Source organism: Microbispora sp. GKU 823 (assembly GCF_002027145.1).
Classification (GTDB): Bacteria; Actinomycetota; Actinomycetes; order Streptosporangiales; family Streptosporangiaceae; genus Microbispora; species Microbispora siamensis.
On sequence record NZ_MWJN01000025.1, the window covers coordinates 1 to 56,335 of the forward strand.

Genomic DNA, 56,335 nt, shown 5'->3' on the forward strand with positions numbered 1-56,335 from the left:
GGGACTTACTTGACCCGAAACCCGCCGACCGACAGGAATTCGACCCCCCGTTTCCGGGGCAACCCCTCTAACTTACCCGAACCCCCACCCCGGCGCAAAACCACCGGAACCAGAAGATCAATTAAGCAGAGGAGCCGCCGGCGACCAGCCCGCACACACAAGACAACCACCGAAGTGATCGAAGAGGAGTGCGCCGAACCGCGCCGACACCACAAGATTACCAGGGTCCGGCACCGCCATGACCCAACTTGAGTCGAACGCCTGGGGTCCCGGTTGTATTCCGCCGGCCGCGGGCCCCATGTTCCCTGTCACGAGTTATCCACAGGCCGCGGCGAGGAGGCTTGGCGGGACCATGCCGAACATAGACTTTGGCGGGTGAGCGACATGCCGCCTGTAGCGAAGAAGGTTCCCCTGGAGCGCACGCATCACGGTGACACCGTGGTCGACGAGTATGCGTGGCTGCTCAAGAAGGACGACCCCGACACCATCGCGTACCTGGAGGCGGAGAACGCCTACACCCAGGAGATGACCGGCCACCTGCAGGACCTCCAGGAGAACATCTTCAAGGAGATCAAGGGCAGGACGCTGGAGACGGACCTGTCGGTGCCCACCCGCAAGGGCGCCTGGTGGTACTACTCCCGGACCGAAGAGGGCAAGCAGTACGGCATCCAGTGCCGGGTGGCCGCCGACGGCGACAGCCCGCCCCATCTGGAGCCGGGCACGCCGCTCCCGGGCGAACAGGTGATCCTGGACGGCAACGAGCTCGCCGGTGACAGCCCCTTCTTCTCCATGGGCACGAGCGCGGTCAGCCCCGACGGCACGAAGCTCGCCTACTCGACCGACTTCTCCGGTGACGAGCGCTTCACCCTCCGGTTCAAGGATCTGGAGACGGGCGAGCTGCTCCCGGACGAGATCCCCGGAGTCTTCTACGGCGGCGCCTGGTCGGCCGACGGCTCCACGTTCTTCTACACGACGGTGGACGAGGCCTGGCGTCCGTACCGGATTCACCGGCACACGCTCGGCTCGGCCGACAACGTCGTCGTCTACCAGGAGGACGACGAGCGTTTCTGGGTGGGCATCGGGCTGACCCGCAGCCAGCGCTACCTGGTGCTGACCTCGGGCAGCAAGATCACCAGTGAGGTGCGGATCCTCGACGCGGACACCCCGCAGGGCGAGTTCGCCGTGGTGCGGACACGGGAGACCGGCGTGGAGTACGCGCTGGAGCACGCGGGCGACCGCTTCCTCATCCTCCACAACGACGGCGCCGTGAACTTCGAGCTCGCCAGTGCCCCCATCGACGATCCGGGGAGCTGGACTCCGCTGATCGAGCACAGGGACGACACGCGACTGCTCGATGTGGACGCGTTCAAGGACTACGTCAGTGTCCACTTCCGCCGTGACGGCCTCACGGGTGTCCGGATCCTGCCGGGCGACGGCGGCGAGCCGTACGAGATCTCCTTCCCGGAGCCGCTGTACGACGTGGCGCCGGCCGGCAACGCGGAGTTCGAGACCAGCCGGCTGCGCCTCAGCTACACGTCGATGGTGACCCCGCCGTCGGTCTACGACTACGACCTGCGTTCGCGCGAGCTGATCCTGCTCAAGCAGAGGGCGGTGCTCGGCGGCTACGACCCGGCCGACTACGAGCAGTTCCGCGAGTGGGCCACCGCCCCGGACGGCACCAGGATCCCGATCTCGATCGTGGTCCGGAAGGACACGAGCCGGCCCGCCCCCACCCTGCTCTACGGCTACGGCAGCTACGAGTCGTCCATCGATCCCTACTTCTCGGTGGCCCGGCTCTCGCTGCTGGACCGGGGGTTCGTGTTCGCGATCGCCACGTGCGCGGGGGCGGTGAGATGGGCCGCCGGTGGTACGAGGACGGCAAGCTGACGAAGAAGAAGAACAGCTTCACCGACTTCGTGGCGTCCGCGCGGCATCTGAAGGCCGAGGGATGGTCCGACAAGATCATCGGCAGGGGCGGCTCAGCCGGTGGTCTGCTCATGGGCGCGGTCGCCAACCTGGCGCCGGAGGAGTTCGCGGGGATCGTCGCCGAGGTCCCGTTCGTGGACGCGCTGAACACGATCCTCGACCCGTCGCTGCCGCTCACCGTGACCGAGTGGGACGAGTGGGGTGATCCGCTGCACGACCCCGAGGTCTACGCGTACATGAAGTCCTACTCGCCCTACGAGAACGTCGACGGCCGGCCCTACCCGCCGATCCTGGCGACCACCAGCCTCAACGACACCCGGGTGCTCTACCACGAGCCGGCCAAGTGGATCGCCCGGCTCCGCGCCACCGCGCAGGGCGGCCCGTTCCTGTTGAAGACCGAGATGGGCGCCGGCCACGGAGGCCGCAGCGGCCGTTACGACGCCTGGCGTGAGGAGGCGTTCGCGCTCTCCTGGATCCTCGACCGAGTTGGAGTGACCGCGTGAGCTATGTGGCTGCGGAGGGCCGTTATGGGCCCATGCCGTACAACCGGACCGGACGGAGCGGGCTGAGGCTGCCCGCGGTGTCGCTCGGGTTGTGGCACAACTTCGGCGACGACAAGCCGATCGAGACCCAGCGGGCAATCCTCCGACGGGCCTTCGACCGCGGAGTCACCCACTTCGACCTCGCCAACAACTACGGTCCGCCGTACGGCTCCGCCGAGATCAACTTCGGGCACCTCTACCAGCAGGACTTCGCCAGGTACCGGGACGAGCTGGTGATCTCGACCAAGGCGGGGTACGACATGTGGCCCGGCCCGTACGGCAACTGGGGATCGCGCAAGTATCTGCTCGCGAGCCTCGACCAGTCGCTGAAGCGGATGGGCCTCGACTACGTCGACATCTTCTACAGCCACCGCTTCGATCCGGAGACGCCCCTGGAGGAGACCATGGGGGCGCTCGCCCACGCGGTCCGCTCAGGTAAGGCGCTCTACGCGGGCATCTCGTCCTACTCCCCGGAGCGGACCCGGCAGGCCGCGGCGATCCTGCGGGACATGGGCACCCCGTTGCTCATCCACCAGCCCTCCTACTCGATGCTCAACCGGTGGATCGAGAACGGGCTGCTCGACGTGCTGGAGGAGGAGGGCGCCGGCTGCATCGCGTTCTCTCCGCTGGCTCAGGGCATGCTGACCAGCCGCTACCTGAACGGCATCCCGAAGGACTCGCGGGCGGCCCAGGGCAAGTCGCTCCATCCGTCCCTGCTGACGGAGGAGAGCCTGCGCCATGTCCGGCGGCTCAACGAGATCGCCGGGCAGCGCGGGCAGTCGCTGGCGCAGATGGCCCTGGCCTGGGCGCTGCGCGACCGGCGGGTGACGTCGGTGCTGATCGGCGCGAGCAGCGTCGAGCAACTCGACGACAGCCTCGACGCGATCAACCGGCTCGACTTCACCCAGGACGAGCTGGACGCGATCGACAAGGACGCGGTCGAGTGCGGCATCAATCTCTGGGCCGCTTCCAGCGCGGAATGAGCGTCCACGAGCCGCGGCGCCGGAGCCGCGGCTCGTGATCTCTGGTGTCTCTGCTCCGGGCGCCGACACCAGGGGTCTCAACGCACCGGCCCGGACGGCGCCGCCTCTGGCGGCTCAGAGGGCGTTTTGACGCTGGAGGTAGGCGAAGGAGGCCCAGCCGGGAAGGACCGGGAGCCAGAACGTCATCAGCCGGAACAGCAGCACGGCCGAGGTGGCGATGGGGCCAGGCACGCCGGCGACCTGCAGACCGAGCGACAGGGCGTACTCCACCGCGCCCAGCCCGCCGGGCGTCGGAGCGGCCGAGCCGATGGCGTTGCCGGCCAGGAACACCACGGCGACCGCCGTGAAGCTGGCCTTGCCGCCGAACGCCTGCACGCACGCCTCAAGGCAGATCACGAAGCTGAGGGTGAGCAGCAGGGTCCCGCCCACCGCCTCGAGCATCTTCTTGGGCGACTGCACCACGTCGAGCAGCCGTGGAATCACCCCCGAGAACATCGCACGCAACCGGGTCGTCAGCACACGGCGCAGCGGCCGTACGGCGAGCACGATCAGGAAGAGCACCGCGACGCCGAGCAGCACGACGAGCAGGCCCCGCGACGGGGTGAGGGACGGCGCGGCCTGCGTTCCGGTGAGGTAGCCGAACAGCAGCAGCAGCATGATGTGCATGGCCAGGCCGATGAGCTGCGAAGCCCCCACGCTGGTCACCGCCGCGCCCGGCGGGACGCCTCGTTTCTGCAGGTAGCGGGTGTTGAGCGCGACGCCGCCGACCGCGGCGGGCGCGACCAGCTTCACGAACGACGCGGCGAGCTGGGCCAGGACCGTACGGCCGAGCGGCAGCGGCTCGGGCACGAACCCGCGCAGCATGATCGCCGCCGCGACGTAGCTGAGGGCGCCGGCGACCAGCGCGAGGCCGCTCCACGCCCAGTTCGCCGTGGTGATCACGGTGATCAGGTTGACCCGGCTGAGCTGGGTGAGCAGGAGGTAGGCGCCGAGCGTGCTGACGATGATCGTCACCAGCGTCCGGGGGCGGAACCGCTCGAGCCGCACCTCCTCGACCTCGACCTGCGGCTTCAGCGCGATGATCTGCTCACGGATGGCGGGGAGCAGCTTCTTGTCCCGGCGGGCGGCCGTCCGGGTGTCCCGGCTCAGCGCGATCCGCTGGAGCAGCGGCATCGCCCCGGCCAGCGTGTTCTCCCCCAGCGCCTTCGCCGCCGACCCGACGGAGCGCTCGGCTCCCACACGGGTGCCGAGGTAGGCGAGGAGCTGGGCGATGTCGAGCCGCAGCAGCAGGTCGCCTGCCGCGATCTCGCCGCTGCGGGCGTCGACGAGGTAGACGTTCCGCTGGGCGTCGACGTGGATGCTCTCGCCGGTGAGGTGGCGGTGGGCCAGGCGGTGCGCGTGCAGCAGCCGGACCTGCTCCCACATCCGCGCCAGCAGCTCGTCGTCGAAGTCCTCGTCCCGTAGATCGCTCACCGGCCGGGTGTCCACGTGCTCGTAGGCGAGCAGCGCGGCCTCGGTGCCGATCTCGCTCGTGCCGAGCAGGCGGGGCAGCCGCACCCCGGCGGCCTGTGCGGCGTACGCCATCAGCGCCTCGCGCTCCAGCTCGGCGCGCAGCGAGCGGATGGCCCTGCGCCGGGTCTCGCTGTTGAGCAGGAAACGCCGCCACAGCCGGTAGAGGACGCCCGCCACCTGCCGGTCCCGGTCGAGCACGGTCACATCGATCCGCCGGTCGTCGGCGAGGCCGACCAGGTAGCGGCGGCTGCCCGAGCTGTCGTCCTCCACCCGCCTGGCGCTGATCGGCGTGAAACCGAGCTTGCGCAGCGCCGCCAGCACGGCGCTGCCGGGGGGTCTGGTGTTCGCGCTGCCGATGCCGTAGAGCGTGCCGAATCCGACGGCGAGGCCGACGACGTACGTGAGGATCACGCCGAGGGCGGTGACCTTGGTGGCGGTGAAGAGCGCGAACACGTCGAGGGCCAGCGCGACCCACATGAGTGCCCGCCAGTGCGGGCGCCGGCCCATCCGCACGGCCGTGGCGTACGCGATGGCGGGGGTGAGCACGGTGTTGAGCGGCTCCACGTCCCTGCCACCGGTGAGCAACTGCACCAGGTCGGCGGGGCCCGCCTTGACCAGCCACTCGTCCAGCGCGTACGAGACCAGCAGGGCGAGGATCGCGGCGATCAGCCCCTGGGTGACCCGCATGCCGTCGCGGTGGAAGACCCGCTCGACGGCGAACGCGACCGGGACGATCAGCACGGCGACGCCGCCCAGCAGCCCGGCGGCGGCAGACAGCACATCGGGGGCGCGGCCGGTGCCCGCCTGTACGTCGGTCTCCAGGCCGTTCAGCGTGCGCTGCAGGGCCAGAGCCATCAGCACGACGGCGACGAGGGCCAGCAGCGTGAGCAGGAACCGCAGTGCGTCGGAAGGACGGCGGATCCGCTGCGGCAGCAGAGGCTCGACGACGAGGACAGCTCCTTGGCCAGGAGTGTCCAGCGTTATGTCCTGCTCCTTTATGCCTCTCACCACCAGCGATTCTGTGCGATCTTCGCACTCGGTGTCCACAATTGACGGCATGCGTATATCCCTGGCCTCGGACAGCCTCGACGGGATCGCGTCGGAGCTTGTGGCCGAGGTGGAACGGCGCGGCCATTCAGTCACACTCTATGGAGCACTGGCCCCCGGCGACCGGGCCGATTGGGCGTGGTGCTGTTCCGCCGCGTCGAGGGACGTCGCGGAGGGCCGCGCGGACCAGGCCGTGGTCTGTTGCTGGACCGGCACCGGCGCGTCCATAGCGGCAAACAAGGTAGCGGGGGTGCGGGCGGCGCTGTGCGCCGACGCCGCCACCGCCGCGGGCGCCCGCAAATGGAACGACGCCAACGTGCTCGCGCTCAGTCTCCGCCTCACCTCCCGGCAGGTCCTGACCGAGATCCTGGACGCCTGGTTCTCCGGGGCGCCCAGCACCGATCCCGAGGACACCGCGAACATCGCGTACGTGGGGGAAATCCGGTAGAGACCGCCCGCAGGCGGCGCGCTAACGTCGATGCCATGAGCTCGTCGCTACCCGTCCTCGGCGCCTGTCCGCTCGACTGTCCCGACACCTGCTCCTGGGTCGTCACCGTACGCGACGGCGAGGCCGTCGGGTTGCGCGGCAACCGCGACCACCCCTACACGCGCGGGGCCCTGTGCGTGAAGGTCAACCGCTACCTGGAGCAGGTGCGGTCGGCCGACCGCATTCTCCACCCGTTGAAGAGGGTCGGGCCGAAGGGGTCCGGCCGGTTCGAGCGGATCAGCCTGGACCAGGCACTGTCGGAGATCGCCGCCAGACTGACGTCGATCGTCGAGGAGCACGGCGGCGAGGCGATCTGGCCCTACCAGGGCACCGGGACGCTCGGGTATGTCCAGGGCGAGTCGGGTCAGGCCGGGCGGCGGTTCTGGAACGCCCTCGGCGCGTCCCGGCACGACCTCAACATCTGCGCGCGGGCCGGCAACGACGGGCTGCGGTACGTCAACGGGACTCCCGGCGGCATGGACCCCGAGACGTTCGCGTTGTCGCGGCTCATCCTGCTGTGGGGCACCAACACGCTGACCAGCGGCCACCACCTGTGGAAGTTCGTCCAGGACGCCCGCGCCGCCGGGGCGTACGTCGTGGCGATCGACCCCATCCGCACGCGTACGGCCGACCAGGCGGACGAGCACCTGCCGATCCGGCCGGGCACCGACGCCGCGCTCGCCCTCGGCCTGCTGCACGTCGTGCTGGAGGAGGGCGCGGAGGACCGCGCGTACATCGAGGAGCACACGACCGGCTGGGACGAGTTCGAGGCCGAGATCCGCAGGCATCCCCCGGCGCTGGTGGCGGAGATCACCGGCCTGCCCGAGGAGCGGATCCGCGCCCTCGGCGTACGGCTCGCGCACACCCGGCCGACCGGCATCCGGGCCACGATGGGCATCCAGCGGCACGCGGGCGGCGGGGCCGCGATGCGGGTGATCGCCTGCATCCCCGGCGTCACCGGCGACTGGCGATACCCCGGCGGCGGCGTGGCCTACTCCACCTCCGGGTACGCCCCCACGGGCCCCGATCCGCGCGACGATCTGCTCCCCCACCCCGTGCGCACGCTCACGATGACCCGGCTGGCCGACGGACTGGACGAGTCGGTCAAGTGCCTGTGGGTCTACGCGGCCAACCCGCTGGGCTCGACGTCCGACCAGAACCGGATCAGGGCGGCGCTGGCGCGGGAGGACCTGTTCACGGTGGTGATGGAGCAGTTCCCGACCGACACCGTCGACTACGCCGATTACGTGCTGCCTGCGACCATGCAGATCGAGCATCTGGACGTGCACCACGGCTACGGGCACATGTACATGGTGTGGAACGAGCCCGCCGTCGAGCCGCCGGGCGAGTGCCTGCCGACGACGGAGACCTTCCGGAGGCTCGCCCGGCTGATGGGCCTGACCGAGCCGTCCCTGTACGACAGCGACCTCGAACTGGCCGAGCAGACGCTCGCCCAGACGGGGATCTCCGTGGAGGAGATCCGCAAGCAGGGATGGGCCCGGCTTCGGGTGGCCGACCCGTTCGTGCCGTTCACGGAGGGCTTCCCGACCCCGAGCGGGCGGCTGGAGTTCGCCTCCGAGAAGGCCGAGGCCGCCGGGCTGCCGCGGGTGGCGGGCTACGTCCCCTCGCTCACCGCCCGTACGGCTCCCGCCGACCGGCCGCACCCGCTCGTCATGATCACCCCGGCCGCGCACACGTTCCTGAACACGCAGTTCGCCAACAACCCGGAGCTGCGCAAGCGGTCGAAGGGCCCGCGGGTGCTGGTCAACCCGGCCGACGCCGAGTCCCGGGGGCTCGTGGACGGGCAGGCCGCCCGGGTCTTCAACGGCAACGGAGAGTTCAGGGCGTACGTGGAGGTCAGCGACCGGGTCGCGCCGGGGGTGGTGGCGGCGCCGAAGGGCCACTGGCCGAAGCTGTCGGCCGGCGCCAACCCCAACGCGCTCGTGGACGAGCGGGACGCCGACATGGGCCGGGGCCCGGTCTACCACGACAACTTCGTCGACGTCGCCCCACTGTCAGAGGAGGAGCTTGAACCCCTCGTGTGAGGCGTCGAAGCCGAGCGAGCCGTAGAAGCGGTGGGCCTCGGTGCGAGCCTTGTCGGAGGTGAGCTGCACCAGCGCGCAGCCGCGCTCCCGGGCCCGCTCGACCGCCCACCGCATCATCTCCCGGCCGATTCCCCGGTTGCGGTGCGGCACCGCGACCCTGACCGCCTCGATCAGCGCGCGCTCGCCGCCCCGCCGCGACAGTCCAGGGATGTAGGTCATCTGCATGGTCCCGACCACCTCGCCGTCCGACTCCACGACGATCAACTCGTTGCGCGGGTCGGCGTCCACCGCCTCGAAGGCGGCGTAATAGTCCGGCTCTCCGGAGGACGGACGGGCGGCGGTGATCGGGTCCTCGTTGATCATCGCCACGATGACGGGAACGTCCTCACGCCGGGCCGTACGGAAGTGCAAATCCATGCCGGGGAGCCTAACCGGGTGGCGTCAGGGGCGGCTCAGGGACTTCCCCGATGCCGGTGAAACGCCCGAAAAGGCACGCTGTAGTCATGAACGAACTGACCCGCATGGACGAGATGTCCTTGGCCGGCGCGGCCCTGCGCGGCGCGCCCTGGCGGGCCGCGGCGACGTCCGGTGGGGCGGTCGCGGCCACGAGCTTCCTCCTGGGCGTCATCCTGCCCGGCCCCGCCGACCTGACCTGGGCCCTGTGCGCGGGGATCACCGTGTTCGCCCTCGTCGCCGCGATCGGTGCGATCTCCAAGCCGGACGTCGGCGACCGGGTGACCCGGCAGGCCCGTCTCTGGGCGCTGCGCCACCCCTGGCGCTTCTCGCTCTACCCGGGCCTCGGCGCGGCGGCCCTCATGTACCCGGTGCAGCTCGTGATCGACCGCGAGGGCGTCTTCGGCTCGGCCTGGGACGCGCTGTGGGGCGGCGCGCTCGTGCTGCTGATCACCGCCGTCCTCACGTTCTCGATGCGCGGCCGGGCCAAGGCCCAATAGACGTCAGGCGGAGGCCGCGCGCTCGGCCTCGCCACGGCAGACGCAGAACTCGTTGCCCTCGGGGTCGAGCAGGGTGACCCATCCGGCGCCGTCCGGCGTCCGGTGGTCCTCGTACGGCTTGGCCCCGAGCGCGAGCAGCCGCTCAACCTCCTGATCGCGGGTGCCGTCCCCGCTGGGTCTCACGTCGAGGTGCAGGCGGTTCTTGACCGTCTTGCCCTCAGGCACCCGGATGAAGAGCAAGTGCGGGGCACCGCCCGGACGTTCCAGCATGACCTCGTCGTCCTCCGGCTCGGGGTCGACGAGCGGCCAGCCCAGGGCCTCGCTCCACCACTGGGCCAGCTCGTAGGGCCGGGCGCAGTCGATCGTCGTCGTGTAGATCTCAATCACGCGCCCAGCCAATCTCGACACCGGTAAAAGTGTCAAGCAGGTTACGTTGTCGCCCGCCGCGGGCGCAGGGACCGGACGAGGCCGACCGCGGACACGATGGCCCAGACCCCCTCCAGGAGCAGGAATCCCCAGTCGTCGTCCGCGTACGCGAGCCATGCGAGCACCGCGGAGCCGGCGAAATTGAGCGTGAGGTAGATCTTCGAGCGGTTGTCGAGGACGTTCATCTGGGAGAGCAGGAACGCGCCGAGGATGAGGATGGCGCCGACGATCTGCAGAACTTGGTCCATGTCCTTCCGCCCACCGTCTTCGCTGGTCCGGGTACGGCGGGCACCTCGTCCGGGAAGACCGCGGATCACGGCCTTCTCACAACGAGAACATACCGGTTGTGCGTCACCATTCCGTGCGATCTGTGGCACAGACCATGGATATCGCCGGTTACTCGCGGGTAGCATTCGTTTAGAGTTACCGACCAGTACGTTACCCCCGGGTTCGGTTCTAGGAGCGCACACAGATGGGTCACTACAAGAGCAACCTCCGCGACCTGGAGTTCAACCTCTTCGAGGTGTTCGGGCGCAGGGAGATCCTCGGCACCGGCCCGTTCGCCGAGGTGGACGAGGACACCGCGCGAAGCGTGCTGGACGAGGTGAACCGGCTCGCCACCGGCCCCATCGCCGCGTCGTTCGAGGACGCCGACCGCCACCCGCCCGTCTTCGATCCCGCCACCCACAGCGTGACCATGCCGGAGAGCTTCAAGCGCTCCTACCAGGCCTGGGTGGACGCCGAGTGGTGGCGCCTGGAGCTGCAGCCGGAGCTCGGCGGCACGCCCGCCCCGCGCAGCCTGGTGTGGGCCATGGCCGAGATGGTGCTCGGCGCCAACCCCGCCGTGTGGATGTTCGCCTGCGGCCCGGCCTTCTCCCACCTGCTGTTCGAACTCGGCACCCCCGAGCAGAAGCGGTTCGCCGAGCTGGCCGTCGAGCGGCGCTGGGGCGCGACCATGGTGCTGACCGAGCCCGACGCCGGCTCCGACGTGGGCGCGGGCCGTACGAAGGCGATCCAGCAGCCCGACGGCACCTGGCACATCGAGGGCGTCAAGCGCTTCATCACCAGCGCCGAGCACGACATGGCCGAGAACATCTTCCACCTCGTGCTGGCCCGGCCCGAGGGCGCCAGGCCCGGCACCAAGGGCCTGTCGATGTTCCTCGTGCCGAAGTACCTGGTGGACCTGGAGACCGGCGAGCTGGGCGAGCGCAACGGCGTGTACGTCACCAACGTCGAGAAGAAGATGGGCCTGAAGGTCTCCACGACCTGCGAGCTCACGCTCGGCGAGAAGCACCCCGCCATCGGCTACCTGGTCGGCGACGTGCACGACGGCATCCGGCAGATGTTCATGGTCATCGAGCACGCCCGCATGATGGTGGGCGCCAAGGCCATCGCCACGCTGTCCACCGGCTACCTCAACGCGCTGGACTTCGCCAAGAACCGTGTCCAGGGCGCCGACCTCACCCGCTCGGGCGACAAGACCGCCCCGCGCGTGACGATCACCCACCACCCCGACGTACGCCGCGAGCTCATGCTGCAGAAGTCGTACGCCGAGGCGATGCGGGCGCTGGTCATCTACACGGCGACGATCCAGGACCAGATCCAGATCGCGGAGTTCGAGGGCCGCCGCGACGAGGCCGCCGAGGCGCTCAACGACCTGCTGCTCCCGCTGGTCAAGGGCGTCGGCTCCGAGCGGTCGTACGAGCTGCTGGCCCGCTCGCTGCAGACGCTCGGCGGCTCGGGCTTCCTGCAGGACTACCCGATCGAGCAGTACATCCGCGACTCGAAGATCGACTCGCTGTACGAGGGCACGACCGCGATCCAGGGTCAGGACCTGTTCTTCCGCAAGATCCTGAAGAACCAGGGCGCGGCGCTGGGGTCGCTGCTCGGCGAGATCAAGACGTTCGCCGCCTCTGAGGCGGGCAACGGACGGCTGAAGGTCGAGCGCGGCCTGCTCGACGAGGCGGCCGACGAGGTCAAGGCGATGGCCGACACGATGGCCGGCTGGGCGATCGCCTCGATGGAGACGCCGCAGGAGGTCTACAAGGTCGGCCTCAACACCACCCGGTTCCTCATGGCGCTGGGCGACCTGGTGCTGGGCTGGCTGCTGCTGCGCCAGGCCGAGATCGCGCTGAACGCCCTGTCCGCCTCGGAGGAGGACAAGGCGTTCTACACGGGCAAGGTCGCGGCGGCCTCGTTCTTCGCGCAGACCGTGCTGCCCCGCCTGGCCGCCGAGCGCCGCGTGCTCGCCGCCACCGGCCAGGACCTCATGGAACTGCCGGAAGAGTCCTTCTGATCCGATTCCGGTTCGGTACGGCCGCCGCCCGCTGACCGGTGCGGCGGCGTACCGCGTTTCTGGGCCGCACCGCTCCCCGGGCCGGTCAGGTGAACGCGGGGAGCGGTGCGGCGGTCAGTGGAGGCACGGGCGCTCTCAGGCGGACGCGGGAAGCGGCCGCGCGGCGCTGTCCTCGTCGGTGTTGACGGTCTGGAGCAGTTCCTCGCGCTCGGGGGTGTTCTCCGGGCGGATGAAGCCGATGACCGTGAAAAGCACCAGCGAGGTGGCCACCGGCGCGGCCGTCGCCACGGCGGTCGAGACATCGCTCATGCCGTAGTTGGTGAGCCAGAAGACGAACAGGCCGGCCGCCCACGAGACCAGCGCGGCCGTCGGGCCGGACCTGCGGAACAGCGGCAGCATGCCGAGCAGCAGCGGGATCGAGATCGGGCCCATGAGGCCGGCCACCCACTTGATGACGACCGTGATGATGTCCTTCAGCACCGGGCTGTTGACCTGCGTGGCCACGGCCATCGACAGCGCGATGAACGCCACCGTGGTGACCCGGGCCGCGACCAGGCCTGCCCTGGTGCCCCAGGCCCTCGCAGCGCGGGACAGCACCGGGATCACGTCGCGGGTGAAGACCGAGGCGATCGCGTTGGCGTCGGAGGAGGCCATCGCCATCGTGTGCGAGAAGAAGCCCGCGATCACCAGGCCGAGCAGGCCGTGCGGGATGAGCTGGGTGGTCAGCAGCGCGTAGGAGTCGCTCGCGTCCGGCTTGGTCGCGTGGACCAGCAGCGGCGCGGCCCACATCGGGAAGAACAGCAGCAGCGGCCAGACCGCCCACAGCGCGGCCGACAGCCGCGCGCCGCGCGCCGCCTGCGCCGCGGTCGGCGCGGCCATGTAGCGCTGGGCCTGGTTCCACATGCCGCCGTTGTACTCGAACGTCTTGATGAACAGGAACGCGAGCAGGAACGTCATCGTGTACGGGCCGTTGAGCGGGTTCGCGTGATCGGGCGGCAGCCGGTCCCACATGCCGCCCACCGCGCCGATGCCGCCGAGCTTGGCGAGGACGGCGAAGAGCATCACGACACCGGCGAGAAGCTGGATGACGAACTGCCCGAAGTCGGTGAGCGCGTCGGCCCACAGGCCGCCGACCGTGCAGTAGACGGCGGTGACGACGCCGGTGATGAGGATGCCCTGGTTGAGCGACAGGCCGGTGAACGTCGACAGCAGCGTGGCGATCGCGGCCCACTTCGCGCCGACGTCCACGATCTTCAGCAGGCCGCCCGACCACGCGAGCGCCTGCTGGGTCGGCACGTTGTACCGCTTGGCGAGGAACTCCAGCGGCGAGCTGACCCTGAGCTTCGAGCGGATCCGGTTCAGCCTCGGGGCGAACAGCACCGAGCCGATCGCGATGCCGATCGCGATCGGGAAGGCCCAAGTGACGTACGAGGTGGCGCCGTAGAGGTAGGCGATGCCGGCGTACCCGGTGAACATGACGGCGCTGTAGCCGGACATGTGGTGCGAGATCCCGGCCAGCCACCAGGGCATCTTGCCCCCGGCGGTGAAGAAGTCACTGATATTGCCGATGCGCCGGTGCGAGTAGACGCCGATCCCCACCATGACGATGAAATAGGCGCCGAGAACGTACCAGTCCAAATGGTTCACGCGCGTCGTACCTCCGGGTGAACGGCGGCACCCGGACCGACAACCGCCTGGCCTCGTTACGATGCGCCCGCCCGCCGCCCGTCGTCAATGGCGGGTTCGCAGGTCACGGGCGTACGGGAGGGCGCATCGAGGCCGTGACGCAGGTCACAGGCCGTTCACGTTTCTGAACCTGCTTCGCGTATCTGAATCGTTATCAGGAACGGCCTTGATCTCGCACAGGGCGGGGGGTGAAAGTGTGCGGCGAAATGAGATTCCAGCAAGCGGCACACAACGGACCCGTCACCGCCTGGCACCGGTGATCGTCCGGCACGGCACGTACGCGAGCGGGAGGTCGAGAGGCACCGCCCGCCCTGTGCGTGAGCATGCCCGGGAGCGTGAGAGAGAAGGTCAGACGGCCGCGAGCACGGCGGAGCGGCGTTCGAGGGCGGCCGACAGGACCGCGAGCACGAGCGCGGAGGCGGTGAGGAGGGCACCGACCCAGTTCGGCGCGGTGTAGCCAAGGCCCGCCGCGATGACGAGGCCCCCGAGCCAGGAGCTCAGGGCGTTGCCGAGGTTGAAGGCGCCGATGTTGACGGCCGAGGCCAGCGTCGGCGCGCCGTGGGCCAGGTCGAGCACGCGCTTCTGCAGCGGCGGCACGGTGGCGAAGCCGAGCGCTCCGATCAGGGCGACGGTCACCGCGGCGAGGACCTTGCTGTGCGCGGTCAGCGTGAAGGCGGCGAGGACGACCGCGAGGGCGCCCAGCGAGACGTACAGCATGGGCATCAGCGCGCGATCGGCGAACCTTCCGCCGACGAGGTTGCCGGCGACCATGCCGAGGCCGAAGAGGACCAGCAGCCAGGTGACCGCCCCTTCGGGGTAGCCGGTGACCCGGACCATCATCGGCGCGATGTACGTGATGGCCGCGAAGACGCCGCCGAAACCGAGCACGGTCATGCCCATCGCCAGCAGCACCTGGACGTCGCGCAGGGCGGCCACCTCGTGGCGCAGGCGTACGCCCTCGGGCCGCGGCATCTCCGGCACGAGCACCGCGATGCCGATCAGGCCGACGGCGCCGAGCCCGGCGACGATGGCGAAGGTGGTCCGCCAGCCGGCGACCTGGCCGACCAGGGTGCCGAGGGGTACGCCGACGACGTTGGCCACGGTGAGGCCGGTGAACATCAGCGCGATCGCACCGGCCCTCCGGTGCGGGGCGACCAGTTCGGCCGCGACCACGGAACCGATGCCGAAGAACGCGCCGTGCGCCAGCGAGGCGACCACCCGGCCCGCCAGCATCACCCCGAAGCCCGGTGCGAGGGCCGAGAGCAGGTTGCCGGCGATGAACAGTCCCATCAGCAGCATCAGCACGCGCTTGCGGGACATGGTCGTCCCCAGCACGGTCATCGGCGGGGCGCCGACGACCACGCCCAGGGCGTACCCGGTGACGAGCAGGCCCACGGTCGGGATGGAGACCCCGAGGTCGGACGCCACCTGCGGGAGCAACCCCGTGATCACGAACTCGGTGGTCCCGATCCCGAAGGCCCCGATGGCGAGGGCTACGAGTGCGAGAGGCATGAGGAGGTCCCCCAACAATTGCAGGAGCAAGTAACAGGCGCAGACAATAGTTGCAAACGCTGGATACTTGCAAGCGCGGGCTATTGCAGGAGTGGAGTATCCTCGTCTCAGTCACGTACGGAGGGAGAGTCGATGACGGCCGCCGATCCCGCCCTCACCGCACTCGCGCAGGGCTGGTGCGCGCTCTCCCTGCTGCACGAGAGGATCGAGGCGCACATCGAGCGCGCCCTGCAGAGCAAGCACGGCCTGAGCGTGCGGGAATACTCCCTGCTCGAAACGCTCAGCCGGCAGCACGACGGCCCCGGCGGCCATCTGCAGATGAAGCAGGTCGCCGACGCCGTGGTGCTCAGCCAGAGCGCGACGACGCGCCTGGTGACCCGGCTCGAAGAGCGGGGGCTGCTCACCCGCTACCTCTGCCCCACCGACCGCCGGGGGATCTACACCGACGTCAGCCCCGAGGGCCTGGCGCTGCTCGCCGAGGCCCGGCCCACGAACGACGCCGCCCTGCGGGAAGCCCTCGACCAGGCCGCCCAGAACCCCAGGCTCGCCCCTCTGGTCGAAGCGGTCGAATCACTGCATGCGCGCTAGTGCTGTGACCGGAAACGATCACTGGGTTGGCCCGTAAGACGGTCCTGCCGGTTGATGACCCTGGCCAACTCCAGCCACCGCAACCACATCGTCCAGACCCGGGCCCTGCACGCCTACCTGCGCTGCGTAACGCCCACGCCCGTCGCCGCGAACGTGCCCGCATCCGTCGCGAGAAGGGTCTCCGCCGGGGCGGCCGACCCCTTGCAGCAGCCGCCTGAAATCCTCACCCAACCTGGTGATCGTTTCCGGTGACAGCACTAGGCGCGCCGGTGGTCGCCGCTCGCGCCGTCGATGAGCTCGCGCACGATGTCCATGTGGCCGACGTGCCGAGCGGTCTCCTCGATCATGTGAATGAGCACCCAGCGCAGCGTCATCCTCTCGCCGCGCTCGTTGGTGCCGAGGTCCTCGAGGCCGAACTTCTCGATGACCTCGTCCGAGGACGCGCGGGCGCGGGCGTAGAAGGCGAGGACGTCGGCCGTGGTCTCGCCGGGGCCGACGCGAAGGTCGGCGTCCTCGTCATCGTCGTCGAACGGGAGCTCCTCGTGCTCCTGCCCGAACGTGTCGGCGAACCACCAGTATTCGACGGCCGCCAGATGCTTGACCAGGCCCAGGAGGTTCGTCCCAGACGGGGTCATGGGGCGTCGCAGCGCCTCGTCGTCCAGGCCCTCGACCTTCCACAGCACCGCGTCGCGATGCCGGTCCATGCTGGCCTGGAGGCTTTCCTTCTCACCACCGGTGAACGGGACTGTTTTCATGCCCGGAACGTAACAGTCGCCCCGTCACTCGGGGTAACTGGTGGGGCCACCCGTCACACCCGCCATGGACCTCGAACGGCGTGTCATCAGACCCGACGAACGTATGTGGTCAACGCACTAGAGCACGTACTGCACGGCCGCGCGGGCGGCGAGGATCGGCGTGATGCACTCGTCGATCACCGCCCGGTGGGCCGGGTGGTCGCGGTAGACGACGTAGTCCTCCGGGGAGTCGAAGTCGGCGACCACGCCGAAGGAGAAGTTGCCCTGGTTGACCCCGGCGTCCGGGCCGATCTGGTAGGAGCGCAACTCGGGGATGACGTCCGGCAGGCCGCCCAGCCGCCTGGCCACCTCGGCGCGCTGCTCCTCGGTGGCGTCCTCGGTCCACTTCAGCAGCACGACGTGGCGGAACATGCACTCCCCCTGGGACGAGACGCACGCGGCCCGGCGGCCGCGCCCTTCACGGCGCTCATCCTCTCATCTCCCGTGCCCGCGGGGCGCACCACCGCCCCGCGGACACCGCCGTCCCGATCCGTGGCCTCGCCTCAGAGCCAGTGCCACTCGATGGAGGCCCGCCTGCGCCGGCCGGCGAGCCACTCGCCGAAGGCGGTCGCGCCCGCCGCGGCCAGCGTCTCCGGGTCGTCCGTCGCCACCCGGCGCTCCAGCAGGATCCCGGTCAGATAGCCGTCGCCGTACGCCACCGGGCCGACCAGCGTGTCGTGCGCGGCGTGGCGCAGGGGCGCGGGCAGGTCCCTGGCCCACCGCTCGCCCACGGTCACCACGGCCTCCCCGCAGCCCACCAGGCCGCCCACACCGCGCAGCAACTCCCCGTTCACCGGCTGCGAGCCCGTCACCCACAGGGCACGTACGCGGTCGAAGTCGCAGCGGTGGGCCGCGAAGTATCCCGGGGCCAGCTCGGCCTCCTTGCGCCGGCGAAAGCGCCGTCGCCGCGCGATTCCGGCGATGAACGTCTCGAACTGCTCGCCGGACAGCGACATCTCCGCCAGCCAGGCCAGCGTGGAAACCCGGTCACGCAGATCGTGGCCGGCGCGGAACTCCTCGGCGGCGGCCCGGATTTCGGCGTCGTCGAGGGGCTCGCCGTCCTCCAGCGTCTCGTTCATCAGCAGGCACTGCTCGACGATCTCGTCGTGGACGTCGCGGTCGCCGTACGGCCGCCGGGGCAGCAGCATGAGCGCCTCGGCGACGCGCAGGCGCACGCGGTCGACGGTGACCAGATATCCGGCGGCCCAATTTCCGGCGGCCCAATTTCCGGCGGCCCAGTGTTCCGAGTGCTCGGCCGGCCGGGGCACGCCGTCGTCCGGGGAGGCGGAAAGGGCGACGGAAAGGGCCACGGTGCCACCCTCCGGATGTTCGACGAGCAGGTCGTAGTCGACGAGCGGGCTGTCCTGACGCAGGCCGACGATGAGCCGGCCCCGCGCCTCCGGGTGGCTGGCCGCCCACGCGGCGGCCAGGCTCCTGGCCTCGGGCACGGCCGTACGGGGGCGGCGCAGGCCGCGCAGCAGTTCGACGGCGTCGGCGAGGACCGCGGCGAACGCGGTCACCGATACGGCGGTCATGCCGCCGTCACCCGTGACCCGGCGGGGAACTCAGCGCTGTCCCACCAGGTCACGGGGACACCCGGGCGCTCGGTCTTCGGGAGGACCCGGCGCTCGGTGGTGTCCTGCCGGTCGCTCAGTATGAGGATCACAAGCGAACGGTAGGAATCCGAGCTTGAACCTCACTGGTTCCGATCTTGCATTCGACTTGACCGGTCCCCGCTCAGCTCCAGGCGAGCATGCGGAGGGGGTCCTCCAGCATGGCGCCGACGTCGCGCAGGACGTACGAGCCCAGCTCGCCGTCGACCACGCGGTGGTCGAACGACAGCGCCAGCGTGGTGACCTTGCGGACCGCGAGCTGCCCGTCGACCACCCAGGGCATGTCCCTGATCTGGCCCACGGCGAGGATCGCCACCTCTCCCGGGTTGAGGATCGGCGTGCCCGCGTCGACGCCGAAGACGCCCACGTTGGTGATCGTGATCGTGCCGCCGCTCAGCTCGGCGGGCTGGCACTTCCCGGCCCGCGCGCGGTCGGTGAGCTCGCCGAGCGCCCGGGCGAGCTCGGGCAGCGACATCGCGTCGGCGTCCTTGACGTTCGGCACGATCAGCCCGCGGTCGGTGGCGGCGGCGATGCCGAGGTTCACGTAGTGCTTGACCACGATCTCCTCGCCGGTCCACGTGGCGTTGATCATCGGGTGCCGCTTCACCGCGGTGATCAGCGCCTTCGCCACGAGGAGCAGCGGGGAGACCTTGACCTCGGCGAACTCGGGCAGCGTACGCAGCCGTCTGACCGCCTCCATCGTCTCGGTCACGTCGACCTGCAGCCACTCGGTCACGTGCGGGGCCGAGAACGCGCTGGCCACCATCGCCTGCGCGGTCGCCTTCCTGACCCCCCTTGACCGGTATGCGCTCCTCCCGCGCCCCGGGCTCCCACCACGCCGCGGCCGGAACGGGGGCGGGCGCCGCCACCGCGGCCTCCACGTCCGCCCGGGTGATCGACCCCTGGGGGCCGGTGCCCGTGAGGGTGGTCAGGTCGACGCCGAGGTCCCTGGCGAGCTTGCGGACCGGCGGCTTGGCCAGGACGCGTGCCCGTGCCGACGCCGCGGACCCGTTGCCCTGGACCGCACCGGCCGGAGCGGCCGGAGCAGGAGTGGGCAGCGCGGGCGTGACGGTCCGGGCGGGCGAAACCGGCGCCACCGGCGGAGCAGGCGGAGCCGACGAGACCGGCGAAGCGGGCGGAGCGGACGTGGCGGACTTGCGGGGACGGCGGCGGGTGGCGCTCGTCTTGACGCCGTACCGACCAGCACCGGCTGGCGCTCCTCCTTGGCCGGAGCGCCGTTCCGCACGTCCGGCACCATGTCGTCCGCCAGCGCCTCCCGGCCCGCGCCGGCGTCGTCACCGCCCTCGCCGTCCTCGACCGCGATGATCGGGGCGCCGACGTCCACGGTCTGGCCCTCGCCGACCATCAGGGCGGAGACGGTGCCCTCGTAGGGGCACGGCAACTCGACGACGGCCTTGGCCGTCTCGATCTCCACGATCGTCTGGTTGATCTTCACCGAGTCGCCCGGGGCGACGTGCCACTTGACGATCTCGGCCTCGGTCAGTCCCTCGCCCACGTCGGGGAGTCTGAACTCACGGAGCATGAGAAGTCCCTCCCCCTCAGTACGCGAACGAGCGGTCCACGGCGTCGAGCACGCGGTCCAGGTCGGGCAGGTAGTGGTCCTCAAGCCGGGACGGCGGGTACGGCGTGGAGAACCCGCCCACCCGCAGCACCGGCGCCTCCAGGCTGTAGAAGCAGCGCTCGGTGACGCGCGCCGCGATCTCGGCCCCGAAGCCGGTGAAGACGGGGGCCTCGTGGACGACGACGCACCGCCCGGTCCGCGTCACGGACTCGGTCAGGACGTCCACGTCGAGGGGGTTGAGCGAGCGCAGGTCGATGACCTCGATGTCCCGCCCGTCCTCCTCCGCCGCCGCGGCGGCCTCCAGGCAGGTCTTCACCATCGGCCCGTACGCGACCAGCGTGACGTCGCGGCCCTGCCGTACGGTGCGGGCGCGGTCGAGCGGCAGGCCGGGGGCGGAGAGGTCGACGTCGGCCTTGTCCCAGTAACGGCGCTTGGGCTCGAAGAAGATGATCGGATCGTCACAGCGGACGGCGTCCTGGATCATCGTGTACGCGTCCGCCGGGTTCGAGCACGCGACCACCCGCAGGCCCGCGGTGTGGGTGAAGTACGCCTCGGGCGACTCCGAGTGGTGCTCGACCGCCCCGATGCCGCCGCCGCAGGGAATGCGTACGACGACCGGCAGCTTGAGCGTGCCGAGCGACCGCAGCGGCATCTTGGCCAGCTGCGTGATGATCTGGTCGGCGGCCGGGAACACGAACCCGTCGAACTGGATCTCGCAGACCGGCCGGTAGCCGCGCAGGGCCAGGCCGATCGCCGTCCCGATGATGCCCGACTCGGCGAGCGGCGTGTCGATCACGCGGTCCTCGCCGAAGTCCTTCTGCAGGCCGTCGGTGACGCGGAAGACGCCGCCGAGCTTGCCGACGTCCTCTCCCATCACGAGCACCTTGGGGTCGTCCTCCATCGAGCGGCGGAGGCCCTCGTTCAACGCCTTGGCGAGAGTCAGTGTGGTCATCGTTCGAATCCCGCCAGGTAGGTCAGGTACTGCTCGCGTTCCTCGTCGAGGAGTGGGTGGTCACCGGCGTACACGTGATCAAAGATAGCCCCGGGTGGCGGGTCGGGCAGCGCAAGGCACCGGCTTCGCACGTCCTTGCCGAGCGCGTCGGCCTCGGCGTCGATCTTCTCGAAGAACTCCTGGTCGGCGAGCTGGTTCTTGAACAGGTACGCCTTGACCCGCTCGATGGGGTCCTTCAGCTTCCACGCCTCCAGCTCGTCGGCGAGGCGGTAGCGGGTGGGGTCGTCGGAGGTGGTGTGCGCGCCCATGCGGTAGGTGAACGCCTCGATCAGCGTCGGCCCCTGCCCCTCGCGGGCGTTCTGCAGCGCGCGGCGGGTCACGGCGAGGCAGGCGAACACGTCGTTGCCGTCCACGCGGATCCCGGGGAAGCCGAAGCCGGACGCCCTCTTGTAGAGCGGGATCTTCGACTGCTTCTCCAACGGCTCGGAGATGGCCCACTGGTTGTTCTGGCAGAAGAACACGATGGGGGCGTTGAACACCGAGGCCCAGATGAAGGACTCGTTCACATCGCCCTGGGAGGTCGCGCCGTCGCCGAAGTAGACGATCGTGGCCGCCTCGGCGCCGTCCCGCTGGATGCCCATGGCGTAGCCGACCGCGTGCAGGGTCTGGGAGCCGATGACGATCGTGTAGAGGTGGAAGTTGTGCTCGGCCGGGTCCCATCCGCCGTTGCTGACGCCGCGGAACAGGCCGAGCAGCTTGACCGGGTCGACGTCGCGGCACCAGGCCACGCCGTGCTCCCGGTATGTGGGGAAGACCATGTCGGCGTCCGTGAGCGCCCGGCCGGAGCCGATCTGCGCCGCCTCCTGCCCGAGCAGGGACGCCCAGATGCCGAGCTCGCCCTGCCGCTGGAGCGCGACGGCCTCCAGGTCGACGCGGCGGACGAGGACCAGGTCACGGTAGAGGGAGCGGACCTCCTCCGCGGTCAGCTCGATGTCGTAGTCGGGATGCTCGACCCGTTCCCCTTCCGGGGTGAGCAGTTGGACGAGCTCCGGGGGTGCGTCTACAGGTGCGTCTACACCACGAGGGGCGTCGGCTGTCACGTTGCCACTCCTGTGCGTGTCGGGCCCTCGCGGGTGGGGTCACCCCCGCAGGAAGGCCGGGTCGTCTGGCGTACGGCCGCTGGGGTGGGCGACCGGGCGCATATGGGGACATCGTGGCAGAACTCACACCCCTTAGCGCAAGACCCCGCCCGCCCGTCCACACTTCTCCGATTCCCGGACTGTGGGACGCCACACCCCCGGCGCCACGCCTCAGGAGCGGTGGACCACTCGTCCGCCCAGCATCGTCAGCCACGCGTCCACCGCCGCCAGCTCGTCCACGCCGAGGCGGTCGAGGTCGTGGTCCAGGACGACGACGTCGGCCAGCTTGCCCGGCGTCAGGGAGCCGATCCGGTCCTCCATCCGCAGCGCGTACGCCGCGTCGGCCGTGTGGGCGCGCAGCGCCTCGTCCAGGGTGACGGCGTGGTCGGCGCCGATGGGGTCGCCCTCCCGGGTGCGCCGCCGTACGGCGTTGGCCACCGTCTCCATCGGCCGCAGTGAGGACACGAACGAGTCGCTCGACAGCACCGGGCGGAGCCCGGCGTCGATCTCCTCGCGCATCGGCTGGAGCCGGTGGGCGCGGCGCTCCCCCAGCCGCCGTACGAAGTCCCTGCCGCTGTCGTGCAGGAAGTTCGGCTGGTTGACCGGGATCACGCCGAGCGCGGCGAAATCGCGCACCTGGTCGGGAGTCGGGTGGCCGCAGTGCTCGATGCGCGGCCGGGCGTCGTCCCCCGACACGGCCACCGCGGCCTTGATCGCGTCGAGCGTGTAGGCCATCGCGAGATCGCCCTGCGTGTGGATGCCGACCTGCCAGCCCGCTTCGGCCGCCTTGCGGACGAGGTCGGTGAGGCGCTCGGGCCGGTGATAGGTGGAGCCGGTGAACTGGCCGCCCTCGCCGTACGGCTCGCTGAACAGGGCGGTGCCGCCGAGCAGTGTGCCGTCACAGTAGAACTTCATCGCGCCCAGGCGCAGCATGTCGTCGCCGAAGGGACCGGCCAGGCCGAGCGCGGCCAGGTCGTCCAGCATGTGCGACAGGGGCATGCAGACCGTGCGGACCGGCAGCGTGCCCGCGGCGTGCGCGGCCCGGTAGATCGACAGCTCCCGGCGGGACACCTGGGGGTCGCACACCGTCGTGAGCCCCGCCGCCAGGTACTTCTCACCGGCGGCGGCGAGCCAGGACAGCAGCTGCTCCGCCGGGAGATCGGTGTGGAAGTTGGGGCCGTGGCAGCCGATGTCCACCGCGGTCGGCAGCAGCAGCTGCATCGCGGAGTCCAGCACCATCCCGGTGAGCCGGCCGCCCTCGTCACGCAGGAAGGCGCCGCCGACCGGGTCGGGCACGTCCGCGGTGATGCCCCGCCACGCCAGCGCGGCGGAGTTGACCACGGCGTGGTGGCCGGAGACGTGGTAGACGATCACCGGGTGCTCGGTCGTCGCCTCGTCCAGGTCGCGCCGGGAGGGCCGGCCCCCGGGGAACTTCGCGTCGTCCATGCCGAACGCCCTGATCCACTGGCCCGGCGGCGTACGCTCCGCCTCCGCGGCGATCACCGCCACCAGGTCGGCGGCGCTCCCCACGGCCGGGTAGCGGGCGTCGACGGACACCAGCGACTCGGCGTGGACAGCAGGTGGTTGTGCGGGTCGATGAACCCCGGCAGCACCGTGCGGCCGCCGGCGTCGATCACCTCGGCGCCGGGTCCGGCCACGGCCGACACGTCCGCGTCCCGGCCGACGGCGAGGATGCGGCCGTCGCGTACGGCCAGGGCCTCTCCCCTGGGCGCACCGGGGTCCATGGTGCGGACCTTGGCGTTGGTGATGACGATCGCGGACAAGACTCCTCCAACTACTGGATCACTGGGAGACGGCGGGAACGCCGGGGACGGCCGGGGTGTCGCGGTGGCGCGGCGCGACGGCCAGGCACACCACGCTGAGCAGGCACATCCCGATCAGCAGCCCGATGGCGGGCGCGGGCCCCCCGCCGCCGGCCTTGACGAGGGCGGTCGCCGCCAGCGGCGAGAGCCCGCCGAAGATCGCCCCGGCCACCTGGTAGGACAGCGACATGCCCGTGTAGCGGACGTTCGGGGGGAACATCTCCGCGAGCAGCGTGGCCATCGGCCCGTACGTCGCGGACATGGCCAGCCGCATGAGGCCCAGCATCAGGAAGATGAGGACCGTGTTGCGCGTCCCCATCACCGTGAACTGCGGCACCGCCAGCAGGGCCACGGCGACCAGCCCCACGATCACCACGCGGCGCCCGCCGACCCTGTCGCCGAGCCACGAGATGGCGAGCGTGGCGACGAGTTCGACGAACGCCGCGAAGCTGAGCCCGTTGAGCACCACCTGCTCCTCGACGCCGACGTCCGCGCCGGTCGCGTACGCGAGCAGGAAGGTCGTCGCGATGTAGTAGCCGCCGATGGCCACGGGGAGCGCCCCGATGCCGAGCAGCACGGGCCGCCACGACGACCGCAGCACCGCCCTGATCGGAAGCTCCGCGGCGGCCGCGGGCGCGCTCTCGCGCCGCTGCCTGACCTGCTCGAAGACCGGCGACTCCTCGACCCGCAGCCGGATGAACATGCCGACGAGCACCAGGACCGCCGAGACCAGGAACGGCACTCGCCAGGCCCACTCGCGCAGGGCCTCGTCGCCGAGCGAGGTCATCAGGCTGAACGCCCCGGTCGCGAGCAGGGCGCCCGCGGAGTTGCCGAGCTGGGCGAACGAGCCGTAGAAGGTCTTCTTCCCCTCCGGGGCGTGCTCGACCGCCATCAGCGCGGCCCCGCCCCACTCGCCGCCGACGGCGAGGCCCTGGACGAACCGCAGCAGCACCAGCAGCGCGGGGGCCGCCGCTCCGACGGAGGCGTAGGTGGGCAGCAGTCCGACGGCGAAGGTGGCCACGCCCATCATCAGCAGCGTGACGACCAGGGCCGACTTGCGGCCCAGACGGTCGCCGAAGTGGCCGAACACCACGCCGCCCAGGGGACGCGCGAAGAACCCGACGGCGTACGTCGCGAACGCCGCCATGACGCCGACCAGCGGATCGGTGGACGCCGGGAAGAAGACCTGCCCGAAGACGAGGGCGGCGGCGGTCGCGTAGACGTAGAAGTCGTACCACTCGATCGTGGTGCCGATGAAGGCCGCGAACGCGGCCCGGCGGGGAGTTCGTCGGTCCATGAGGTCCTCCGGTGGGTTGGGGGTTGGAGAGACCGTAAGACCAGGTCAGACGCGAGCACTGTGGGCGATGTGCACTATCGTCGGGGCTTTCTCGGGCGAAGCGCACAGGAGAGGTCATGCCGCTCACCGTCGCCGACGTGCTGGCCATGCCGATGCTGGAGATTACCCTGCTGGCGGGCCGCGACGGGCTGGGCAACCACGTGAGGTGGGCCCACGTGACCGAGCTGGCCGATCCCGTGCCCTGGCTGCGCGGCGGCGAGCTGGTCATGACGGTCGGGCTCGGGCTGCCCGCGTCGGCACGCGGGCGCGCCGAGTACGTCGAGCGGCTGAGCGGGGCGGGCTGCGCCGCCCTGGCCTTCGCGCTGGACGAGCACCTGACCGAGATACCCCCCGAGATCGTCGAGACCGCGGCCCGCCTCGGGCTGCCCCTGCTTGAGGTCACCGGCAGGACGCCGTTCGTCGCCGTGACGGAGGCCGTGGCCCGCTGGCACGCGGACGAGCGGGTCCGCGGCGAGCGGCGGGCGGCTGCGGCGCAGGAGGCGATGGCCCGCGCCGCGCTGCGGCACGGCTCGCTCGGCATCCTCCGCGCGCTCGCCGAGCACACCGACTGCGAGACGCTCCTGCTCCGATCCCCGGGGACGGCCCCGCGTGTCCCATCCGGAGGGAGCCCGGCCGTGGCACGCGGAGGCCGCGGAGGCGGTCGGCCAGCTCACCGGGCCCCGGGCTCGATGGTGATCGACAAGGGCGACCGGGTCCTCCAGGTGCAGAGCCTCGGCTTCACCGGGCCGCCCCGCGGCTGGCTCGCCCTGCGCGGCGCGTCGACCGAGTGGCACACCAGGATCCTGGCCAACCAGGCGGCGAGCCTGCTGGCGATCGAACTGGTGGGGCTGCACCGGGCCCGCGCCCGCGCGCACGCCCAGCGCGCCGCCGTGCTGAGCGCCGTCCTCGACAGCGCCGTCCTCGGCAGCGCCGCTCTCGGCTGTGCCGTCGATCGTGCCGCCGCCGATCGTGCCGCGACCGGTGCGGGCCCGGCGGCGCCGCTGTTCACGGCCAGTCGGCTCGCCGAGATCTGCCCCATGCCGCCACCGCCGTACGAGGTGATCGTGGCCGTGGCCCGTACGGAGGGCGAGGCCCCGGCGCTGGCCGATCCCGCGCTGGACGCGCTGAGCGACGTCATGGGAGACCCGGCAGCCGAGGAGACCGTGTTCGTCTGCCCGCGCGCCGGCGGGCTGCTCCTGGTGGTGCCGCAGACCGATCCCCGGCTCGGCCCCGCCCTGGTCGAACGGCTGGGCGCGCTCACCGGCCTGGACATCTCCGCGGGAGCGTGCGGCGCGCGGGACATCGGCGAGATCCCGTCCGCCGTACGGCACGCGACGGCCCTCGCGGCGGGCCCGGGATACACGCACGTCGACGACCTCGAGCCATGGGCGCTGCTGCGCGACGCCCTGGACCCCGAGGGCGTGGCCCGCTTCGCCGACGTGGTGCTCAAGCCGCTGCGGGAGCACGATCTGCGGCACGGCGGCGCCCTCGTCCCCTCCGTCCGGACCTTCCTCGACTGCGGCGCGAGCGTCGAGGCGGCGGCGCGACGTCTCGGCGTGCACAGGAACACGATGCGGGCCCGCCTGCAGACGGCCGAGCGCGTCTGCGGGCGCGACCTCGGCAAGGCGCGCGACCGCCTGGAGTTGTGGCTCGCCCTGTCCCTGGACGAGTTCGTCCCGCCGGGGCGCAGGAACTGAGCGCGGCATCGGGCCGGCCGCGGGAACCGGCCGGGCGCCCGCTTCGAGCACCGCTCGGCGCGGCGCCCGGCCCGTCGCGGGCGTGACGACGGGGCGGCACTAGGCTTGACCCAGGCGGACCCCCGAACGGGCGCACCTTTCCCGGACCGGCGGGCCCTCATTCGAATTGGAGGAAACATCGTGGCGCGCGTCATCGTCGACGTCATGCTCAAGCCGGAGATCCTCGACCCGCAGGGCCAGGCGATCGCCAGGGCGCTGCCGCGACTCGGCTTCTCCGGGGTGTCCGGGGTGCGGCAGGGCAAGCGGTTCGAGCTGGAGCTGGACGGCCCGGCCGACGAGGCCGCGCTTTCGGATGTCCGAAAGATGGCCGAAACCCTGCTCGCGAACACGGTCATCGAGGACTTCTCGATCCGCGTCGAGGAGTGAAGTGGCGCATTTCACACCACTGTTCCCGCAGCTTGTCTACCCCTAATCAGGCATCGGTCCGTCTCGAACCCGCCTATCAGGTGCGTCCTGAATAACGAGGACGTGATTTTGCGGTTAGCCCTGATTCATCGGGGAAGCCTACCTTGGTGACCTTCGACACCGGGGAGGGGTCCGGTGGATATTGAGTTCTCACTGGCGATGCCACGGGACGCGATCGGCATCCCGATGGTCCGCCGCGTGGTGGGAGACGCGCTGCGGTCTCTCGGGGTGACCGAGGAGTGCGTGTCCGACATACTCCTGGCCACATCCGAGGCGTGCGCCAACGCGGTGCGGCATGGTGGTCCCGCCAACCGCTACGAGGTCATGGCCACCATTGGCAACGGCCGCTGTGAGCTGCGCGTCGCCGACGAAGGCGAGGGGCTGCACATGATCCCCCGCCAGTATCCACCGGCGGAGACCGAGAACGGCCGGGGCATCCTGATCATGCGCGCCGTCGTGGACGATCTCTCGTTCGACATCACACCCGGGCGCGGCACGACCGTGCGCCTGTCCAAGGAACTCGACTGGGACGAGGACGCCATCGCCCACCACCTCACTCTCGATCGCCACCTCGCCGGGGTCTGAGGACCCCGGCTCCGCATCACACCGGGCTCGGGGAACCCCGGCGTGACGGGTGATCGGAAGTGGGCCTCCGCGGGGGGAGCCGATTTGGCGGCTCCGATACCCTGAGGTGTACCGCCACAGACCGCCGTCCGGCCAGATGACGGTGGCGTGCGCCTTGGAGGGAAAACTGTCATGAGCGCTGCCCGGGTGGGCGTCGTCACCTTCCCCGGAACACTCGACGACCAGGACGCCGCGCGAGCCGTACGGCTGGCCGGAGCGGAGGCGGTGCCCCTGTGGCACGCCGATCACGACCTCAAGGGAGTCGACGCCGTCTTCCTGCCCGGCGGGTTCTCCTACGGCGACTATCTTCGCTGCGGGGCGATCTCCCGGTTCTCCCCTCTCATGACCGAGCTGATCCCGGCCGCCCAGGGCGGGCTGCCCGTGCTCGGCACCTGCAACGGCTTCCAGATCCTCTGCGAGGCGCACCTGCTGCCGGGCGCGCTGACCCGCAACGAGGGTCTCCACTACATCTGCCGCGACCAGCGCATCCGCGTGGAGAGCACGCGTACGGCGTGGACGGCGGACTTCGCGGAAGGCCAGGAGATCGTGTTGCCGATCAAGCACGGCGAGGGCCGTTACGTGGCCGACGCGGCGACGCTGGCGGCGCTGGAGGGCGAGGGCCGGGTGGTCTTCCGCTACGCGGGCGGCAACCCGAACGGCTCGCTCAACGACATCGCCGGGATCACCAACGAGGCCGGGAACATCGTCGGCCTCATGCCCCACCCCGAGCACGCGGTCGAGGACCTGACCGGCGCGCCGAGCGTGGACGGCCGCGGTTTCTTCACCTCCATCCTGAAGCGGCTGGTGAACGCGTGAGCACTCTCGACAGCGTCAGGCGCGCGCAGGAGACGCCGGACGAGCGCCAGCCGTACGCCGAGCTGGGCATGAAGGACGACGAGTACCAGCGCGTACGCGAGATCCTCGGGCGCCGGCCGACCAGCTCCGAGCTGGCGATCTACTCGGTGATGTGGAGCGAGCACTGCTCCTACAAGTCGTCCAAGGTGCACCTGCGGCAGTTCGGGACCAAGGCGCCCGAGTCGGAGGCCCTGCTCGTCGGCATGGGCGAGAACGCCGGCGTGGTCGACATCGGCGACGGCTGGGCCGCCACCTTCAAGATCGAGTCGCACAACCACCCGTCGTACGTCGAGCCGCACCAGGGCGCCGCGACCGGCGTCGGCGGCATCGTGCGCGACATCATGTCGATGGGCGCCCGGCCGGTCGCGGTCATGGACTCGCTGCGCTTCGGCGGGGCCGACCAGCCCGACACGCGCCGCGTGTTGCCGGGCGTGGTCGAGGGCATCAGCCACTACGGCAACTGCCTCGGCCTGCCCAACATCGGCGGCGAGGTCGTCTTCGACCCCTGCTACATCGGCAACCCGCTGGTCAACGCCCTGTGCGTCGGCCTGCTGCGCAAGGACCAGATCAAGCTGGCCACCGCGCCAGGCCCCGGCAACAAGGTCGTGCTGTTCGGCGCCAGGACCGGCGCGGACGGCATCGGCGGGGCGTCGGTGCTGGCGTCGGCCACCTTCGAGGACGAGTCGCAGGCCAAGCGGCCCGCCGTGCAGGTCGGCGACCCGTTCATGGAGAAGCTGCTCATCGAGTGCTGCCTGGAGCTGTACCAGGCGGACGTGGTCGTCGGCATCCAGGACCTCGGCGCGGCCGGGGTGTCCTGCGCCACGACCGAGCTGGCCGCCAAGGGCACCGGGGGCATGGAGGTGAACCTCAACCTCGTCCCGCTGCGCGATCCCACGCTGCGGCCCGAGGAGATCCTGATGAGCGAGTCGCAGGAGCGCATGATGGCGGTCGTCACGCCCGACGACATCGCGGCCTTCATGGCGATCTGCGACAAGTGGGACGTCCCGGCGACCGTGATCGGCGAGGTCACCGACACCGGCAGGCTCGTGATGACGTGGGACGGCGAGGTCATCGTCGACATCCCGCCGGGCACGGCCGCCGACGAGGGCCCGGTCTACGAGCGCCCGTTCCACGAGCCCGCCGGGCAGGCGGCGCTCAACGCCGACGGTCCCGAGCGCCTGCCGAGGCCCGAGGACCTGCGGGAGACCCTGCTCACCCTGCTCGGCTCGCCCAACCTCGGGTCCAAGGAGTGGGTGACCTCCCAGTACGACCGGTACGTCCGGGGCAACACGGTGCTGGCCCAGCCCGCCGACTCCGGCATGCTGCGCATCTCCGAGGCCATGCCGGGCGCGCAGGAGACCACGCGTGGCATCGCGCTCGCCACCGACGGCAACGGCCGCTACGCCAAGCTCGACCCGTACACGGGGGCCCAGCTCGCGCTGGCGGAGGCGTACCGCAACGTGGCGGTGACCGGCGCGAAGCCGCTGGCCGTCACCAACTGCCTCAACTTCGGCTCGCCGGAGGACCCCGAGGTCATGTGGCAGTTCTCCGAGGCCGTGCGCGGGCTCGCCGACGCCTGCCGGATCCTGGGCGTGCCGGTGACCGGCGGCAACGTGTCGTTCTACAACCAGACCGGCTCGACCGCGATCAACCCGACGCCGGTGGTCGGCGTGCTCGGTGTGATCGACGACGTGGCGCAGCGGGTCAGGCCCGGCTTCACGGCTCCCGGCCTGCGCGTCCTCCTGCTGGGCGAGACCCGCGAGGAGTTCGGCGGCTCGGAGTGGGCGCACGTCGTCCACGGCCACCTGGGCGGCCTGCCCCCGCAGGCGGACCTGGAGGCCGAGCGCGGCCTGGCGGCGGTGCTGACCGAGGCGGCGGCCCGCGGGCTGCTGGAGGGCTCGCACGACCTGTCCGACGGCGGTCTCGCGGTCGCCCTGGCGGAGTCGTGCCTGGCCCAGGGCGTCGGCTGCACGGTGACCCTGCCGGGCGAGGACGCCTTCGTCGAGCTGTTCAGCGAGTCGGCCGCGCGGGCGCTGGTGTGCGTGCGGCCCGAGGCGTTCGACGCCCTCGCCGACTTGTGCGCCCGCCACGAGGTCCCCTGCTCCGGGCTCGGCCTCACCGGCGGTTCCGCGCTCACGGTCGAGGGCGTCCTCGACGTCCCGGTCGAGGAGCTCCGCGAGGTCCACGCGTCCGCGCTGCCTCGCATCTTCGGCTGATTCTGATCGAGTGAAAGGGCCCTTCCGGACGGATCGTCCGGAAGGGCCCTTCTCATGTCACACGGCCTGCCCGCCTCTCGCGTGCCGTCAGACTGCGTTGACGTGGCAGGTGGCGGTCATCGTCGTGGACGGGTCGCTCTCGGAGGTGGCCGTGAGCTTCACCGTGGCGTGACGGCTGCCGCCCGCGGACTGCTGGGCGAAGACGGTGACGGTCCGCTTGCCGCCGAAGTCGACGGCCGCGAGGGCGTTGGGCGTGATCGTGGTCCAGCCGTTCCCTTCGACCTCGGCCTTCAGCCGGTAGACGTCACTGTTCAGGTACGCGCTGACGTCCTCGGGGTGCTGCCCCTGGGCGGAGGCGGCCTTGCCGGTGTTGAACAGCGGGAAGCTGCACATCGACACGCCCTTCTGGGCGGCGGGGACGCCCGCGCCCGGCAGCAGCTTCACGCCCCGCTTCTGCGGGCCCGCGCCGTCGAGGGACTTGATCGCCACCGTGTACGACAGGATCCCCTTGGCGTCGCGCTGCACGTCCGTGACGTAGAAGTGCAGGCGGTTGACCTCGTCGACGTACTCGTACTGGCTGCCCGAGTCGGTGCCCGCGTGGAAGAGGGCGTCGGCGAGCTGCCGGTAGTCGCCGATCGTGATCGGGACCTTGGTGCCGTCGGGCAGCACGTAGTCGGTCATGTTGATGTCCTGCGGGTTGGCGTCGATCACCCACTCGAACGGCGCCCGGTCCTGGTTCTTGGTCTTGGCCAGGAGCACGCCGGAGTCGGGGGTGAAGGAGTCGCTGCCGATCCGGTCGACGACCTCGACGGTGTAGTTGTCGTAGCCGCCGCCGTCGCAGAGCGGGTTGGTGCGCTGGCTGCACGACCCGGTGGACTTGTCGCCGGTGTCGAAGGAGATGTTGACGCCGGTCAGCCCGCCCTCGCCCGGCTGGATCTCGCGGGCGGTCACCTTGGCGACCACCAGGCCGGAGTCGCGGAGCGCCTCACGCGACAGGCGCAGGACGTTGTCCTCGTCGACCATGCCCAGCTTGATCTTGTTGCGCAGCATGTGCTGGGCGCCCATCGACGCGCCCGCCGTGGGCGGGATCAGCCAGCGGCTGTGCGGGCCGCCTGGACCGTTGAAGCTGCCGCGGCTGAGCATCTCCCAGATGCCGGTGTAGGCCCGGACCGGCGGGTTGCCGTACGGATTGTTGTAGTTGTCCAGGACGCCGAGGATGTGGCTGAACTCGTGGGCGAAGACCCCCTGGCCGGAGCTCTCGGCCTGAACGGAGTCGACGCCGATGTTCGCGTTGGGCCAGAACGTCGAGCCGGCGGCCCAGGACGTCCATTCCACATAGCGGGTCTTGGACCAGTTGGGCAGGTTCGGGTCCGGCGGCCCGAAGTCGTCGGTGACGGCCTCCTTGGTGGGGAACTTCATCATGCCGAACTCCTGCCAGGTCGACGACTCGTCCTGGCCGGCGCTCAGGTAGAAGACGAAGTCGAACTGAGAGGCGACGTCCTTGCCGACGTCGGCGAGCCAGGCGGCGTTGCCGTCGGCGCGCAGGTTCTTGTTGCAGCTGTCCCCCGCAGGGCAGGCGTCGCGCTGGTACTCCATCGCGTACTCGTGCGACTTGCCCGGCATGCGGTACGGGCCGAACGCGGTGAGTTCGACACCGTACCGGCCGCCGGAGTCCTCCATCCAGTACTCGTGCAGGGTGTGGCCCTTGTTGAGCTGGTTCGGGGTGTTGAGGAAGTCCTGGTAGAACTTGGCGACCTTGTCACGCGGGATGTCGTGGGCCTCGGCGCTGGGGTTGCCGAAGACCGTCGAGTTCTGGGGCTGGGTGACCACGAACGGCTGGTTCGGGTAGTCCACCAGCACCAGCGCGCCCTTGAAGGTGCGCGTGGAGCCCTTGTTGGCGGGGTTCGCCCAGTCGGTGCCCGGGATCTTCTTGTAGTCCGCCCACGTCATGTGGTCGGGGTTCTTCCAGTTCTGCGGATCGATCGGCGCGACGACCCGGGACGCGCGGCCGTGCAGGGCCTGAGCCTCGTCCGGCTCGTCGCGCTGCCAGGGCTGGATCTGGGGCCAGTGGTCACGGCGCCAGGGGTGATCGGGGTCTCCACCGGGGGCCGCGGAGGCGGGAGCCGCCGTCCACGCGAGCGGGGCGAGCGCGATGGCCGCCAGTATGCCCGGGAACAGCGTTTTTGAGAGTTTCACGAATTATGACGCTATAGAGACTATTGACGCAGATCATCGGTCACTTGTAGGGAAGACGAACGGGCCCTTCTCCTACATATGTCGAAGCGTCCAGGTGGAGGCCGAGTGGTGGATCTGCAGCGAATCGTGGACGACCTCGCCCTTCGCCTCGAAAGACCTCTGCTGCTCGAGGACGGCCGCCAGCGCGTCGTCGCCTACAGCGAGCAGGACGGGCCCATGGACGACGTCCGCCGCCACTCGATCCTGCGCCGCCACACCACCCCCGACGTGCGCGACTTCCTGCGCTCCACGGGCATCCACGAGGCGACCGAGCCGCTGCGCACGCCCGGCGCCCCGGAGCTGGGGCTGCTGCCGCGGGTCTGCGTCCCCGTACGGCACGACGGCCTGCCGCTCGGCTTCCTCTGGTTCATCGACGCGGCCCCGGCCATGACCGAGCCGGAGATCGCGGTCGCGGCGGAGGCCGCGCCCACTCTGGCCCTGACCCTGTTCCATGAGAGCCTGGCCTCCGAGCTCGCCTCGCGCCGCGAACTTGAAGCCGTCACCGGCCTGCTGCTGCGCGAGCCCGACGCCAGCAGGACGCTGATCGAGGCGGGCGCGTTTCCCCACGGCACGCCCGTGACCGTGGCGGTCGCCAAGCCCGTGCACGGCGGGGCCGACGAGACCCTGCGGCTGACGCTGGAGCGCGGGCTGCTGGCCCTGCGGCGGCGCCTGGCCAGGCACCATCCCCTGCACCTGGTCCGCTACGACCATGCCGTAATCCTCACCGCGGGCACCCGCGCCTTCCCCGAGGAGATGCACGCAGCCCTCGGGACGCCGGTCCTGGTCGGGATCGGCTCGCCGCGCCCCTCGCTCTCCCTCGCGGCCGAGTCGTACGAGGAGGCGTTGCACGCCGCCGAGGTCGTCGCGAAGGTGCCGGAGTTCGGGCGCTCGGCGGAGTGGGGCCTCCTCGGCGTCTACCGCATGCTGTCCGGAGTGCCGCACGGCAACCTCCATCCGGGGCTGGCACGGCTGCTGGACGAGGCCCAGCACCGGCCGCTGCTGGAGACGCTGGAGATCTACCTCGACCTCGCCGGCAACGCCCAGGCCGTCTCCCGCCGGCTCCGTCTGCACCGCACGTCGCTCTACTACCGGCTTCGCCGGGTCGAGGAACTGGCGGAGACCGACCTCAGAGACGGCGAGGAGCGGCTGAGCCTGCATCTCAGCCTCAAACTCGCCCGCCTCTCCGGCCGCTACCGCCCTTCCCCCCTCCCAGCCGAGACCGAAAACCGCTGATTGCCCGATTTCAAGGCGACCCAGGATTTCTGCCTGCCGTACAGCGTCTGCCGTAGACTCGTGGGGTGGCGACTCCTGCGCACAACGAACTGCATCACCTGGTCGACCAGCTTCCGCCCGACCAGGCGCGTCGCCTTCTGCGACTGGTCGAGACCGATCCCGAATTGGCCGACTACATTCCCGAGACGCTCAAGCCGCATGGCCAGGAAAGCCCCCTACCGACCCGGAAATCTCGCCGACGTATCGCATTCGCGGGGATTCTCGATGACGGCCCAGCCGATCTGGCTGAACGTGCTGAGGACTATCTTCGCGAGCACTTTACTAGACCAGTGTGACAACCCTGCTTGATACAGGCCCACTCGTGGCGGCCGCCCATCGCGGCGACAAGCACCACGAGGCATGTGTACGCCTCTTGGAAGAGCTTCCCGGGCCGCTTCTGCTGCCCATCACCGTCCTGATCGAGGCGTGCTGGCTGATCAACAAGTATGGGGGCCCCGCAACTCACGCGGCTTTCCTCGATCAACTCCATGCCACCACGAGCACCGGCGACTTCACCCTCGTCGCGATCACCCCCGCTGATCTGCGTCGCATGGCCGAGCTGGTTCGTACTTATCCCGCCTTACGGCTCGACCCTGCGGATGCCTCGGTGGTCGCGCTGGCCGAGCGCCTCGGCGTCCGGCACATCGCCACCCTCGACCGGCGGGATTTCTCCGTCATCCGCCCTCGTCACTGCCCCGCGCTGACGTTGCTCCCCTGAGCGTTCGCTCAGGTGGTCACTGGTTTGCGGGCGATGAGGTACGCCTGAGGGGTTCGCTCGAATTCGCGGCGCTCTGTCGTCAGGTGCGCGACCAGCGGCAATCCCGCCTCGGCCAGCATTGCCGCCACCCGGTCCGGCGACAGGCGGTGGAAGTCGAGCGCGACCTGCCGGCCGAACACCTCCGCCGCGTGGAAGGGCTCGTCACCGACCTGGAAGGCGAGCAGCAGATGCCCGCCCGGGGCCAGCACACGGTGGAACTCGGCCAGCACCGCCGGCTGCCGCTCGGGCGGAGTGTGAATGATCGAGTACCAGGCGACGACACCGCAGACGGCCTCGTCGGCGATGTCCAGGGCCGCCATCGCCCCCTCCTCGAACCGCAGGCCCGGATGGTCGCCCCGGGCCACCGCGATCATTCCCGGCGACAGGTCGACACCGAAGACGTCCAGGCCGAGCGCGTGCAGGTGTGCCGTGATCCGGCCGGGCCCACAGCCGACATCGGCCACCGGCCCCGGAACGCCCGACGCCCGAACGATCTCGGCGTACATGGCGAGCATCGCGCGCTCGAACGGTTTGTCGTCCAACTGGTGCCGGAGGCGATCGGCGTAGTCCGCGGCGATCGCGTCGTAGGCGGCCCGGGCGGCCTGCACGTACGAGGGCTCGGTCATGATCGGACACCTTAGGCTCCGGAACCGGCGACCGCTCCAGGAACCGACGAAGCCCTTCCGGTAACCCCTCCGGAAGGGCCTTCGCAGTGCCGTACGCCAACGCCTCGTCGCGTACGGCAAGCATGGGCGGCGCGTCCGGTGGAGCCCCCACGGACTCCACCGGGCCGCTCTTACGAGATCTTGGTGCAGACGGCGTAAACGATGCCGTTCCCCTCGCCGTTGCCCGTCAGCTCGACTTTCCAGCCGTTACCGCTCATGTAGCTGCCCGTGACGGTCTTGCTCGAGCTGAGCTTGAAGCCGCCGCCGGTTACCGTCTCGTCCGCCCCGCAGGAGGCGGTCCCGCTGTTTCCGGAGATGAACTGGCTCGACATCCGCGAGCTCAGGGCGGGTGCGTCGCCGCCGCTGCCGCCCTGGCCCTTGAGCCACTTGAGGAAGTCGGCCTCGTCCTTGGAGCTGCAGGCGCTCTTCTTCCAGATCTCGCAGGCGCTCTTGCCGTCCTTCCCGTCCTTGCCGGGGGCGCCGTCCTCGCCGTCGGCGCCCTTGGGGCCCGGCGCACCGGCGGGACCACGCTCGCCGTCCTTGCCGTCCTTGCCGGGCTTGCCGTCCTCGCCCGGCAGGCCACGAGGACCCGTGTCGCCCTTCGGGCCCTCGGGGCCGCGCTCGCCCTTCTCACCCTGCGGGCCGCGCGGGCCGTCGTCGCCCTTGGGACCCTGCTTGCCGTCGTCCCCCTTCGGGCCTTGGGGGCCGGTGGCGCCGTCCTTGCCGTCCTTGCCGTCCTTGCCGTCGGCACCCTTGGGGCCCTGCGGACCGGTGTCGCCCTTCGGGCCCTGCGGACCGCGCAGACCCTGAGGACCACGAAGACCCTGCGGACCGGCGGGACCCTGCGGACCGGTGCCGCCGATCCCCACCGGACCCTGCGGACCGGTCCTGTTCCACGACACCTTGGTCTCGGTCGTCTTACACGTCGTCGTGGCATTCACCAGGCGCATGTACCGCGTGCTCTTGTTCACACACGCGTAGAAGGCGGCGTCACTCACCGACGAAGCGGTGGCCGCACCACCCAGAACCAGGACCGATCCAGCCAGAGCACCAGCCGTCATCAGGCCGATCGTGCGTCCGCCCGGCAACTTGATAGCCACGGGACTTCCCTTTCTCAGGCACACACGAAGTGCGCGGATTACACAAGTTACGCACGTGATTCACGCGCCAAGAGATTTGTGGGTTGTCACGCTAAACATCACGTATGCGCATCTCCGCTATCCGTAAGCCCGGACGGTCAAGAACGTTCCAATCCGTCGTCGACCGAATGCGGCGGCGCCGCGCCCGCTGAGTGGATCCTGGGACATTCAGGACGTACGGCGTACGTCAAAATCGTCGGCATGGCCGACATCCCCCGAGAGCCAGGCTCAGCCGACCATGCGAAGGCCCTCCGGTACGCCTGGAGGGTCTGCTCGGTCACCGGGCTCGGTCTCGTGCTCATCGGGCTCAGCTCGAGCACCCTGAACGTCGCCCTCCCCACGGTCGTACGGCACTTCGACGCCGGGCCGCTGGCGTCGAGCTGGATCCTGCTCGCGCATCTGCTGATCAGCACCGCGACGCTGGTGTTCTTCGGCCGCGTCGCGGACCTGCTCGGCAGGCGGGAGGTCTACCTCGTCGGGTTCGCCCTGTTCACGAGCGCGTCGCTGCTCGCCGGGATCGCACCGGACGTCGGCGTGCTCATCGCCCTGCGGGCGCTCCAGGGGCTCGGCGCGGCCATGATCCTGGCCAACGGCACGGTGATCGTCACCGCCGCCTTCCCGCCCGACCGGCTCAGCCAGGGGATGGGCGTCTACATGGCCACGCTCTCGGTGGCCCAGCTCGCCGGGCCGACCCTCGGCGGCCTCATCGCGGACACGCTCGGCTGGCGGTGGATCTTCTGGATCAACGTCCCGGCGGGCGTGGTCGCGCTCACCTGGGGCGCGGCCGTGCTGCGGAAGGTCCCGGCCGGTCCCCGGCAGTCCGTGGACGCGCTGGGCAACCTGATCGTGTTCGCCGCCCTGTCGGCCGTGTTGATCGCCATCAGCCAGGGCGAGCCGTTGCCCGGCGTGGCCGCCGCCGCGCTCGTCCCCGCGTTGTTCGCGGTGGAGCGCAGGGCGCGCAACCCGGTGCTGAACCTCACGTTGTTCGGCGGGCGCATGCTGCTGTGCGCCAATCTGGCGTCGTTCGCCAACGCGCTGGCGCGTTCGTCGCTGATCCTGCTCGCCGGGCTCTACTTCCAGGCCGCTCGCGGGGCCGACGCGCTGGCGGCCGGGATGGGCGTGCTGCCGGTCCCCGTGGGCATGACCATCGCCTCTCCCCTGGCGGGCACGCTGGGCCGCCGGGTGAGCCCGTACGCGCTGTCGGTGGGCGGGTGCGCGCTCACGGCGTCGGGGCTGCTCGTCCTCACGGTCTCGGCCGACCCGGCCACGCCCTACTGGGTGATCGGGATCGGGCTCTTCGTGTGCGGATGCGGCAGCGGCGTCTTCCTGACCGGCAACACCACGCAGGTCATGAGCGCGCTGCCGGAGGAGAGCCGCGGCGTGGTGAACGGCTTCCGCCTGATGGTCATGAACGTCGGCGTCGTGCTCAGCGTGGCGACGACGCTGAGCGTGCTGACCGCCTCGGTGGCGCCGGCGCTGCGCGACCAGGTATACGCGGGGACGCTGTCACAGGTGTCCCCGGTCGCGCTGCGGCAGCTCATGGCCGGGTTCCGCACCACCTATCTCGTGCTGTTCTGCGTCGCGCTGCTCGGCGTCCTCTTCGCGGCCATGGCCTCGACCCCGGACATCAGCAGATCCAGGCCGAAGGCGTAGTAGGCGTCGAGGTCGGGCTCCTCCTCCATCGTCTTGGCGTACTCGACGATGCGGGGGAACTCGTCGGCGGGGAGCCGTTCCAGGGACAGCCGCTTCTGCCGGCGCAACTCGGCCGCCTCCGCTGCGGTGAACGCGCCGGGGCAGCCGGGCTCGTTGTCGACCAGAGCCATCGCGCCGTGCAGCAGGTATGTGGAGACGGCGTAGCCCTCGCTCAGTGTGAAACCCGCTTGGGCGAGCAGGTCGAGCGCGGTGTCGGTCGCGCGGCTGAAGCTCGGGAGCTCCTGCTTCTCGACCATGCCGAACAGCCCCGGCATGTACCGGTGCCGCCGCATCACCCCGACCAGCGCCTCGACCATCGCCCGCAGCCGCAGGTTCCACGGCGCGGCCGGCTCGAACTCGGGGGTGACCTCGGCCAGCAGGTGGTCGGCGACGCAGACGAGCAACTGGTCCTTGTTCTTGACGTGCCAGTAGAGGGCCATCGGCGTCACCCCGAGCTCCTGGGCGAGCCGTCGCACCGTTACCGACTCCAGACTCTCGGCGTCGGCCAGCTCGACGGCCTTCTCGACCAGACTCAGGCGGCTCAGCCGCTCCGTGTTCGCCATGGCCCGCAGCCTCCCTACCTCCTCGGCACTTGACAACTATACGCCGTACAAGGTCTCCTATGCACCGTACATGTACGCCGTACATGTACTGCGTACAAGAGGAGGACACATGTCCGGACGGTGGTGGGCGCTCGTCGCGGTGGCGCTCGCGACATTCATGACCTATTTGGACAACAACGTGGTCAACGTGGCTCTGCCGACGATCCAGCGGGACCTGGGGCTGACGATCTCCGGCCTGGAGTGGATCGTGAGCGCGTACATCCTGGTGTTCGCGGGCCTGCTGCTCGCCGGCGGACGCCTGGCGGACGTCTTCGGCCCCCGGACGGCGTTCTTCGGCGGCCTGGCGGTCTTCACGCTCGCGTCGGTGGCGGCGGGCCTCGCCGGGAGCCAGGAGACGCTGATCGCGGCGCGGGCGGTGCAGGGGCTCGGCGCGGCGCTGGTGACACCGTCGACGCTGGCCCTGCTGCCGCGGATCTTCCCCGATCCGCGCGAGCGGGCGACGGCCGTCGGCATCTGGAGCGCGGTCGGCGCCCTGGCCCTCGCGATCGGCCGCTCACCGGCGGGTTTCTCAGCGAGAACACCGACTGGGGCTGGATCTTCCTGATCAACCTGCCGATCGGCGTGGTCGCGGCCGTGATCGGCCTGCGTTCGATCAGGGTCGAGCGGGCCTCGTCCGGGCGGGCGTCCCTCGACCTGCCGGGCCTGGCCACCTCCGCCGTGGCGCTGTTCGCCCTCACCTACGCGCTCATCGAGGGCGAGTCGCGTGGGTGGACCTCGGCGCCGATCATCGGGGCGTTCGCGGTCTTCGCGGTGGCCGCCGTCGCGTTCCTGGTCGTCGAGTCCCGTACGGCGCAGCCGATGATCGACCTCACGCTGTTCCGTGAGCGGGTCTTCAGCGGCGGCCTGCTGTCGATGGGCCTGTGGTCGTTCGGCGTCTTCGGCATCTACTTCTTCACCGCGCTCTACCTGCAGAGCGCGCTCGGGTTCTCCCCGACGGCGGCGGGCGCGGGCTTCGTGCCCATGGCGCTGCTCATGGCGGTGATCGCGAGCGTCTCACCGCGGATCGCCGAGCGCTTCGGCAGCGCGGGCACGGTCGCCGTCGGCCTCGGCCTGATGGCGGTGGCCGTCGGCGGCCTGTCGAGCGCCGGCGAGGGCTCCCACTACGGCGACCTGCTCCCCTGGTTCCTGCTGTACGGCGCGGGCGCCGGCCTGCTCGTCCCGCTGACCAACGTGGTGCTGAACGCGATGCCCCCCGCGAGGGCGGGCGTGGCCTCGGGCGTGCTCAACGTCTCCCGTGAGGTCTTCGGCCTGCTCGGCATCACGATCCTGGGCGCGATTCTGAGCGCCAGGCAGAGCGCGGTCGGCGGCGCTCCGCTGCACGCCTTCCTGGAGGCGTACCGGTTCACGCTGGTGATCGCGGCGGCGATCGTGCTGGTCGCGTCCCGGTCAGCGTCTACTCCCTGCGCCGCACCCGGGCCGCCGCCGCTTCCGCCGAGCCCAGCGAACCCGCCGTGGCCGAGCCCGTCGCCTGACTCCCGGGGCTGAGGGCAACGGGGCTCAGGACAGCCGGAAAGCAGGACAGCAGAGCACGAAAGCAACAGGGCAGCAGGGCTCAGGGCAGCAGGGCACCGGCCCGCTTGACGGTGCGGATCACCGGGGCGGTCTCCACCTCGCGCACTCCGTCCAGCGTCGCCACCCGCTCCGTCAGGTAGCGGTAGAGGGCCCGGGTGTCCCGGCAGGTCACCCCGGCCATCAGGTTGGTGGGGCCGGTGGTGGCGGCCACCACATCGGCCTCGGCGTGCCCGGCCATGGCCGCGCCGACCGTGGTCAGCGCCCGTGGCTCGACCTTCATCCACAACCAGGCCTCGGCATGGTAGCCGAGCGCCCGGGCGGGGATCTCGACATCGAAGCGCAGCGCGCCGCCGGCGCGCAGTTGCTCCAGCCGGCGGCGGGCCGTGGTCTGCGAGCACCCGGCCGCCGCCGCCAGTTCGCCGAAGCCGGCCCGCCCGTCCCGGGCCAGCACCCGCATCAGGGCACGGTCCTCGTCGTCCAGGCTGATCTCGTGCTCGTCCACGTGATCCGGGCGCAGGCGTGCGGCCTGCTCGTCCGAGAGCACGACGGTCCGGCTGCGCCATCCGGCGAACATGTGCAGCGTGGCGTGCGCCGACATCGCGACGACGCGCGGCGTCTTGGGGAGCTTTCTCAGCAGCAGGTCGTCTCCCTCCCCGCCAGCCTGGACGCCGCAGGCGATCTCGGTGCCGCCGGACAGCAGGCGCACCCAGACGGTGTCCTCACGCCGGGCCAGCGCCTCGGCCACCGGCCCGGCGGCGTCCGGCGTGCACACCAGGCGCACCGCCCAGGCGGTCTGCCCGAAGCGGGTGCCGTCGAGCATCCCGACCACCCGCAGGAGCCCCTGAGAGCGCAGCCTGCGGTAGCGGCGCGCGATGGTGTGCTCGGAGGTGCCGACGACCTCGGCGATCCGGCGGAAGGAAGCCCGGCCGTCGATCTGAAGCGCGTGTACGAGAGCACCATCGAGGCCGTCCAGCACGCTGGTTTTCTCCATATCTCATAATTTCATGCGATTTCTCGCCGCGGAGATGCCTCCGGCCTGCGGGCGGCGCAGGTGAGAAGTGATCGTGGGCGCATGAGCACTTACCTGGTTTTCGGCGGCACGGGAACCGTCGGCCGGCGCGTCGTGGAGCGGCTCGCCCGGGCGGGCGCCGCCGTACGGGCGACCAGCCGCCGCCCGCGTACCGCCGGCCTCCCCACGGGCGTCGAGGTCGTCACTCCGGACCTGGACGCGCCCGGCGCCCTTGACGGTGTCGAGGCGGCGTTCCTGATGTGGCCGTTCCATTCGGCCGAACCCGCCCGGCCCCTCGTCGCGCGCTCAAGCGCCGCGCCCGCCGGGTCGTCTTCATGACCGGTGGCGACGCACGCCCGGGCGTGGCCCCCGAGCTGCAGCCCACCGCGGTCGCCCGCTGGCACGCCACCGTGGAACACCTCATCGAGCAGTCCGGCATGGAGTGGACGATCCTGAGCCCCAGCACCTTCATGGCCAACACGCTGTGGTGGAGCGAGCAGATCAAGGCCGGTGACATCGTGCGAGGCGCCTACGGGCAACTGAAGACGGTGCCGATCCACGAGGACGACATCGCGGCGGTGGCCGTACGCGCCCTGACGGAGGACGGGCACGCCGGGCGCCGATACACGCTCACCGGACCCGAGGTCCTCACCCAGGAAGAGCAGGTGCGGATCATCGGCGAGGCGACCGGGCGGCCGCTGCGCTGGCACGAGCTGACACGAGAGGAGGAACGCGCCAGGCTGCTGGCCGATCCCGGCTTTCCCGACGGCTTCGTGGACGAACTGCTCGGCGGGTACGCCACGTTGATCGCCGCCCCGCCGCCCGCCGTCACCACTGCCGTGCTCGACATCACCGGCACTCCGGCCACACCGCTGTCGGCGTGGGCCGCCGAGCACGCGGCCGACTTCGGCGGTGAGCGGCGATGAGAGTGATCGTCATCGGGGCCGGTCTCGGCGGGCTGGCCCTGGCCAACGGGCTGCGCGGGACCGGCGTCGACGTGGCCGTCTACGAACGCGACGCCTCGCCCGTGATCCGTGGGCAGGGATACCGTCTCCATCTCGGCGACCTGGGCATCGACGCGCTGGCATCCGTGCTCGCGCCCGAGCGCTGGGCCGCGTTCCTGGCCGCCGCCCACACGCCCGGGCCGCGGTTCGTCCGTCTCGATCCGGCACTGCGGGTGCTGGAAGAGCACGATTTCGGCGGCCGGCACCTGTCGGTCGACCGGCAGGAATTGCGTGACACCCTGCTGGCCGACGTGAAGGGGCTGGTCACCTATGGCAAGCGCCTCACCGCCTTCCAGGCGGAGGACGAGTATGTGACCGCGCGCTTCGACGACGGCACCACCGCCACCGGCGAGGTGCTGGTGGGCGCCGACGGCGTCGGCTCCGCCGTACGCCGGCAGTATCTGCCGCACGCCCGCGTCGTCGGCACCGGCCTCACCCAGCTCTACGGCAAGATCCCGCGAGAGTCGGCCGAGGACCTGGACCACGTGTTCAGCGCGGTCACCGGGCCCGGCCACCGCGTGGTGGGCATCGCCCACACCCGCGACTACGCCACCCTCTCCTTCAGCGCCCGCACCGAAGAGCTGCCGCCGGAGCCGCACCTGCTCAGATCCCTCGTCATGGAGATGACGTCCGGCTGGCATCCCCGCATCCGGCGGATGCTCGCCGACTGGCGGGAGATCTTCCCGCTGGTGCTGCGCACCAGCGTTCCGATCGCCCCCTGGGACACCACCCGCGTCACGCTGCTCGGCGACGCGGCCCACGCGATGAGCCCGGCGGGGGGCGCCGGGGCCAACCTCGCCCTCCGGGACGCCGCGAGCCTGGCCGCCGCTCTCGCCGGTGGCCGTCCCCTGATCCCGGAACTGCTGATCGCGGAACTGCGTTCGTACGAGCGCGAGATGATCGACTCCGGCTTCGCGGCGGTCCGCGCCTCCGCCGCCAACGGCGTACGGGTCCTCGGCCAGGACCCGCTCCCCAAGCTGACGTCCCCGTACCGGCTCCGCCACCCCGCGGAGCGTACGGAGACCGCCCATCATTTCCCCCGCGATCGAGCGGGGGCGGATCCGGGACAATGGGCCGGTGCCGGCACGCAGACTCGACCCGGGAAAGATCAGAGAGGCGCTCGACGCCCAGCTCGCCGATCTCGGACGGCCGCCGTTCGACGGTCCCGAGAGCAGGGCGGGCGACGCGTGCGTGCTGGCCGTGCTCGACGCCTACGACGCTGGGCTCACGCCGGTGAGGGCCGCCGCCCGCGCCGCCGTACGGCACCTGCTGGAGGAACTGGCCGCCCGGGCGCCGGGACGGTCGGTGGAGGTGCGGGTCCCCCCGTACGCCGCCGTGCAGTGCGTGGAGGGGCCCAGGCACACGCGGGGCACCCCGCCCAACGTCATCGAGACCGACCCCCGCACCTGGCTCGAACTGGCCACGGGTCGGCTGTCCTGGGCCGGCGCCACCGACGCCGGGAAGATCGCGGCCAGCGGCTCCCGGGCCGACCTGTCCGCGCTGCTCCCCCTCTGGTGACCCCCGCCCGGGGTCACCGGAACCCGGAGAGCTTGTTCTGCACGCAGCGCTGCGCGTCCTCCTGGGTGGGGTAGAGCCGCCGGTCGAAGCACTCGCCGACATGCCTGGTGTGGAACCAGTTGTAGAGCGCCACGCTCATGATCAGGGCGAGCAGCAGAGTGAGCGTGCTCAGCACCACGCCTCCGACCGCCCTGCCCCGGTTGGAGTTCCTGGCGATCGCCACGATGCCGAGGACGAGCCCGACGACCGCCACGAGCGTGCCGACGCCGCAGACCAGCAGCAGGACGATCGAGCAGATCCCGAGCACCAGCGCGGCCGTCCCGAGCCCGCCGCCCGGCTGAGGCCCCCAGGGCCCACCGGGAGGTCCCCCGGGTCCCGGAGGCGGCGGCAGCGGCCCCCCGTACGGCGGCTGACCGTAAGGAGGCTGGCCGTAGGGCGGGCCTCCGTAGGGCGGCCCTGCGGGTCCTTCGGGCGTCCCGGCCGACGGCTCCCGCTCCTCCGGGGCCCCCGGGCCGTACGGCTCCCGTGGGCGCCCGGGGTCGTCGGGTGTCGCCACGATCATCCCTCCCGTACCGATTCAGGGCCATATCCGATTCTTGGGGCCTGCCCGAAACCCCAGACTCCCCCGAAATCCGCCTGTGAGCAGGGGAGACACGGCAAAGGCCGGGTGATGCTTCCGGCGCCTCACGGGCATGCCCAGGTTTGAGCAGCGCCAACGCCCAAATAGACTCAAGTACGTGTTGAAGGGCGACGGCCGGCTGGGCCATGACCTCGACCCCCAGGACCGCGCTCCGAAGGACGCCTGTGGCGTCTTCGGCGTATGGGCGCCCGGGGAGGACGTCTCCAAACTCACCTACTACGGCCTCTACGCGCTGCAGCACCGCGGGCAGGAGTCCGCGGGCATCGCGGTCAGCGAGGGCAACCGCATCCTCGTCTACAAGGACATGGGCCTGGTGGCCCAGGTCTTCGACGAGTCGATCCTCGGCACCCTGCGGGGACACCTGTCCATCGGGCACTGCCGCTACTCCACCACCGGATCGAGCGTCTGGGAGAACGCGCAGCCCACGCTGAACTCCAGCGACGGCAAGGGGCTGGCGCTCGCCCACAACGGCAACCTGATCAACACCGCCTACCTCGCCGAACGGCTCACGCCGGGCTCCACCCGGGCGACGACCGACACCGAGGTGCTCACCGCTCTCCTGGCGCAGGACTCCTCGCGCCCGGTCGAGGACGTGGCGGCCGAGCTGCTCCCGGAGGTCAAGGGCGCCTACTCGCTCGTCTGGATGAACGAGACGACGCTGTTCGCCGCCCGAGACCCGCAGGGCATCCGCCCGCTCGTGCTGGGCCGGCTGGAGCGCGGCTGGGTGGTCGCGTCCGAGACCGCCGCCCTCGACATCGTCGGCGCGTCGTTCATCCGCGAGATCGAGCCCGGCGAGCTGCTGACCATCGACGAGCGCGGGGTCCGCTCGCGCCGCTTCGCGCCCGCCGAGCCCAAGGGCTGCCTGTTCGAGTACGTCTACCTCGCCCGGCCCGACACCACGATCGCCGGGCGCGGCGTGCAGTCCACCCGGGTCGAGGTCGGCCGCGTGCTGGCCCGCGAGCACCCGGTGGACGCCGACCTCGTGATCCCCACGCCCGAATCCGGCACCCCCGCCGCCATCGGCTACGCCGAGCAGAGCGGCATCCCGTACGGCCAGGGCCTGGTGAAGAACTCCTACGTCGGCCGGACGTTCATCCAGCCGTCGCAGACCATCCGCCAGCTCGGCATCCGTCTCAAGCTCAACCCGCTGCGCGAGGTCATCGAGGGCAAGCGCCTGGTGGTCGTGGACGACTCGATCGTGCGCGGCAACACCCAGCGGGCCATCGTGAAGATGCTGCGCGAGGCCGGGGCCACCGAGGTCCACGTCCGGATCTCCTCGCCCCCGGTCGCCTGGCCGTGCTTCTACGGCATCGACTTCGCCACCCGCGCGGAGCTGATCGCCGGGTCGCTGTCGGTCGAGGAGATCCGCTCCTCGCTCGGCGCCGACTCCCTCGGGTACATCTCCCTTGAGGGGCTCACCCGGGCGACGACGCTGCCGGCCGACCGGCTCTGCCGCGCGTGCTTCACCGGTGAGTACCCCATTCCGATCGAGGACGACAGGGTGGGCAAGTTCGTGCTGGAGGCTCAGCGATGACCAGCTACGCCGACGCCGGCGTCGACATCGAGGCCGGCGACCGCGCGGTCGAGCTGATGAAGTCGCGGGTGGCGCGCTCCCGCCGCCCGGAGGTCGTGGACGACGCCAGCGGCTTCGCCGGGCTCTTCGACGCCTCGGCGTTCCTGCGCTACCGCAGGCCGCTGCTGGCCACGTCCACCGACGGCGTGGGCACCAAGGTCATGCTGGCCCAGCAGCTCGGCAAGCACGACACGATCGGCATCGACCTCGTCGGCATGGTCGTGGACGACCTCGTGGTCTGCGGGGCCGAGCCGCTGTTCATGACCGACTACATCGCGTGCGGCAAGGTCGTGCCCGAGCGGATCGCCGACATCGTGGGCGGCGTGGCCGAGGGATGCCGGCTCGCCGGCTGCGCGCTGGTCGGCGGGGAGACCGCCGAGCACCCCGGCGCGATGGGCCCCGACGAGTACGACCTCGCGGGCGCCGGCACCGGGGTCGTCGAGGCGGACGAGTTGCTCGGCCCCAATCGGGTCGTGCCCGGGGACGTGGTGCTCGGGCTGGCCTCCAGTGGCGTCCACTCCAACGGCTACTCGCTGGTCAGGCACGTGATCAAGACCGCCGGGCTGGGCCTGGAGCAGGAGCTGCCCGAGCTGGGCCGCACGCTCGGCGAGGAACTGCTGGAGCCCACCCGCATCTACTCGCTCGACTGCCTGGCGCTCATCCGGGAGACCGAGGTGCACGCCCTGGCCCACATCACCGGCGGCGGGCTGGCGGCCAACCTGGCCAGGTCCCTGCCGGGCACGGTGGACGCCCTTCTCGACCGGAACTCCTGGACCCCGCCCGCGATCTTCGAGGTGCTGGCCGGGCGCGGCGGCGTGCCCCAGGAGGAGATGGACAAGACGTTCAACCTCGGCGTGGGCATGTGCGCGATCGTCCCGGCGGCGGAGGCCGACAAGGCGCTCGCCCTGCTGAACGGTCGCGGCCTGCCCGCCTGGGTGCTGGGCGAGGTCGTCCCTGGCGAGGGACGAGCCCGTTTCCGTCAGTGAGGTCCGGGCCGCCCGGCCCGATGGACGATCGCCCGACGGAGGTCGTGACGGCCACGGCCGGTCGTCCGGAGCGCCGCAGCCGAGCGGTCCGGCCACACCTCATGGTGACCGACGCCACCCGTATGCGATCCGTCACATCGGGGGAGGCGGCGAGGGACATCCGGCTACAGAAGATGCACCAGTTCGACAGCCCGGCGGACTCGACGAATGGTGGAACACGCCGATGACGCCGACCGACTGTGACAGTGCGACCGGCCGGCTCTCACCCCGCGCCCGTCTCCGTACCGGAGGCGAGGCATGCGGGAGAGCGCTCGCGGACATTGAGAGAACCCGGCGGGAACGTCCCCGCCGGGTCACTCACCTGGCGATCAGAACCGGGTCAACGCCGCCCACGGCGATCGTCGTCGCCGTCGTCGTCGTCGACGGCCGCGTAATCGGCGTAGCGATCAGCCAACTCGTCGTAAGGGTCATGCTCGTCACTGTGGCCGGAATCGTCGGCGTCCACGACTCCGAGCTCCGCGCGCAGGCGCTCAAGATCCGTACCGCCGCTGTTGTACTTCAGCTGACGGGCGACCTTGACCTGCTTGGCCTTGGCTCGGCCGCGCCCCATTGGCTCGACCCCCTCATGCGGGGCCGTGCCCGACCCCTCGTCACTAACGCACCGCGCACCGACGCCACCTGACTTCAGGCGTCAGTCTCTCGTTCGCCTATTACCGTACCTGGTTTGTGCGCCGCTCGGTACGTCGTACGAGCGGCGGCGGTCAGCGCCGGAGCCAAATACCCCTTAGCCGACCGATTTCTGACATTCTCCGCTCTGCCAGCCTATCCGCTGCGACGGCGGGAGGGACGCCTTCCTCCTCGGCCGAGCGGAAGATCTTCAAGGTCGTGTCGAAGATCTTCGCCGCCCGGGCGCGGGCCCGTTCCATGTCGAAGCCCTCGATCTCGTCGGCCACCTGGATGACCCCGCCGGAGTTCACGACGTAGTCCGGGGCGTACAGGATGCCCCGCTCGGCGAGCTGCTTCTCGACGCCGGTATGGGCGAGCTGGTTGTTGGCGCCGCCGCAGACGATCTTCGCCTTGAGCCGGGGGACGGTCTCGTCGTCCAGCGCGCCGCCGAGGGCGCAGGGCGCGTACACGTCGATGTCGGAGCTCGCGAGCGTGGCGGCGTCGGCCACGACCTCGACGGCGGGGTGGCGCCGCCGCACCCGTTCGACGGCCTGCTCGTCGACGTCGCAGATCACGACCTCGGCCCCGTCCTCGATCAGGTGGTCGACCAGGCGGCGGCCGACCTTGCCGACCCCCTCGACCCCGACCCGCCTGCCGCTCAGGGAGGAGGCGCCGTACACGTGGTCGGCGGCGGCCCGCATGCCCTGGAACACGCCGAACGCGGTGAGGATGGAGGAGTCTCCGGCGCCGCCGTGCGCCGGGGTGCGGCCGGTGACGTAGGAGCACTCGCGCGCCACCACGTCCATGTCCTCGCTGTAGGTGCCCACGTCGCAGGCCGTGTAGTAGCGCCCGCCGAGCGACTGGACGAACCTGCCGTAGGCCCGCAGGAGTGCCTCGCTCTTGTCGGTCGTCGGGTCGCCGATGATGACGGCCTTGGCGCCGCCGTGGTCGAGGCCGGCCAGCGCGTTCTTGTACGCCATGGCCCGGGAGAGGTTGAGCACGTCGGCGAGTGCGGCCTGCTCGCTCTGGTAGGGATAGAACCGGGTGCCGCCGAGCCCCGGTCCGAGGGCGGTGCTGTAGATCGCGATGATGGCGTAAAGGCCGCTGCGCTCGTCGGAGCAGAAGACGACCTGTTCGTGTCGCACCGGCTGGGCGGGGTTCGTGTCGCCGCCGGAGCTGGAATCCTTGTGGGACAGCCCGAAAACGTCGGTCACGGTGGTGACTCCTGATCGTGTACGCCGCCTCGTTGCGGCGATCGGCCTTCAGCTTATCCGACGCACCCGCGAAACGATCATGAAAAGCCGAGATGGTGCTGCACATGTGTCCGGCGACGTGGCACGATTCTGGTGTGCTCCCCTACGCCGCCTATCTCCGTGTGTACGAGCCGCTGACCGCTTTCGCCCCTCAGGATCAGGCTCGGTGGGCCCGGTACGCCGAATCGCGCGACCGGCCGCGCCGGGCAGGCGCGCTCGAGGTCGAACACGGCGAGGCGGTCCGCCGCCTGCTGTCGGTCCCGCCGCTGCCGGCGCCCGAGCGGGAGAGCCCCAACGCGTACCTGCGCCGGGTGGAGGAGACGCTGTACGTCTGCCCCTGGCAGAGCAGGCTGCGGTCGTGGCTGGCGTTCGCGTCGTTCCGCGGGAGCGTCCCGGTCAAGCTCGCCTCCCGGTTCGTGCCCCAGGCCATCGCGGAGCAGACCGCCGACGACTTCGACCGGTTCAAGCGGGGAGAGCAATCCCTTCGTACCCACATCCGCACGAGCACCTGGCATGTGCCGATCGCGTGGTTCGTGCCGTTCGACTCGGCCGAGCGCTGGCTCGTGCTGGGCTCGGAGCAGCCGTCCGAGGCGGGCGCGCAGACCACCGCCGCGCCGCCCAGGAACATGCTGTACGTCACCTCGATGGCACAGGCCCGGCGCCGGGTGGCCCGGGCACTGGTGGTGATCCGCAGGCACGTCGGACAGGTGGCGGCCCTCACCGAGGTCGAGGAGGTGGGCCGCTGGCTGGAGGAGTTCCACCCCCACTCGCTGGTGGAGCTCGACTACGGCGGCCTCGTCCATCTGATGGACGACAGGACCCTGCAGGGCGACCAGTCCGTCGCCGAGGTGGCGACGGCCCTCGCGGGTTTGGACAACGGTCAGGAAGAACTTGCCTTCGCGATGTATCAGCGGGTCATCCTCCGTTGGAGGTCGATCCGCGCCCTGGAATCGGCAAACTGACGGTCATGAACACGCCCTGACCTGCCGATTCTGGTCATGGCATAGTCGATCTCACATCTACGAACTGAGTAGTTTGCCGTTTTCACTGCGATACCACGAAACGTGTCGCTAGAATCACCGAGCGTGACATCAACCCGTGGTCGAGACGTTGTGCCCAGAGGGCTCGCCAATCGCACTACGTGGCTGTATGGTCACATCGGGTGATGCCGTAAATGATCCTAGAAACCGCACGTTTTGGATCATTGAAGGACATCCGTGACAGTGCCGCGACCGACAAGATTTGCCCAGACCAAGCGGTGTCCAGAGTGGTGCGACGCGCCAGGGCAGGGATTGACGGAAGGGGCACTTGCGCCAGACAAGTCGCAGGATCGCTGCCGGCGGTCCACACGGAGGAGAGGCCGCACAAATGTCAGCTCGTACACCCGAGGCCGAGCCGCTGCTCACCCCGGCGGAGGTCGCCACGATGTTCCGCGTCGACCCCAAGACCGTGACCCGGTGGGCGAAGGCGGGCAAGTTGACGTCCATCCGCACCCTCGGCGGTCACCGGCGGTACCGGGAGACCGAGGTCCGGGCACTGCTCGCGGGGATTCCGCAGCAGCGGTCCGAGTAGGACGTGGCCGCCACGCCACGGGGGGACGACGGCGCGCTCGCGTCGGGGATGTGAGCGCGTCCACCACACTCCCGTGACCGCTACGGGTCATGGGAGGGATCTGGGGTCGGCGCCGCCCGCCCGGCGCCTCCCCGCGTGCACGGTCCGTTCCGTCCGCCCCGGCGGCTCCCCCGTCTCCCCATACGTACGCCCTGGTCTTCGTACCTCGTCGCGAATGCGTTGAGGGGTTCAGGAAACGGCCTCGCCGTTCACGGCGGGCAGCAGGGTCTCCAGCAGCACCCGCACCCCGGGATCGTGCCCGCTCGCCGCCCGCAGGAGCGCGACCATCTGGTCCACCAGGAGGCGCTCCAGCTCGGCCCGCTCCATGTCGCGGTGCTCCAGCCAGTCGAGGCCGGCCGTCTCCACCGAGGCGACCCACGACCTCAGCGTGACGCGCAGCGCCGGACCGGGCGCGTCGACCCTCATCTGATGAATGATCATGCGCAGCATGCGCTGCCGCACCCCGTCGACGATCTCGCCGATCTCCCCGGCGCGGTTGGCCGGGCCTCCCCTGAGCAACGCGGCAAAGCCGGCCGCGTGCTCCTCGACGAAGTCGAAGTAACGGGTCAGGCCCGAGCTGAGCTGCTCCAGCGGCCCGCCCTCGCCCTGCGTCTGTAACCGCGCCTGCAGTTCCGCCGCCGCGCTGCGCAGGGCCGCCACGTAGAGCTCCTGCTTGCCGCCGAAGTAGTGGTAGACGAGCGCCCTCGACGCGCCCGCGGAAGCCGCCACGTCGTCGATCGAGACGTCCTCGGCGTCGTGCCTGCTGAACAGCTCGAGCGCGGCGGCGATGAGCTCCTCCCGCCGCCGGTCCACGCTGAGCCTGCGGCGCGCCGGACGTGCGCCGTCTTCCGCTTGGCGTGTGGCACTCACACTCCGCACCCTAGCGAATCGGCCCTCTGGGAGGGGGACCGGCCGAATCAAGGGTCCCCCTCTAACCCCCTCCCGGTTCCGGCGTCCTACCCGTGGTGCGGCTAACCTTCCCAACGCCCGATTAGAGGAAGGATCCTGTCTTACCGCGATCAACCCGTACCCTCTGGGCGACTCGATCGTTTGGTGTGTCAGGTGCACGTCCACGCATCGTGGGGAGAACCATGTCAGGACCGTCCATGCAGACCACTGCCCGGAAAGACGTCGGGGTCACGATCCCCACCGGCGGACTGTCCGATGGGTTCAGCCCGCGGCCACGCCCGACGATCCGCAACGTGGCCGAGCGGGCAGGAGTCTCCAAGTCGCTGGTGTCTCTCGTGCTGCGGGGCTCCCCGCACGTGAGCGAGCACCGCAGGGAGGCGGTCCTCCAGGCCGCCCGGGAGCTCGGCTACCGCCCGAACGCCGTCGCCCGCAGCCTGGTCGAGGGGCGCACCCACCTGGTGGGCGCGCTCGTGGCCGACCTGCACAACCCCTTCTACGCCGAGTTCCTCGACGGCCTGCAGGAGAGCCTGCACGGCGACGGGCTGCGGCTGCTGATCGGCAGCGGCCGCTGGGACCCGGCGTTCGAGGACGAGGCCGTCGAGGCCTTCCTCGAACTGCGGGTGGACGGACTGGTCCTGCTCGGGGTGGCGCCGTCCAGCGACACCCTGGCCGAGGCCGCGGCCTACACGCCGACCGTGGTGGTCGGCGAACGCGACGTCGAACTCGAGGGCGTGGACATCGTCGTCGACGACGACCAGCTCGGCGCCCGCTTCGCGGTGGACCACCTCGTGGAGCTGGGCCACCGGCGCATCGCCCACATCGAGGGCGCCCCGTCGTCGGCCGCCCGCTGCCGCTGCGAGGGCTACCTGGTGGCCATGCGCCGCCACGCGCTGGCGCCGTACATCATGGTCGAGCACGGCGACTTCAGCGAGGAGGGCGGCGGCGCGCGGCGCTGGCGCTACTGAAGCGCGAACCCCGGCCGACGGCGATCTTCGCGGCGAACGACATCGTGGCCATGGGCGTGCTGACCGCGGCGAGCGAGCTGGGGCTGCGGGTGCCCGAGGACCTGTCGGTCGTCGGATACGACAACACGCATCTCGCCTCCGTCACCCACATCTCGCTGACCAGCGTGGACCAGCCCCGGCGGGCCATGGGCCGCTCGGCGGCGGCGCTGCTGAGCGACCGCATCACCGAGCCGGGCAAGACCGCCCGGCTGCGGCAGGTGAGCCCGCAACTCGTCGTACGGCGCAGCACCGGGCCCGCTCCAAGCGGTGGCCAAAGCTAGGTCAATCACCGACGTGTCCCCTCGCGGCCGGTGTTGACTTCAGCCGTGGCGCCGGCCCCCGGCGGGTCGCGGAAGGGCTGCCCGCGGGCCGGCGACCGGGAATCGGGGGGATTCATGCGTGATCCTGAGTTGGTCTCCTGCGCTCAGCGGGCCGCCGGCGAACTGGAGCGGGCCTGGGCGCACTGGAGGGAGAGCCGGGGGCTGGGCAGCGAGGACGTCGCCGAGTCGGTGGCGAGCTACGTCGCCCACTCGATCGACCACCCCTGGGGACGGCCCCGCGTGGTGCTGGGCCTCGACGCCGAGGATGCCCGTGAGCTGGCCGCTCTCCTGCATCGGCAGGAGGTCCCCGAGCCGGCGTGGGTGGGCAGGTTTCCGGCATAACGGTCTGATCACGACTCCGTTCCGGTTAGGTTGGGGAGACCACACCTCCGGGAAGGGATTTCGACCGTGATCAGACGACCACTCGCCGCCGCAGCCCTGGCCCTGTGCGGGGTCGGAGCCGTCGCCTGCGGCGGCGCTGAGGTCTCCGACACGGGGGCCTCGGCCCCCGCCGCCTCGCCCCAGCTCGGACGGCCGGCCGCGACCCAGGATCAGACGGACGCCTCCGGGACGGCCGCCCCGACCACCCGTACGGCCGCCTCCGAGACGGAGGCCCTGCCGCTGGCCGGGAAGGTCGTGGTGATCGACCCGGGCCACAACGGCGGCAACTTCCGCCACACCAAGGAGATCAACCAGCTGGTCGACATCTCCAACCAGAAGAAGGCCTGCGACACGACCGGCACGTCGACGAACGACGGCTACACCGAGGCGGCCTTCACCTGGGACGTGTCCAACAGGCTCGCGAAGCTCCTGCGCGCCCAAGGGGCCAAGGTCAAGCTCACCCGGACGAGCAGCACCGAGTGGGGTCCCTGCATCAACCAGCGGGCCGCCATCGGGAACAGGGCCCACGCGGACGCGGCGATCTCCATCCACGGCGACGGCGCGGCGGCGAACCTTCGCGGCTTCCACATCATCATGCCGAAGAAGATCGGCGGGCCGGTCGATCCGGTCGTGAAGGACTCGGCGCGGCTCGGTGAGAACGTGCGGGACGCCTTCCACAGCGGCACCGGCTTGCCGTACTCGAACTACATCGGCAGGCAGGCGCTGAACTATCGCAGCGACCTCGGCGGGCTCAACCTGTCGACGGTGCCGAAGATCTTCATCGAGTGCGGCAACATGCGCAACGCCAAGGACGCCGCCAGGTTCAAGGACCCCGCGTTCCGCGCGAAGATCGCTCAGTCGCTGGCGAAGGGCCTGGAGAACTACCTCACCTCCGCCCGCTGACCGCGCCTGGACGGCCCTCAGCGGCTTTCAGGGGGCTGTGGACGGGGTGGCCGGGCTGTCGGTGGGTTTTGGCATCATCGGCGGCATGAACCATCTCCTTCCCCTGCCGAGGCTCGCCGAGACGCGCTCGGAGTCGGCCGAGATCGCCCCCGGTTCCACCGTGTCGGGCCCGGCCCCGCTCACCGACGCCGTACGGCTCGCGCTCCCCGTGCTCGACCTGAGGCCCGGCGACGCCGCCACGGCGGCCGTACGGATGGAGGAGGATCCCCGGCTCGGGCCGGAGGCGTACGCGTTGACGATCGCGGGCGACGGCGTGCGCATCGCGGCCGGAGACCGGGCGGGCGCGTTCTACGCCGGGCAGACGCTGCGGCAACTCCTGCCGGCCGAGGCGTTCCGGTCGGCCCTCGTGCCCGGGACGTCCTGGACGGTCCCCTGTGGGCGGGTGGAGGACGCCCCGGAGTTCTCCTGGCGTGGTGCACACCTCGACGTGGCCCGCAGCTTCCTGCCGAAGCGGGAGGTGCTGCGGATGATCGACCTGATGGCGCTGCACAAGCTCAACCGGCTGCATCTCCACCTGGCCGACGACCAGGGCTGGCGGGTGGAGAGCAGGGCGTTCCCGCTGCTGCACGAGGTGGGCTCGCACCGCCCCCGGACGATCACCAGCCACAAGGGGGAGGAACTCGCCTTCGACGGCGTCCCCCACGGCGGTCACTACACGCTCGCCGACCTGACGGAGATCGCGGCGTACGCCGGGCCCGGGCGGTCGTCGTCGTGCCCGAGATCGACGTGCCGGGGCACGCCTCCGCCGTGCTGGCGGCCTATCCCTCGCTGGCGTCCCGGCCGCAGGAGCGCTACGAGGTGCTGGACCGGTGGGGCATCTCGTCGGCGATCCTGTCCCCGCTTCCGGCGACCGTCGACTTCCTGACCACCGTGTTCGGCGAGATCGCCGACGCCCTGGGCGACGTGCCCTACTTCCACATCGGCGGCGACGAGTGCGTGCTCGACGACTGGGCGGCGTCGGCCGAGATCTCGGCGTACCAGGCCTCGCTGGGGCTGGAGAGCACGGGTGACCTGCACGCCTGGTTCCTGCGGCGGCTCGCCGACGCGCTGGCCGAGCGCGGCAGCCGCACGGTGGTGTGGGACGAGGCGTTCGTCAGCGGCAGGCTGCGGCCGGACACGATCGTGATGCCGTGGCGCGGCGAGCACGTCGCCCGCCGGGCCGCGGCGGCGGGGCACGACGTGGTGGCGACGCCGGTCTTCCCGATGTACTTCGACTACGCCGAGGCGGCCTCGCCCGAGGAGCCGGCCGGCCTGGGGGACGCGATCACCGTGGCCGACGTGGCGGCCTTCGCGCCCGCGCCGTCCGAGTGGCCGGAGGAGGAGCGTGCCCGGGTGATCGGCGTCCAGTTCCAGTTGTGGAGCGAGCGCATCCCGGACGGCCGGACGCTCGACTACCGCGCCTGGCCCCGGGGCTGCGCGGCGGCCGAGGTCGCGTGGACCGGCGGCCGGCCGGGCCTGAGGACTTCTTCCGCCGCCTCGATACCCATCTGGAGCGGCTGGACGC

At 70.7% G+C, this 56,335-nt stretch carries 52 protein-coding genes, 5 pseudogenes and 1 riboswitch (1 of these 58 cut by a window edge); of the genes and pseudogenes, 32 read left to right on the plus strand and 25 right to left on the minus strand.

The window, feature by feature from the left end; all coding sequences use genetic code 11:
- The first annotated feature begins 384 nt into the window (after positions 1-384).
- Genes B1L11_RS15575 through mgrA form a run of 3 tightly spaced genes read left to right on the plus strand, consistent with a single transcriptional unit; the run spans position 385 to position 3,451 of the window.
- On the plus strand, positions 385-1,887 hold the full coding sequence (locus B1L11_RS15575) for a S9 family peptidase (RefSeq protein WP_256862585.1): 1,503 nt from the start codon (positions 385-387) through the stop codon (positions 1,885-1,887).
- Entirely contained in the window at positions 1,854-2,429 is a 576-nt protein-coding gene (locus tag B1L11_RS50885; protein ID WP_256862574.1) for a prolyl oligopeptidase family serine peptidase, read from the plus strand. Before B1L11_RS15575 ends, B1L11_RS50885 begins: the two co-directional genes overlap by 34 nt.
- Positions 2,426-3,451, plus strand: a complete 1,026-nt coding sequence (gene mgrA, locus B1L11_RS15580; RefSeq protein WP_079315151.1) for an L-glyceraldehyde 3-phosphate reductase — start codon at positions 2,426-2,428, stop codon at positions 3,449-3,451. Before B1L11_RS50885 ends, mgrA begins: the two co-directional genes overlap by 4 nt.
- Positions 3,452-3,565: 114 nt before the next feature.
- Here the strand turns inward: mgrA and B1L11_RS15585 are convergent, their stop codons facing one another.
- Positions 3,566-5,971 carry a lysylphosphatidylglycerol synthase transmembrane domain-containing protein gene (locus B1L11_RS15585; RefSeq protein ID WP_256862575.1) on the minus strand — a complete coding sequence of 802 codons (2,406 nt, stop codon included), beginning with the start codon at positions 5,969-5,971 and terminating at the stop codon, positions 3,566-3,568.
- Between the two features lie 49 nt (positions 5,972-6,020).
- Between B1L11_RS15585 and B1L11_RS15590 the strand changes: the two genes are divergently transcribed.
- Positions 6,021-6,458 carry an RpiB/LacA/LacB family sugar-phosphate isomerase gene (locus B1L11_RS15590; RefSeq protein ID WP_079315153.1) on the plus strand — a complete coding sequence of 146 codons (438 nt, stop codon included), beginning with the start codon at positions 6,021-6,023 and terminating at the stop codon, positions 6,456-6,458.
- Between the two features lie 35 nt (positions 6,459-6,493).
- Positions 6,494-8,542, plus strand: coding sequence for a molybdopterin-dependent oxidoreductase (locus B1L11_RS15595; RefSeq protein WP_079315154.1), 2,049 nt, complete (start codon positions 6,494-6,496; stop codon positions 8,540-8,542).
- Here the strand turns inward: B1L11_RS15595 and B1L11_RS15600 are convergent.
- Positions 8,513-8,959: a GNAT family N-acetyltransferase gene (locus B1L11_RS15600; RefSeq protein WP_079315155.1), complete on the minus strand. Its 447-nt coding sequence runs from the start codon at positions 8,957-8,959 to the stop codon at positions 8,513-8,515. The two genes, B1L11_RS15595 and B1L11_RS15600, sit on opposite strands and share 30 nt — an antisense overlap.
- Positions 8,960-9,045: 86 nt before the next feature.
- Between B1L11_RS15600 and B1L11_RS15605 the strand changes: the two genes are divergently transcribed.
- Positions 9,046-9,495 (plus strand): hypothetical protein, encoded by a 450-nt coding sequence (locus tag B1L11_RS15605; RefSeq protein WP_079315156.1) that lies wholly within the window; start codon positions 9,046-9,048, stop codon positions 9,493-9,495.
- 3 nt (positions 9,496-9,498) lie between these two features.
- Here the strand turns inward: B1L11_RS15605 and B1L11_RS15610 are convergent, their stop codons facing one another.
- Positions 9,499-9,882, minus strand: a complete 384-nt coding sequence (locus tag B1L11_RS15610; RefSeq protein WP_079315157.1) for a VOC family protein — start codon at positions 9,880-9,882, stop codon at positions 9,499-9,501.
- Between the two features lie 41 nt (positions 9,883-9,923).
- Positions 9,924-10,169, minus strand: a complete 246-nt coding sequence (locus tag B1L11_RS15615; protein WP_079315158.1) for a hypothetical protein — start codon at positions 10,167-10,169, stop codon at positions 9,924-9,926.
- Positions 10,170-10,174: 5 nt separating this feature from the next.
- Positions 10,175-10,247: riboswitch (guanidine-III (ykkC-III) riboswitch) on the minus strand.
- Between the two features lie 146 nt (positions 10,248-10,393).
- On the opposite strand from B1L11_RS15615, the gene B1L11_RS15620 reads away from it, so the two are divergent.
- Complete coding sequence (locus B1L11_RS15620) at positions 10,394-12,217, plus strand: acyl-CoA dehydrogenase (RefSeq protein ID WP_079315159.1); 1,824 nt, start codon at positions 10,394-10,396, stop codon at positions 12,215-12,217.
- Positions 12,218-12,352: 135 nt separating this feature from the next.
- Here B1L11_RS15620 and B1L11_RS15625 read toward each other — a convergent pair whose 3' ends face one another.
- Positions 12,353-13,864, minus strand: a complete 1,512-nt coding sequence (locus B1L11_RS15625; RefSeq protein WP_079315160.1) for a sodium:solute symporter family protein — start codon at positions 13,862-13,864, stop codon at positions 12,353-12,355.
- A 387-nt stretch (positions 13,865-14,251) separates the two neighbouring features.
- Positions 14,252-15,415, minus strand: coding sequence for an MFS transporter (locus B1L11_RS15630; protein ID WP_079315161.1), 1,164 nt, complete (start codon positions 15,413-15,415; stop codon positions 14,252-14,254).
- Between the two features lie 132 nt (positions 15,416-15,547).
- Here B1L11_RS15630 and B1L11_RS15635 point away from each other — a divergent pair, with 132 nt between their 5' ends.
- Positions 15,548-16,003, plus strand: a complete 456-nt coding sequence (locus tag B1L11_RS15635; protein ID WP_079315162.1) for a MarR family winged helix-turn-helix transcriptional regulator — start codon at positions 15,548-15,550, stop codon at positions 16,001-16,003.
- A gap of 48 nt (positions 16,004-16,051) precedes the next feature.
- A pseudogene (locus tag B1L11_RS15640) lies at positions 16,052-16,221 on the plus strand (IS630 family transposase); the annotation flags it as partial.
- Positions 16,222-16,260: 39 nt separating this feature from the next.
- Here the strand turns inward: B1L11_RS15640 and B1L11_RS15645 are convergent.
- The 10 genes and pseudogenes from B1L11_RS15645 to B1L11_RS15680 form a co-directional block, all read right to left on the minus strand.
- Complete coding sequence (locus tag B1L11_RS15645) at positions 16,261-16,758, minus strand: DinB family protein (RefSeq protein WP_079315163.1); 498 nt, start codon at positions 16,756-16,758, stop codon at positions 16,261-16,263.
- Between the two features lie 117 nt (positions 16,759-16,875).
- On the minus strand, positions 16,876-17,169 hold the full coding sequence (locus tag B1L11_RS15650; RefSeq protein WP_079315164.1) for a Dabb family protein: 294 nt from the start codon (positions 17,167-17,169) through the stop codon (positions 16,876-16,878).
- Positions 17,170-17,300: 131 nt separating this feature from the next.
- The gene (locus B1L11_RS15655; protein WP_079315165.1) at positions 17,301-18,332 is read right to left on the minus strand and encodes a TIGR04500 family putative peptide maturation system protein; all 1,032 of its coding nucleotides are present in this window, start codon (positions 18,330-18,332) and stop codon (positions 17,301-17,303) included.
- Positions 18,329-18,463 carry a hypothetical protein gene (locus B1L11_RS50890; RefSeq protein WP_256862577.1) on the minus strand — a complete coding sequence of 45 codons (135 nt, stop codon included), beginning with the start codon at positions 18,461-18,463 and terminating at the stop codon, positions 18,329-18,331. The genes B1L11_RS15655 and B1L11_RS50890 overlap by 4 nt, the downstream gene beginning before the upstream one ends.
- A 71-nt stretch (positions 18,464-18,534) precedes the next feature.
- Positions 18,535-19,953, minus strand: a pseudogene (locus tag B1L11_RS15660) (dihydrolipoamide acetyltransferase family protein).
- A gap of 16 nt (positions 19,954-19,969) precedes the next feature.
- On the minus strand, positions 19,970-20,944 hold the full coding sequence (locus tag B1L11_RS15665; RefSeq protein ID WP_079315166.1) for an alpha-ketoacid dehydrogenase subunit beta: 975 nt from the start codon (positions 20,942-20,944) through the stop codon (positions 19,970-19,972).
- Positions 20,941-22,044, minus strand: coding sequence for a pyruvate dehydrogenase (acetyl-transferring) E1 component subunit alpha (gene pdhA, locus B1L11_RS15670; RefSeq protein ID WP_079315167.1), 1,104 nt, complete (start codon positions 22,042-22,044; stop codon positions 20,941-20,943). The genes B1L11_RS15665 and pdhA overlap by 4 nt, the downstream gene beginning before the upstream one ends.
- Positions 22,045-22,254: 210 nt before the next feature.
- Entirely contained in the window at positions 22,255-23,640 is a 1,386-nt protein-coding gene (locus B1L11_RS15675) for an amidohydrolase (RefSeq protein WP_256862578.1), read from the minus strand.
- Complete coding sequence (locus B1L11_RS54845; RefSeq protein WP_256862579.1) at positions 23,583-23,867, minus strand: amidohydrolase family protein; 285 nt, start codon at positions 23,865-23,867, stop codon at positions 23,583-23,585. The genes B1L11_RS15675 and B1L11_RS54845 overlap by 58 nt, the downstream gene beginning before the upstream one ends.
- Before the next feature lie 19 nt (positions 23,868-23,886).
- On the minus strand, positions 23,887-25,203 hold the full coding sequence (locus B1L11_RS15680; RefSeq protein WP_079315168.1) for an MFS transporter: 1,317 nt from the start codon (positions 25,201-25,203) through the stop codon (positions 23,887-23,889).
- A 116-nt stretch (positions 25,204-25,319) separates the two neighbouring features.
- Here B1L11_RS15680 and B1L11_RS15685 point away from each other — a divergent pair, with 116 nt between their 5' ends.
- The 5 genes from B1L11_RS15685 to purL all read left to right on the plus strand — a co-directional run bounded on the left by B1L11_RS15685 (position 25,320) and on the right by purL (position 31,099).
- Positions 25,320-26,939 carry a PucR family transcriptional regulator gene (locus B1L11_RS15685; protein WP_079315169.1) on the plus strand — a complete coding sequence of 540 codons (1,620 nt, stop codon included), beginning with the start codon at positions 25,320-25,322 and terminating at the stop codon, positions 26,937-26,939.
- 180 nt (positions 26,940-27,119) lie between these two features.
- Positions 27,120-27,365: a phosphoribosylformylglycinamidine synthase subunit PurS gene (gene purS / locus B1L11_RS15690; protein WP_079315170.1), complete on the plus strand. Its 246-nt coding sequence runs from the start codon at positions 27,120-27,122 to the stop codon at positions 27,363-27,365.
- Positions 27,366-27,539: 174 nt separating this feature from the next.
- Positions 27,540-27,989 (plus strand): ATP-binding protein, encoded by a 450-nt coding sequence (locus tag B1L11_RS15695; RefSeq protein ID WP_079315171.1) that lies wholly within the window; start codon positions 27,540-27,542, stop codon positions 27,987-27,989.
- Positions 27,990-28,160: 171 nt separating this feature from the next.
- Positions 28,161-28,844: a phosphoribosylformylglycinamidine synthase subunit PurQ gene (purQ, locus tag B1L11_RS15700; protein ID WP_079315172.1), complete on the plus strand. Its 684-nt coding sequence runs from the start codon at positions 28,161-28,163 to the stop codon at positions 28,842-28,844.
- Positions 28,841-31,099 carry a phosphoribosylformylglycinamidine synthase subunit PurL gene (gene purL / locus B1L11_RS15705; protein ID WP_079315173.1) on the plus strand — a complete coding sequence of 753 codons (2,259 nt, stop codon included), beginning with the start codon at positions 28,841-28,843 and terminating at the stop codon, positions 31,097-31,099. The genes purQ and purL overlap by 4 nt, the downstream gene beginning before the upstream one ends.
- Before the next feature lie 87 nt (positions 31,100-31,186).
- Here the strand turns inward: purL and B1L11_RS15710 are convergent, their stop codons facing one another.
- Entirely contained in the window at positions 31,187-33,295 is a 2,109-nt protein-coding gene (locus B1L11_RS15710; protein WP_179155164.1) for a M6 family metalloprotease domain-containing protein, read from the minus strand.
- A gap of 108 nt (positions 33,296-33,403) precedes the next feature.
- Between B1L11_RS15710 and B1L11_RS15715 the strand changes: the two genes are divergently transcribed.
- From B1L11_RS15715 to B1L11_RS15720, 3 genes are all read left to right on the plus strand, one after another.
- Complete coding sequence (locus B1L11_RS15715; RefSeq protein ID WP_143737298.1) at positions 33,404-34,567, plus strand: CdaR family transcriptional regulator; 1,164 nt, start codon at positions 33,404-33,406, stop codon at positions 34,565-34,567.
- 65 nt (positions 34,568-34,632) lie between these two features.
- Positions 34,633-34,902 (plus strand): hypothetical protein, encoded by a 270-nt coding sequence (locus tag B1L11_RS45240; protein ID WP_143737299.1) that lies wholly within the window; start codon positions 34,633-34,635, stop codon positions 34,900-34,902.
- The gene (locus B1L11_RS15720; protein ID WP_079315175.1) at positions 34,899-35,324 is read left to right on the plus strand and encodes a type II toxin-antitoxin system VapC family toxin; all 426 of its coding nucleotides are present in this window, start codon (positions 34,899-34,901) and stop codon (positions 35,322-35,324) included. Before B1L11_RS45240 ends, B1L11_RS15720 begins: the two co-directional genes overlap by 4 nt.
- Positions 35,325-35,332: 8 nt before the next feature.
- Here the strand turns inward: B1L11_RS15720 and B1L11_RS15725 are convergent, their stop codons facing one another.
- A complete protein-coding gene (locus tag B1L11_RS15725) occupies positions 35,333-35,989 on the minus strand; it encodes a class I SAM-dependent methyltransferase (RefSeq protein ID WP_079315176.1) in 657 nt (218 codons plus the stop codon).
- A 170-nt stretch (positions 35,990-36,159) separates the two neighbouring features.
- Positions 36,160-37,026: a collagen-like protein gene (locus tag B1L11_RS54005; protein ID WP_218671149.1), complete on the minus strand. Its 867-nt coding sequence runs from the start codon at positions 37,024-37,026 to the stop codon at positions 36,160-36,162.
- Between the two features lie 342 nt (positions 37,027-37,368).
- Here B1L11_RS54005 and B1L11_RS15735 point away from each other — a divergent pair, with 342 nt between their 5' ends.
- Positions 37,369-38,820 (plus strand): MFS transporter, encoded by a 1,452-nt coding sequence (locus B1L11_RS15735; protein ID WP_079315177.1) that lies wholly within the window; start codon positions 37,369-37,371, stop codon positions 38,818-38,820.
- Here the strand turns inward: B1L11_RS15735 and B1L11_RS15740 are convergent.
- Positions 38,727-39,422 (minus strand): TetR family transcriptional regulator, encoded by a 696-nt coding sequence (locus B1L11_RS15740; protein WP_079315178.1) that lies wholly within the window; start codon positions 39,420-39,422, stop codon positions 38,727-38,729. The two genes, B1L11_RS15735 and B1L11_RS15740, sit on opposite strands and share 94 nt — an antisense overlap.
- A gap of 157 nt (positions 39,423-39,579) precedes the next feature.
- On the opposite strand from B1L11_RS15740, the pseudogene B1L11_RS15745 reads away from it, so the two are divergent.
- Positions 39,580-40,967, plus strand: a pseudogene (locus B1L11_RS15745) (MFS transporter).
- A gap of 67 nt (positions 40,968-41,034) precedes the next feature.
- Here the strand turns inward: B1L11_RS15745 and B1L11_RS15750 are convergent.
- A complete protein-coding gene (locus B1L11_RS15750; protein ID WP_079315179.1) occupies positions 41,035-41,985 on the minus strand; it encodes an Lrp/AsnC family transcriptional regulator in 951 nt (316 codons plus the stop codon).
- A gap of 81 nt (positions 41,986-42,066) precedes the next feature.
- Here B1L11_RS15750 and B1L11_RS48335 point away from each other — a divergent pair, with 81 nt between their 5' ends.
- The 4 genes and pseudogenes from B1L11_RS48335 (at position 42,067) to B1L11_RS15765 (ending at position 44,525) form a co-directional block, all read left to right on the plus strand.
- Entirely contained in the window at positions 42,067-42,342 is a 276-nt protein-coding gene (locus B1L11_RS48335) for an SDR family oxidoreductase (protein WP_218671150.1), read from the plus strand.
- Positions 42,339-42,929, plus strand: coding sequence for an NAD(P)H-binding protein (locus B1L11_RS15755; RefSeq protein ID WP_218671151.1), 591 nt, complete (start codon positions 42,339-42,341; stop codon positions 42,927-42,929). Before B1L11_RS48335 ends, B1L11_RS15755 begins: the two co-directional genes overlap by 4 nt.
- Positions 42,926-43,831, plus strand: a pseudogene (locus tag B1L11_RS50905) (FAD-dependent oxidoreductase); the annotation flags it as partial. The gene B1L11_RS15755 and the pseudogene B1L11_RS50905, both read left to right, overlap by 4 nt.
- 253 nt (positions 43,832-44,084) lie before the next feature.
- Positions 44,085-44,525: a sterol carrier family protein gene (locus B1L11_RS15765; RefSeq protein WP_143737303.1), complete on the plus strand. Its 441-nt coding sequence runs from the start codon at positions 44,085-44,087 to the stop codon at positions 44,523-44,525.
- 13 nt (positions 44,526-44,538) lie between these two features.
- On the opposite strand, the gene B1L11_RS46845 is transcribed toward B1L11_RS15765, so the two are convergent.
- Entirely contained in the window at positions 44,539-45,081 is a 543-nt protein-coding gene (locus tag B1L11_RS46845; protein ID WP_179155165.1) for a DUF4190 domain-containing protein, read from the minus strand.
- A gap of 181 nt (positions 45,082-45,262) precedes the next feature.
- Between B1L11_RS46845 and purF the strand changes: the two genes are divergently transcribed.
- Both purF and purM read left to right on the plus strand, forming a co-directional pair.
- Entirely contained in the window at positions 45,263-46,699 is a 1,437-nt protein-coding gene (gene purF / locus B1L11_RS15775; protein ID WP_079315182.1) for an amidophosphoribosyltransferase, read from the plus strand.
- Positions 46,696-47,724, plus strand: a complete 1,029-nt coding sequence (gene purM / locus B1L11_RS15780) for a phosphoribosylformylglycinamidine cyclo-ligase (protein WP_079315183.1) — start codon at positions 46,696-46,698, stop codon at positions 47,722-47,724. The genes purF and purM overlap by 4 nt, the downstream gene beginning before the upstream one ends.
- A gap of 379 nt (positions 47,725-48,103) precedes the next feature.
- On the opposite strand, the gene B1L11_RS15785 is transcribed toward purM, so the two are convergent.
- A complete protein-coding gene (locus B1L11_RS15785) occupies positions 48,104-48,334 on the minus strand; it encodes a DUF3073 domain-containing protein (RefSeq protein ID WP_079315184.1) in 231 nt (76 codons plus the stop codon).
- A gap of 151 nt (positions 48,335-48,485) precedes the next feature.
- A complete protein-coding gene (locus B1L11_RS15790; protein ID WP_079315185.1) occupies positions 48,486-49,604 on the minus strand; it encodes a Glu/Leu/Phe/Val dehydrogenase dimerization domain-containing protein in 1,119 nt (372 codons plus the stop codon).
- 134 nt (positions 49,605-49,738) lie between these two features.
- On the opposite strand from B1L11_RS15790, the gene B1L11_RS15795 reads away from it, so the two are divergent.
- Together B1L11_RS15795 and bldC are read left to right on the plus strand one after the other, a co-directional pair.
- Positions 49,739-50,605: a hypothetical protein gene (locus B1L11_RS15795; protein ID WP_079315214.1), complete on the plus strand. Its 867-nt coding sequence runs from the start codon at positions 49,739-49,741 to the stop codon at positions 50,603-50,605.
- 406 nt (positions 50,606-51,011) lie between these two features.
- A complete protein-coding gene (gene bldC / locus B1L11_RS15800) occupies positions 51,012-51,215 on the plus strand; it encodes a developmental transcriptional regulator BldC (protein WP_013133571.1) in 204 nt (67 codons plus the stop codon).
- 228 nt (positions 51,216-51,443) lie between these two features.
- Here the strand turns inward: bldC and B1L11_RS15805 are convergent, their stop codons facing one another.
- Complete coding sequence (locus B1L11_RS15805) at positions 51,444-52,124, minus strand: TetR/AcrR family transcriptional regulator (protein ID WP_256862580.1); 681 nt, start codon at positions 52,122-52,124, stop codon at positions 51,444-51,446.
- Between the two features lie 236 nt (positions 52,125-52,360).
- Between B1L11_RS15805 and B1L11_RS15810 the strand changes: the two are divergent.
- The 5 genes and pseudogenes from B1L11_RS15810 to B1L11_RS54855 all read left to right on the plus strand — a co-directional run.
- A pseudogene (locus B1L11_RS15810) lies at positions 52,361-53,448 on the plus strand (LacI family DNA-binding transcriptional regulator).
- A gap of 114 nt (positions 53,449-53,562) precedes the next feature.
- Positions 53,563-53,829, plus strand: coding sequence for a hypothetical protein (locus B1L11_RS15815; RefSeq protein WP_079315186.1), 267 nt, complete (start codon positions 53,563-53,565; stop codon positions 53,827-53,829).
- Positions 53,830-53,895: 66 nt separating this feature from the next.
- Entirely contained in the window at positions 53,896-54,771 is an 876-nt protein-coding gene (locus B1L11_RS15820; protein ID WP_079315187.1) for an N-acetylmuramoyl-L-alanine amidase, read from the plus strand.
- 85 nt (positions 54,772-54,856) lie between these two features.
- Entirely contained in the window at positions 54,857-55,696 is an 840-nt protein-coding gene (locus B1L11_RS54850) for a family 20 glycosylhydrolase (RefSeq protein ID WP_372974679.1), read from the plus strand.
- Positions 55,579-56,335: the 5' portion of a family 20 glycosylhydrolase gene (locus B1L11_RS54855; RefSeq protein ID WP_372974680.1), read on the plus strand. Its footprint extends 104 nt past the window's final position; only the first 757 of its 861 coding nucleotides appear in the window; it begins with the start codon at positions 55,579-55,581; the stop codon falls past the right edge of the window. Before B1L11_RS54850 ends, B1L11_RS54855 begins: the two co-directional genes overlap by 118 nt.

What these genes read in the sequence shown, in the direction of transcription:
- B1L11_RS15575 (WP_256862585.1), top strand. Translation starts at nt 385, where the DNA reads ATGCCGCCTGTAGCGAAGAAGGTTCCCCTGGAGCGCACGCATCACGGT.
- B1L11_RS50885 (WP_256862574.1), top strand. Translation starts at nt 1,854, where the DNA reads ATGGGCCGCCGGTGGTACGAGGACGGCAAGCTGACGAAGAAGAAGAAC.
- B1L11_RS15590 (WP_079315153.1), top strand. Translation starts at nt 6,021, where the DNA reads ATGCGTATATCCCTGGCCTCGGACAGCCTCGACGGGATCGCGTCGGAG.
- B1L11_RS15595 (WP_079315154.1), top strand. Translation starts at nt 6,494, where the DNA reads ATGAGCTCGTCGCTACCCGTCCTCGGCGCCTGTCCGCTCGACTGTCCC.
- B1L11_RS15600 (WP_079315155.1), bottom strand. Translation starts at nt 8,959, where the DNA reads ATGGATTTGCACTTCCGTACGGCCCGGCGTGAGGACGTTCCCGTCATC.
- B1L11_RS15605 (WP_079315156.1), top strand. Translation starts at nt 9,046, where the DNA reads ATGAACGAACTGACCCGCATGGACGAGATGTCCTTGGCCGGCGCGGCC.
- B1L11_RS15615 (WP_079315158.1), bottom strand. Translation starts at nt 10,169, where the DNA reads ATGGACCAAGTTCTGCAGATCGTCGGCGCCATCCTCATCCTCGGCGCG.
- B1L11_RS15620 (WP_079315159.1), top strand. Translation starts at nt 10,394, where the DNA reads ATGGGTCACTACAAGAGCAACCTCCGCGACCTGGAGTTCAACCTCTTC.
- B1L11_RS15630 (WP_079315161.1), bottom strand. Translation starts at nt 15,415, where the DNA reads ATGCCTCTCGCACTCGTAGCCCTCGCCATCGGGGCCTTCGGGATCGGG.
- B1L11_RS15635 (WP_079315162.1), top strand. Translation starts at nt 15,548, where the DNA reads ATGACGGCCGCCGATCCCGCCCTCACCGCACTCGCGCAGGGCTGGTGC.
- B1L11_RS15645 (WP_079315163.1), bottom strand. Translation starts at nt 16,758, where the DNA reads ATGAAAACAGTCCCGTTCACCGGTGGTGAGAAGGAAAGCCTCCAGGCC.
- B1L11_RS15650 (WP_079315164.1), bottom strand. Translation starts at nt 17,169, where the DNA reads ATGTTCCGCCACGTCGTGCTGCTGAAGTGGACCGAGGACGCCACCGAG.
- B1L11_RS15655 (WP_079315165.1), bottom strand. Translation starts at nt 18,332, where the DNA reads ATGACCGCCGTATCGGTGACCGCGTTCGCCGCGGTCCTCGCCGACGCC.
- B1L11_RS15665 (WP_079315166.1), bottom strand. Translation starts at nt 20,944, where the DNA reads ATGACCACACTGACTCTCGCCAAGGCGTTGAACGAGGGCCTCCGCCGC.
- B1L11_RS15680 (WP_079315168.1), bottom strand. Translation starts at nt 25,203, where the DNA reads ATGGACCGACGAACTCCCCGCCGGGCCGCGTTCGCGGCCTTCATCGGC.
- B1L11_RS15685 (WP_079315169.1), top strand. Translation starts at nt 25,320, where the DNA reads ATGCCGCTCACCGTCGCCGACGTGCTGGCCATGCCGATGCTGGAGATT.
- purQ (WP_079315172.1), top strand. Translation starts at nt 28,161, where the DNA reads ATGAGCGCTGCCCGGGTGGGCGTCGTCACCTTCCCCGGAACACTCGAC.
- B1L11_RS15725 (WP_079315176.1), bottom strand. Translation starts at nt 35,989, where the DNA reads ATGACCGAGCCCTCGTACGTGCAGGCCGCCCGGGCCGCCTACGACGCG.
- B1L11_RS15735 (WP_079315177.1), top strand. Translation starts at nt 37,369, where the DNA reads ATGGCCGACATCCCCCGAGAGCCAGGCTCAGCCGACCATGCGAAGGCC.
- B1L11_RS15740 (WP_079315178.1), bottom strand. Translation starts at nt 39,422, where the DNA reads ATGGCGAACACGGAGCGGCTGAGCCGCCTGAGTCTGGTCGAGAAGGCC.
- B1L11_RS15750 (WP_079315179.1), bottom strand. Translation starts at nt 41,985, where the DNA reads ATGGAGAAAACCAGCGTGCTGGACGGCCTCGATGGTGCTCTCGTACAC.
- B1L11_RS48335 (WP_218671150.1), top strand. Translation starts at nt 42,067, where the DNA reads ATGAGCACTTACCTGGTTTTCGGCGGCACGGGAACCGTCGGCCGGCGC.
- B1L11_RS15755 (WP_218671151.1), top strand. Translation starts at nt 42,339, where the DNA reads ATGACCGGTGGCGACGCACGCCCGGGCGTGGCCCCCGAGCTGCAGCCC.
- purM (WP_079315183.1), top strand. Translation starts at nt 46,696, where the DNA reads ATGACCAGCTACGCCGACGCCGGCGTCGACATCGAGGCCGGCGACCGC.
- B1L11_RS15785 (WP_079315184.1), bottom strand. Translation starts at nt 48,334, where the DNA reads ATGGGGCGCGGCCGAGCCAAGGCCAAGCAGGTCAAGGTCGCCCGTCAG.
- bldC (WP_013133571.1), top strand. Translation starts at nt 51,012, where the DNA reads ATGTCAGCTCGTACACCCGAGGCCGAGCCGCTGCTCACCCCGGCGGAG.
- B1L11_RS15815 (WP_079315186.1), top strand. Translation starts at nt 53,563, where the DNA reads ATGCGTGATCCTGAGTTGGTCTCCTGCGCTCAGCGGGCCGCCGGCGAA.
- B1L11_RS54850 (WP_372974679.1), top strand. Translation starts at nt 54,857, where the DNA reads ATGAACCATCTCCTTCCCCTGCCGAGGCTCGCCGAGACGCGCTCGGAG.